The organism is Methylophaga marina, from assembly GCF_030296755.1.
GTDB classification, from domain to species: domain Bacteria; phylum Pseudomonadota; class Gammaproteobacteria; order Nitrosococcales; family Methylophagaceae; genus Methylophaga; species Methylophaga marina.
In genome coordinates, this window is the sequence record NZ_AP027741.1 from 519043 (window position 1) to 576713 (window position 57671).

Annotated in this window: 57 protein-coding genes, 3 pseudogenes and 1 riboswitch (1 of these 61 running past the window's edge); of the genes and pseudogenes, 29 read left to right on the forward strand and 31 right to left on the reverse strand. The window is 44.7% G+C overall.

Going from position 1 to position 57671, the window contains the following annotated elements; all coding sequences use genetic code 11:
• The 8 genes from QUE24_RS02550 to QUE24_RS02585 form a co-directional block, all read left to right on the forward strand.
• On the forward strand, positions 1 to 156 hold the end of the coding sequence (locus tag QUE24_RS02550; protein WP_286305102.1) for a SufE family protein. It extends 297 nt beyond the left edge of the window; only the last 156 of its 453 coding nucleotides appear in the window; its start codon lies beyond the left edge, outside the window; it ends in the stop codon at positions 154 to 156.
• Complete coding sequence (locus tag QUE24_RS02555) at positions 143 to 1267, forward strand: NAD(P)/FAD-dependent oxidoreductase (RefSeq protein WP_286305103.1); 1125 nt, start codon at positions 143 to 145, stop codon at positions 1265 to 1267. Before QUE24_RS02550 ends, QUE24_RS02555 begins: the two co-directional genes overlap by 14 nt.
• On the forward strand, positions 1261 to 2280 hold the full coding sequence (locus tag QUE24_RS02560; RefSeq protein WP_286305104.1) for an arsenic resistance protein: 1020 nt from the start codon (positions 1261 to 1263) through the stop codon (positions 2278 to 2280). The genes QUE24_RS02555 and QUE24_RS02560 overlap by 7 nt, the downstream gene beginning before the upstream one ends.
• 183 nt (positions 2281 to 2463) lie before the next feature.
• On the forward strand, positions 2464 to 2907 hold the full coding sequence (locus QUE24_RS02565; protein ID WP_286305105.1) for a hypothetical protein: 444 nt from the start codon (positions 2464 to 2466) through the stop codon (positions 2905 to 2907).
• Entirely contained in the window at positions 2898 to 3482 is a 585-nt protein-coding gene (locus QUE24_RS02570; protein WP_286305106.1) for a hypothetical protein, read from the forward strand. The genes QUE24_RS02565 and QUE24_RS02570 overlap by 10 nt, the downstream gene beginning before the upstream one ends.
• The gene (locus QUE24_RS02575; RefSeq protein WP_286305107.1) at positions 3479 to 4009 is read left to right on the forward strand and encodes an aminoacyl--tRNA ligase-related protein; all 531 of its coding nucleotides are present in this window, start codon (positions 3479 to 3481) and stop codon (positions 4007 to 4009) included. Before QUE24_RS02570 ends, QUE24_RS02575 begins: the two co-directional genes overlap by 4 nt.
• The gene (locus tag QUE24_RS02580) at positions 4009 to 4470 is read left to right on the forward strand and encodes a His/Gly/Thr/Pro-type tRNA ligase C-terminal domain-containing protein (RefSeq protein ID WP_286305108.1); all 462 of its coding nucleotides are present in this window, start codon (positions 4009 to 4011) and stop codon (positions 4468 to 4470) included. The genes QUE24_RS02575 and QUE24_RS02580 overlap by 1 nt, the downstream gene beginning before the upstream one ends.
• Entirely contained in the window at positions 4463 to 5803 is a 1341-nt protein-coding gene (locus QUE24_RS02585) for a dihydroorotase (protein WP_286305109.1), read from the forward strand. The genes QUE24_RS02580 and QUE24_RS02585 overlap by 8 nt, the downstream gene beginning before the upstream one ends.
• A 27-nt stretch (positions 5804 to 5830) precedes the next feature.
• Here QUE24_RS02585 and hisI read toward each other — a convergent pair whose 3' ends face one another.
• From hisI to QUE24_RS02600, 3 genes are read right to left on the reverse strand one after another with little or no spacing between them, the layout of a single operon-like run.
• Complete coding sequence (gene hisI / locus QUE24_RS02590; RefSeq protein WP_286305110.1) at positions 5831 to 6235, reverse strand: phosphoribosyl-AMP cyclohydrolase; 405 nt, start codon at positions 6233 to 6235, stop codon at positions 5831 to 5833.
• 13 nt (positions 6236 to 6248) lie between these two features.
• The gene (locus QUE24_RS02595) at positions 6249 to 7502 is read right to left on the reverse strand and encodes an ABC transporter permease (protein ID WP_286305111.1); all 1254 of its coding nucleotides are present in this window, start codon (positions 7500 to 7502) and stop codon (positions 6249 to 6251) included.
• A 5-nt stretch (positions 7503 to 7507) separates the two neighbouring features.
• Complete coding sequence (locus QUE24_RS02600) at positions 7508 to 8164, reverse strand: ABC transporter ATP-binding protein (protein WP_286305112.1); 657 nt, start codon at positions 8162 to 8164, stop codon at positions 7508 to 7510.
• Between the two features lie 174 nt (positions 8165 to 8338).
• On the opposite strand from QUE24_RS02600, the gene QUE24_RS02605 reads away from it, so the two are divergent.
• Positions 8339 to 8803, forward strand: a complete 465-nt coding sequence (locus QUE24_RS02605; protein WP_286305113.1) for a DUF3299 domain-containing protein — start codon at positions 8339 to 8341, stop codon at positions 8801 to 8803.
• Here QUE24_RS02605 and QUE24_RS02610 read toward each other — a convergent pair.
• Both QUE24_RS02610 and QUE24_RS02615 read right to left on the reverse strand, forming a co-directional pair.
• Complete coding sequence (locus QUE24_RS02610; protein WP_286305114.1) at positions 8800 to 9366, reverse strand: ZrgA family zinc uptake protein; 567 nt, start codon at positions 9364 to 9366, stop codon at positions 8800 to 8802. The two genes, QUE24_RS02605 and QUE24_RS02610, sit on opposite strands and share 4 nt — an antisense overlap.
• A gap of 22 nt (positions 9367 to 9388) precedes the next feature.
• Positions 9389 to 9595, reverse strand: a complete 207-nt coding sequence (locus QUE24_RS02615) for a hypothetical protein (RefSeq protein ID WP_286305115.1) — start codon at positions 9593 to 9595, stop codon at positions 9389 to 9391.
• 852 nt (positions 9596 to 10447) lie between these two features.
• On the opposite strand from QUE24_RS02615, the pseudogene QUE24_RS02620 reads away from it, so the two are divergent.
• The 4 genes and pseudogenes from QUE24_RS02620 (at position 10448) to QUE24_RS02635 (ending at position 14355) form a co-directional block, all read left to right on the forward strand.
• Positions 10448 to 11643 (forward strand): annotated as a pseudogene (locus tag QUE24_RS02620) (peptidoglycan DD-metalloendopeptidase family protein).
• A 182-nt stretch (positions 11644 to 11825) separates the two neighbouring features.
• Entirely contained in the window at positions 11826 to 12599 is a 774-nt protein-coding gene (locus QUE24_RS02625; RefSeq protein WP_286305116.1) for a metal ABC transporter ATP-binding protein, read from the forward strand.
• A complete protein-coding gene (locus QUE24_RS02630) occupies positions 12578 to 13444 on the forward strand; it encodes a metal ABC transporter permease (protein ID WP_286305117.1) in 867 nt (288 codons plus the stop codon). The genes QUE24_RS02625 and QUE24_RS02630 overlap by 22 nt, the downstream gene beginning before the upstream one ends.
• Positions 13445 to 13465: 21 nt before the next feature.
• Positions 13466 to 14355, forward strand: a pseudogene (locus QUE24_RS02635) (metal ABC transporter solute-binding protein, Zn/Mn family).
• Between the two features lie 128 nt (positions 14356 to 14483).
• Here the strand turns inward: QUE24_RS02635 and QUE24_RS02640 are convergent.
• The 11 genes from QUE24_RS02640 to QUE24_RS02690 form a co-directional block, all read right to left on the reverse strand.
• Positions 14484 to 14822: a thioredoxin family protein gene (locus tag QUE24_RS02640; protein ID WP_286305118.1), complete on the reverse strand. Its 339-nt coding sequence runs from the start codon at positions 14820 to 14822 to the stop codon at positions 14484 to 14486.
• 177 nt (positions 14823 to 14999) lie between these two features.
• Positions 15000 to 15539 (reverse strand): hypothetical protein, encoded by a 540-nt coding sequence (locus QUE24_RS02645; RefSeq protein ID WP_286305119.1) that lies wholly within the window; start codon positions 15537 to 15539, stop codon positions 15000 to 15002.
• A 17-nt stretch (positions 15540 to 15556) separates the two neighbouring features.
• Positions 15557 to 15643, reverse strand: a riboswitch (cyclic di-GMP riboswitch).
• Between the two features lie 209 nt (positions 15644 to 15852).
• Complete coding sequence (locus tag QUE24_RS02650; RefSeq protein WP_286305120.1) at positions 15853 to 16029, reverse strand: hypothetical protein; 177 nt, start codon at positions 16027 to 16029, stop codon at positions 15853 to 15855.
• Between the two features lie 5 nt (positions 16030 to 16034).
• A complete protein-coding gene (locus QUE24_RS02655) occupies positions 16035 to 16640 on the reverse strand; it encodes a hypothetical protein (protein ID WP_286305121.1) in 606 nt (201 codons plus the stop codon).
• A 103-nt stretch (positions 16641 to 16743) separates the two neighbouring features.
• Positions 16744 to 17040 carry a DUF6228 family protein gene (locus QUE24_RS02660; RefSeq protein ID WP_286305122.1) on the reverse strand — a complete coding sequence of 99 codons (297 nt, stop codon included), beginning with the start codon at positions 17038 to 17040 and terminating at the stop codon, positions 16744 to 16746.
• A gap of 113 nt (positions 17041 to 17153) precedes the next feature.
• Positions 17154 to 17369 (reverse strand): hypothetical protein, encoded by a 216-nt coding sequence (locus QUE24_RS02665; RefSeq protein ID WP_041354371.1) that lies wholly within the window; start codon positions 17367 to 17369, stop codon positions 17154 to 17156.
• A gap of 169 nt (positions 17370 to 17538) precedes the next feature.
• Positions 17539 to 18108, reverse strand: coding sequence for a hypothetical protein (locus QUE24_RS02670; RefSeq protein WP_286305123.1), 570 nt, complete (start codon positions 18106 to 18108; stop codon positions 17539 to 17541).
• 234 nt (positions 18109 to 18342) lie between these two features.
• Positions 18343 to 18807: a flagellar protein FlhE gene (locus tag QUE24_RS02675; RefSeq protein WP_286305124.1), complete on the reverse strand. Its 465-nt coding sequence runs from the start codon at positions 18805 to 18807 to the stop codon at positions 18343 to 18345.
• A 629-nt stretch (positions 18808 to 19436) separates the two neighbouring features.
• On the reverse strand, positions 19437 to 20726 hold the full coding sequence (locus QUE24_RS02680) for an ISL3-like element ISPpu12 family transposase (protein WP_004574636.1): 1290 nt from the start codon (positions 20724 to 20726) through the stop codon (positions 19437 to 19439).
• Positions 20727 to 20747: 21 nt separating this feature from the next.
• Positions 20748 to 21260 carry a signal peptidase II gene (lspA, locus tag QUE24_RS02685; RefSeq protein WP_004863699.1) on the reverse strand — a complete coding sequence of 171 codons (513 nt, stop codon included), beginning with the start codon at positions 21258 to 21260 and terminating at the stop codon, positions 20748 to 20750.
• Between the two features lie 3 nt (positions 21261 to 21263).
• Positions 21264 to 22160 (reverse strand): cation efflux transmembrane domain-containing protein, encoded by an 897-nt coding sequence (locus tag QUE24_RS02690; protein ID WP_286305125.1) that lies wholly within the window; start codon positions 22158 to 22160, stop codon positions 21264 to 21266.
• A 95-nt stretch (positions 22161 to 22255) separates the two neighbouring features.
• On the opposite strand from QUE24_RS02690, the gene cadR reads away from it, so the two are divergent.
• The gene (gene cadR / locus QUE24_RS02695) at positions 22256 to 22663 is read left to right on the forward strand and encodes a Cd(II)/Pb(II)-responsive transcriptional regulator (RefSeq protein ID WP_004364961.1); all 408 of its coding nucleotides are present in this window, start codon (positions 22256 to 22258) and stop codon (positions 22661 to 22663) included.
• Between the two features lie 363 nt (positions 22664 to 23026).
• Here cadR and QUE24_RS02700 read toward each other — a convergent pair whose 3' ends face one another.
• The 3 genes from QUE24_RS02700 to hmpA form a co-directional block, all read right to left on the reverse strand.
• Positions 23027 to 23986 carry an HPP family protein gene (locus QUE24_RS02700; protein ID WP_286305126.1) on the reverse strand — a complete coding sequence of 320 codons (960 nt, stop codon included), beginning with the start codon at positions 23984 to 23986 and terminating at the stop codon, positions 23027 to 23029.
• An 81-nt stretch (positions 23987 to 24067) separates the two neighbouring features.
• Entirely contained in the window at positions 24068 to 25252 is a 1185-nt protein-coding gene (locus QUE24_RS02705) for an NnrS family protein (protein WP_286305127.1), read from the reverse strand.
• A 58-nt stretch (positions 25253 to 25310) separates the two neighbouring features.
• Complete coding sequence (gene hmpA, locus QUE24_RS02710) at positions 25311 to 26507, reverse strand: NO-inducible flavohemoprotein (protein WP_286305128.1); 1197 nt, start codon at positions 26505 to 26507, stop codon at positions 25311 to 25313.
• A 188-nt stretch (positions 26508 to 26695) separates the two neighbouring features.
• On the opposite strand from hmpA, the gene norR reads away from it, so the two are divergent.
• Complete coding sequence (norR, locus tag QUE24_RS02715; RefSeq protein WP_286305129.1) at positions 26696 to 28276, forward strand: nitric oxide reductase transcriptional regulator NorR; 1581 nt, start codon at positions 26696 to 26698, stop codon at positions 28274 to 28276.
• Between the two features lie 174 nt (positions 28277 to 28450).
• On the opposite strand, the gene QUE24_RS02720 is transcribed toward norR, so the two are convergent.
• The 3 genes from QUE24_RS02720 to QUE24_RS02730 form a co-directional block, all read right to left on the reverse strand.
• A complete protein-coding gene (locus tag QUE24_RS02720) occupies positions 28451 to 29134 on the reverse strand; it encodes an MAE_28990/MAE_18760 family HEPN-like nuclease (RefSeq protein ID WP_286305130.1) in 684 nt (227 codons plus the stop codon).
• Positions 29124 to 30179 (reverse strand): DUF262 domain-containing protein, encoded by a 1056-nt coding sequence (locus QUE24_RS02725; RefSeq protein ID WP_286305131.1) that lies wholly within the window; start codon positions 30177 to 30179, stop codon positions 29124 to 29126. Before QUE24_RS02725 ends, QUE24_RS02720 begins: the two co-directional genes overlap by 11 nt.
• Positions 30180 to 30294: 115 nt before the next feature.
• On the reverse strand, positions 30295 to 30765 hold the full coding sequence (locus QUE24_RS02730) for a hypothetical protein (protein WP_286305132.1): 471 nt from the start codon (positions 30763 to 30765) through the stop codon (positions 30295 to 30297).
• A 601-nt stretch (positions 30766 to 31366) separates the two neighbouring features.
• On the opposite strand from QUE24_RS02730, the gene QUE24_RS02735 reads away from it, so the two are divergent.
• The 7 genes and pseudogenes from QUE24_RS02735 to dbpA all read left to right on the forward strand — a co-directional run bounded on the left by QUE24_RS02735 (position 31367) and on the right by dbpA (position 37382).
• Positions 31367 to 32155 (forward strand): TOBE domain-containing protein, encoded by a 789-nt coding sequence (locus QUE24_RS02735; RefSeq protein WP_286305133.1) that lies wholly within the window; start codon positions 31367 to 31369, stop codon positions 32153 to 32155.
• Positions 32156 to 32170: 15 nt separating this feature from the next.
• Positions 32171 to 32926: a molybdate ABC transporter substrate-binding protein gene (modA, locus tag QUE24_RS02740; RefSeq protein WP_286305134.1), complete on the forward strand. Its 756-nt coding sequence runs from the start codon at positions 32171 to 32173 to the stop codon at positions 32924 to 32926.
• A gap of 22 nt (positions 32927 to 32948) precedes the next feature.
• Entirely contained in the window at positions 32949 to 33626 is a 678-nt protein-coding gene (gene modB, locus QUE24_RS02745) for a molybdate ABC transporter permease subunit (RefSeq protein WP_286305135.1), read from the forward strand.
• Positions 33623 to 34150, forward strand: coding sequence for a molybdenum ABC transporter ATP-binding protein (locus QUE24_RS02750; protein ID WP_286305136.1), 528 nt, complete (start codon positions 33623 to 33625; stop codon positions 34148 to 34150). The genes modB and QUE24_RS02750 overlap by 4 nt, the downstream gene beginning before the upstream one ends.
• Before the next feature lie 23 nt (positions 34151 to 34173).
• On the forward strand, positions 34174 to 34698 hold the full coding sequence (locus tag QUE24_RS02755) for a TOBE domain-containing protein (protein ID WP_286305137.1): 525 nt from the start codon (positions 34174 to 34176) through the stop codon (positions 34696 to 34698).
• A 179-nt stretch (positions 34699 to 34877) separates the two neighbouring features.
• A pseudogene (gene draG, locus QUE24_RS02760) lies at positions 34878 to 35791 on the forward strand (ADP-ribosyl-[dinitrogen reductase] hydrolase).
• A 208-nt stretch (positions 35792 to 35999) separates the two neighbouring features.
• Entirely contained in the window at positions 36000 to 37382 is a 1383-nt protein-coding gene (gene dbpA / locus QUE24_RS02765) for an ATP-dependent RNA helicase DbpA (protein ID WP_286305138.1), read from the forward strand.
• Here the strand turns inward: dbpA and QUE24_RS02770 are convergent.
• Together QUE24_RS02770 and QUE24_RS02775 are read right to left on the reverse strand one after the other, a co-directional pair.
• A complete protein-coding gene (locus QUE24_RS02770; RefSeq protein ID WP_286305139.1) occupies positions 37379 to 38068 on the reverse strand; it encodes a class I SAM-dependent methyltransferase in 690 nt (229 codons plus the stop codon). The two genes, dbpA and QUE24_RS02770, sit on opposite strands and share 4 nt — an antisense overlap.
• A 105-nt stretch (positions 38069 to 38173) precedes the next feature.
• Entirely contained in the window at positions 38174 to 39928 is a 1755-nt protein-coding gene (locus tag QUE24_RS02775; RefSeq protein ID WP_286305140.1) for a pyrroloquinoline quinone-dependent dehydrogenase, read from the reverse strand.
• Between the two features lie 105 nt (positions 39929 to 40033).
• Between QUE24_RS02775 and QUE24_RS02780 the strand changes: the two genes are divergently transcribed.
• Complete coding sequence (locus QUE24_RS02780) at positions 40034 to 40345, forward strand: acyl-CoA thioesterase (protein ID WP_286305141.1); 312 nt, start codon at positions 40034 to 40036, stop codon at positions 40343 to 40345.
• Positions 40346 to 40481: 136 nt separating this feature from the next.
• Here the strand turns inward: QUE24_RS02780 and QUE24_RS02785 are convergent, their stop codons facing one another.
• From QUE24_RS02785 to QUE24_RS02805, 5 genes are read right to left on the reverse strand one after another with little or no spacing between them, the layout of a single operon-like run.
• A complete protein-coding gene (locus QUE24_RS02785; protein WP_286305142.1) occupies positions 40482 to 40736 on the reverse strand; it encodes a formate dehydrogenase subunit delta in 255 nt (84 codons plus the stop codon).
• Between the two features lie 13 nt (positions 40737 to 40749).
• Positions 40750 to 41580 (reverse strand): formate dehydrogenase accessory sulfurtransferase FdhD, encoded by an 831-nt coding sequence (gene fdhD, locus QUE24_RS02790; protein WP_286305143.1) that lies wholly within the window; start codon positions 41578 to 41580, stop codon positions 40750 to 40752.
• The gene (gene fdhF / locus QUE24_RS02795) at positions 41580 to 44453 is read right to left on the reverse strand and encodes a formate dehydrogenase subunit alpha (protein WP_286305144.1); all 2874 of its coding nucleotides are present in this window, start codon (positions 44451 to 44453) and stop codon (positions 41580 to 41582) included. Before fdhF ends, fdhD begins: the two co-directional genes overlap by 1 nt.
• 10 nt (positions 44454 to 44463) lie before the next feature.
• Complete coding sequence (locus QUE24_RS02800) at positions 44464 to 46005, reverse strand: formate dehydrogenase beta subunit (protein WP_286305145.1); 1542 nt, start codon at positions 46003 to 46005, stop codon at positions 44464 to 44466.
• The gene (locus QUE24_RS02805) at positions 46005 to 46496 is read right to left on the reverse strand and encodes a formate dehydrogenase subunit gamma (protein ID WP_286305146.1); all 492 of its coding nucleotides are present in this window, start codon (positions 46494 to 46496) and stop codon (positions 46005 to 46007) included. Before QUE24_RS02805 ends, QUE24_RS02800 begins: the two co-directional genes overlap by 1 nt.
• Positions 46497 to 46992: 496 nt before the next feature.
• On the opposite strand from QUE24_RS02805, the gene dmeF reads away from it, so the two are divergent.
• The 5 genes from dmeF (at position 46993) to galU (ending at position 53719) form a co-directional block, all read left to right on the forward strand.
• A complete protein-coding gene (dmeF, locus tag QUE24_RS02810; protein WP_286305147.1) occupies positions 46993 to 47928 on the forward strand; it encodes a CDF family Co(II)/Ni(II) efflux transporter DmeF in 936 nt (311 codons plus the stop codon).
• 114 nt (positions 47929 to 48042) lie between these two features.
• Complete coding sequence (locus QUE24_RS02815; RefSeq protein ID WP_286305148.1) at positions 48043 to 49821, forward strand: HAD-IIB family hydrolase; 1779 nt, start codon at positions 48043 to 48045, stop codon at positions 49819 to 49821.
• Positions 49814 to 51037: a glycosyltransferase family protein gene (locus tag QUE24_RS02820; protein ID WP_286305149.1), complete on the forward strand. Its 1224-nt coding sequence runs from the start codon at positions 49814 to 49816 to the stop codon at positions 51035 to 51037. Before QUE24_RS02815 ends, QUE24_RS02820 begins: the two co-directional genes overlap by 8 nt.
• A gap of 12 nt (positions 51038 to 51049) precedes the next feature.
• Positions 51050 to 52804, forward strand: a complete 1755-nt coding sequence (locus tag QUE24_RS02825) for a sugar phosphorylase (protein ID WP_286305150.1) — start codon at positions 51050 to 51052, stop codon at positions 52802 to 52804.
• Between the two features lie 57 nt (positions 52805 to 52861).
• Entirely contained in the window at positions 52862 to 53719 is an 858-nt protein-coding gene (gene galU / locus QUE24_RS02830) for a UTP--glucose-1-phosphate uridylyltransferase GalU (protein WP_286305151.1), read from the forward strand.
• Between the two features lie 44 nt (positions 53720 to 53763).
• Here the strand turns inward: galU and QUE24_RS02835 are convergent, their stop codons facing one another.
• Together QUE24_RS02835 and lexA are read right to left on the reverse strand one after the other, a co-directional pair.
• Positions 53764 to 54996, reverse strand: coding sequence for a DNA polymerase Y family protein (locus tag QUE24_RS02835; protein ID WP_286305152.1), 1233 nt, complete (start codon positions 54994 to 54996; stop codon positions 53764 to 53766).
• A 3-nt stretch (positions 54997 to 54999) separates the two neighbouring features.
• A complete protein-coding gene (gene lexA, locus QUE24_RS02840; RefSeq protein WP_286305153.1) occupies positions 55000 to 55611 on the reverse strand; it encodes a transcriptional repressor LexA in 612 nt (203 codons plus the stop codon).
• A 304-nt stretch (positions 55612 to 55915) separates the two neighbouring features.
• On the opposite strand from lexA, the gene QUE24_RS02845 reads away from it, so the two are divergent.
• The gene (locus QUE24_RS02845) at positions 55916 to 57448 is read left to right on the forward strand and encodes a SulP family inorganic anion transporter (RefSeq protein ID WP_286305154.1); all 1533 of its coding nucleotides are present in this window, start codon (positions 55916 to 55918) and stop codon (positions 57446 to 57448) included.
• Positions 57449 to 57671: the final 223 nt, after the last annotated feature.

Here is a 57671-nt window from a genome sequence, read left to right on the forward strand (position 1 = left end):
ATTCTCAGTCACTCACTGACCTTTCTTAATGATACAGGCCTAATCAATAACATCACCTCACAACGAAGCACTGGCTTGGCTTACATGGTTGAACGCATCTATGAAACGGCGCAATCTCAACAACGTAAATCGACATCCCATCATGAAAAAGCCTAGTCCTTATTTCGATGTTATTGTGGTGAGTGCCAGTGCCGCAGGCATTGGTATAGCGTTGATGTTGCAAAAAATTCCTGGGCTATCTTTCACGGTACTCAAATCAGGAAGTATTAGAGAATCATTCCGTCGCTGGCCGAAACAAACACGGTTTATTACACCCTCATTTCACAGTAACCCATACGGATTAGTCGATCTGAACGCCATAGAAGAACAAAGCTCCCCTGCTCTTTTTTGCCAATCAGAACATCCCTGCGGTGAGCATTATGCTGAGTATTTAAAAGCCGTTGTCAGTAACGAATATTTACCCGTCGTCCAACATTGTCGTGTCGACAAGGTACTTAAAGAAAACCGTGATAACTTTGTATTGGAAACGCAACAGGGCGTCTTTCGATCACAATATCTAATCTGGGCAACAGGTGAGTTTCAATTTCCAGATTTAGCCCCCTTTCCAGGTGCAGAACACGCCATACACTATGCGAATATTTCTGACTGGTCTGATTTTAATGCTGAAGCGTATACCGTCATTGGTGGCTATGAAAGTGCCATTGATGCCAGCATTAATCTGCTAGCGTCTGGTCATCATGTTCATGTATTGATGAAAGAATCGGACTGGAATAAACAAAGTAGTGATCCCAGTAAAACGCTTTCACCCTACAGTCTCGACAGATTCAATGAGGCTATCCAATCAGAGCGTCTCACCATCACATTTGACGCGAATATCCAATCCATTAAAAAGACAGCAGACGCTTATATTATATCCAGTGAGGATGGACGCCAATGGTCATCAAATACGGCTCCTATTCTTGCTACTGGTTTCTTATCCGGTGGTGGTGCAAAGCAGATTGCACATTTATGGGAATGGGATGAAGACGATCGAATTCTGCTGACAGAAGCTGATGAATCAACCTGCACGCCTGGGCTGTTTTTAGTAGGTCCACAAGTCAGACATGATGAGCAGCTTTATTGTTTCATTTATAAGTTTCGTCAGCGCTTTACTCAGCTCACTGAGCTGTTAGCGCTTTGCTTGTCTTTGGATAGCTCAGCATTAAATGCCAATAATCCCTGGGCAGGCCAATGCGATGAAGAACAGTGTGGAGATTGTGCATGTTAAACACGGCAAGCCTATCTACTCGTACAGGACTGGGGGCAACCGCACTTTTATTACTCTCCAGTCTGGTCACAGGCTCATGGGTAGGTCATCAGGCACCTGATATAGGCGCGGCCATCGGTCAATACACCGATCCTGTGCTGTTGTCTTTAATCATCTTGTTGTTTTCAAGTGTTCGATTTGATGCTTTATCCAATCTCAAACATAAACTGTCATTTCTTTCGATTAGCTTAATCGCCAACTTTGTCATCGTGCCACTGATTGGTTACGGTATTGCCTTGCTGGTATTACCTGATCATCCTTTAATCATGGTCGGGTTAATTATTTATTTTATGTCACCTTGCACAGATTGGTTTTTGGGCTTTACCCGAATTTGTCAGGGAGACACACTACTCGGCTCAGCGTTATTGCCTATCAACATGGTCGTTCAGTTGCTGTTGTACCCGATTTATCTGTCCGTGTTTACGCAAAATAATGTCAGTCTGGCATCCGATGTTATTGTGACTACATTTACCCAATGGTTTCTCACGCCATTGCTAATTGCAGTGGTCATACATCTTCTTATAAGGACTACATTACCTCAGTCTATACGTATTCAGCTGTTTGACTGGATTAATCGACTCATTCCGATTGTGATATCCATTGTCATCTTTCAAATATTTGCCAGTAATTTTGGCATCATTATTGAGAATGTGAATGTCTTCATCAGTTTATTAGCAGGTGTATTCTGCTTTTTTGTGCTGACGTTTGCTCTTAGTGAAATCCTCAGTCGTTTTTTTAAGCTGCCTTACCAGGAACATGTTCTTTTGACCATGACGATAGCGGCACGTAATGCCCCGTTAATGCTGGCAGTGACGATGGTTGCCTTACCTTCACAGCCTTTAATTTATGCCGCCATCGTTATCGGTATGCTGTTGGAGTTTCCTCACCTGACACTCATCAGTCATTTACTACTACGCTCCAAAGCGACTCATCAACATAAACATCGCTTACATGATTCTGAACAAGCTAATTAGCCATAGAGATAAGCCACAAGCTGAGCCTGCTCATCAGGCTATCAGCCACAGCTTTACCCAAAATAATCGATATGTATTCAAACACTTATTTAAACATGGTGTTCACTCTTGGTTTTCTGACCATTTTATTTCTATCTGTCTAGCCTGTTCGCCAGGTATACATCCTCAAACTGAGTTTTAACTATGTCCATAAAACAACCACACGCAACATTCACTGTAAAATTTGGTGATTCTGACTACAGCTATGATGCTGCTATCACTGGCTATGATGTGATAACGGACATTTGTCCTGCTTATCGCTCAACAACAGTGGCACTTCAGGTCAATAACGTTTTACAGGATCTCAGCGATAGGATTAGTCATGATGCCACGGTAGAGCTGATACTGAGTGATAGTAAAGCAGGGCTTGAGATTATTCGTCACTCCACCGCCCACCTATTTGGTCATGCCATCAAACAACTATTTCCTGACACAAAAATGGTCATTGGCCCTGTTATTGAGAATGGCTTCTTTTATGATGTCGACAGTGACTATCACTTCTCTCCATCTGACCTCGACCTCATTCAAGAGCGTATGGAAACATTAGCCAAGACAGGATACGAGGTCATCAAAAAAAGGTGCCCGTAGCGCAAGCGCGCGAGCTATTTATGGAGCGTGGTGAAACCTACAAAGTAAATCTCATCGATGATATGGACACAGATATCAAAGAGGTGGGGCTTTATTACCATCAAGATTATATCGATATGTGTCGTGGTCCCCATGTGCCTAATATGGCTTTTTGTGGACATTTCAAACTCACGAAATTATCAGGTGCTTACTGGCGTGGCGATGCTAAAAACAAGATGCTGCAACGTATCTACGGCACAGCATGGAATAGCGCTAAAGAGTTACGCACCTACCTGCAAGCGATGGAAGAAGCAGAAAAACGGGATCACCGTCGTATCGGTAAAGCGCTGGACTTATTTCATTTTCAAGAAGACGCACCCGGTTCTGTATTTTGGCACCCAGGTGGCTGGTTAATTCTGCAAGAATTGATTGCCTACCTGCGTAGACGACAAAATACTGAGCATTATCAGGAAATTAACTCACCCGACATTATGGACAGAAGTCTATGGGAAACATCTGGTCATTGGCAAAATTATCGAGATCATATGTTCACAACGGACACGGGGATGGTCGCTCCTTTGCGTAAAAACCAATGAACTGTCCTGGCAGTGTTTTGTTATATCAGCATGATCTAAAAAGCTACCGTGATCTGCCTATTCGTATGAGTGAATTTGGCAAAGTACATCGCTATGAACCTTCTGGTGCTTTACATGGCTTACTTCGAGTCAGGCATTTCACTCAGGATGATGCTCATATCTATTGCACTCCCGAACAAATGCTCACCGAATGTATTGAAGCCATTAAGTTAACTCTGGATGTGTATCATCAGTTCGGCTTTGAAGACATTGACGTTAAATTATCCACCCGCCCAGCTCATCGCATTGGCTCTGATGATATCTGGGATTTACTTGAAAATACCCTGATTGATGCGCTTAAAGAACTGGATATTGTGGCTCAGATAAATGAAGGTGAAGGGGCATTTTATGGCCCTAAACTCGAGTTTGTCATGCGAGATGCTATCGGACGCGAATGGCAATGTGGCACGCTTCAGGTCGATATGAACTTACCAGAACGCTTTGATTTACACTACATTTCAGAAACAGGTGAGAAAAAAGACCGGTGATGATCCACCGCGCTTTGTTCGGATCATTAGAACGCTTTATCGGCATTTTATTGGAACATTACGCAGGCAAATTGCCGGTCTGGCTGATGCCGGTTCAGCTGGTTATTTGTACCATCAGTTCTGAGCAAACAGAATACGTTTCACAAGTCGTCAATATTTTTCGACATTATGGTGTACGCGTTGAAATGGACACCCGTAGTGAAAAAATCGGCTATAAAATTCGTCAGCACACTCTCAAATACGTCCCTTTTATTGCGATTGTCGGCGACAAAGAGCAGCAATCTAAAACACTCACTTTACGCAGTCAAAACGGAAAACCATTAGGGACGTTTACCATCATCGAAGCCATGAATAAGCTGATTCAGGATTGTCAGAGGCCTGATAAGGACGCGCGCTTTCGTACCATACAAGACGCCATTGACACATTGTTGACCGATGCCGTGAGTGATACACATGCGTAATCATCAATATCATGCTGACCTATTGATAACCGATGGCAGAGTTCATACCCCCTCCGGTAAACAGGAAATGGATATTGCCTGTAAAAATGGGCAAATTGTAGCCATAGGTTCGCTGAAAAATAGCTGGTCAGCTGATGACGTTATACAAGCGTCTGGGCTGGATGTCTTACCTGGTGTCATGGATACCCAGGTTCACTTTCGCGAGCCGAGACTGATACATAAAGAAACCATTGAAGCCGGCACCAGAGGCGCCGTTTTAGGCGGGATTACCAGTGTGTTTGAAATGCCCAATACACATCCGCTGACGGTCAGCGAAACCGATCTGCAACAGAAACTGGATATCGCTAAACGCACGGCCTGGTGTGATCACGCTTTCTACATAGGTGGCTCCAACATCAATGCCAATCAGTTAGCCAACCTCGAGACGCTACCCGGCTGTTCCGGTATCAAAGTATTTATGGGCAGCTCTTTTGGCGATTTATTGGTTGATGACGAGACGATTCTCAAACACATTTTGTCCACGGGCAATCGACGCGTAGCGATTCATGCAGAAGATGAAGCCCGTCTTCGATCACGCAAACACTTGGTAGAATCCAGCCAGCAAGTGAAAGATCATCCCATATGGCGTGATGTGGAGAGTGCATTAATTGCAACAAAACGCGTGGTGACTCTGGCTCAACAATACAACCGTGAGCTACATGTATTACACATCAGCACAGCAGAAGAAATCGCTTTTCTGGCTCAATATAAAAGTCATGTCAGTGTCGAGGTCACTCCCCAGCACCTGACATTGATGGCCCCGGATTGTTACGACACCATGGGTACACTGGCACAAATGAATCCGCCTATACGAGAACAACGTCATCAACAAGCGTTATGGGAAGCTATAAATAACGGGATTGTCGATGTCATTGGCAGCGATCATGCACCCCACACCTTAGATGAAAAAGCCCAGCCCTACCCTAACTCACCGAGTGGCATGACAGGCGTTCAGACATTATTGCCGATTATGCTGGACCACGTACATAAACAGAGACTGAGTATAGAACGCTTAATCGACCTGACCAGTAGCGGGCCTGTTCGCTTATTTAATATCCGTAACAAAGGCCGTATTGCAGTGGGTTATGATGCCGATTTTTCCATTGTCGATTTCAAGGCCAAACGCACCATCCGCAATGAGTGGATTGCCAGCGTATCAGGCTGGACGCCTTACGACGGCAGAGAAGTCACAGGCTGGCCAATCCACACCATTGTCAGAGGAAACATTAAAGTCAGAGATGAAGCATTATCTTCGTTTATCGCTAATGCTCAAGCGATACAATTTTCCCTCTAAACAGTTACTTTCAGCTATCACTACGAGTTAGTTAACTTTATCGTTAACGACAACAACACGATCATCAATGATTTGATTGTAAAAACAGCTTTTCCTGCCTGTATGGCAAGCCGCTCCCTTTTGATCAACTTTCAAAAGAACGGCATCGCCATCACAGTCCAAGAAAATTGATTTCACTTCTTGGGTATGACCAGAGGTTTCGCCTTTACGCCATAAGCATTGTCTTGAACGCGACCAATAACATGCTCTTTTACTAGCGACGGTTTCAAGCAGCGCTTCTTTGTTCATCCAAGCAACCATCAATAGCTCACCTGAGTCATATTGCTGAGTAACCGCATTAATCAAGCCTTGGGTATTCCATGGCAAATTATCAATAACTTCTTGTAGAGCTAGAGAACTTCCTGTGGGTAAATTTTCTAATGTTTTTATCATTCCGAAGCTCCTGTTAACTTTCTGCTAAACGTGAGTGTAAAGCACGTGTATACGCCGATATCGCAGGAATAAGGGCAATAATAACGCCACTACCAAATACGCCCAGGCATAGATAGAGGTTAGACAGTGTAAACAGATTGCCTGACACAGCGATACCATAATTTGCCAGTAAGGCATCTCCCCACCCGTTAATTATCACCATCAGCAAAACAAAGGCAGAAACGACGGCAGCACTGGTAATTAATACGGCTTCGAGTTCAATCAATAATAGAATACGCCAAGGCCCCATGCCTAAAGCTCTCAATACGGCAATCTCTCTGAGTCTTTCTCTTATAGATGACAACAACATCGCGGCCAGCCCCAATAAAGCGGCAACCAACACCATCAATGAGATCAGTGATAAAGCCATTTCTACACTGGACAACATTTGCCATAACCGTGAGAGCGTCACGCCAGGAATGATGGCAGATAACGCTTCAGGCTGATAATTATTGATTTCTCTTTGCAGGTGAAAAGTGGTGATTTTATTTTTCAGCCCCAACATAAATGCTGTGATGGTCTTTGGCTGCAAATCTTGCTCTGTGAGTTCGTCAAGGCTGATAGTTTTGCCTGGTAATCTAATCCCATTTTTCCAATTCATATGAATGGCTTCCATGGCGCCCAAACTGATATGCAGGGAACGATCAACAGGCGTGCCGGTAGTGGCTAAAATACCCACCACGGTAAAAGGCATGTCATCGTGTAGGCTAAAACTGTTTTGAGCCGTACCATGCGCCAGGATAATCTTGGAATCAATCTTATAGCCTAACTGTCTGGCGATATCGGCACCAATAACCACATCAAATACCCCATCGAAAGCCCGACCTTGAGCAAATTCCAGAGCCTGTCTCTGGCCGTATTTGAAATAAGTAAAATAGTCCTTGTTGGTGCCTAGCACCCGATATCCCTTATGGGAATCGCCAAGCGAGATGGGCACTGACCAGGCCACACCTTTTTGCTGACTAATATTCTGATAGCTCTGCCAATCAATATTTTGCGTTGCATCCCCAATTCTGAAGACGGAATACAACAGTAAATTAATATCGCCGGTTCTCGCCCCTACAATCAAGTCCACACCTGAAATCGTACTGTTGAAGTTCTGTTTGACCTGATGCCGGATATGTTCAACAGCCAACAAAATAAATACGCTGATAGTGATAGCGAGAAAAGCGACAATAACGGAGCCTTTTCTATGCCAAAGACTCTGAGTGGCTAAGCGTAAAAACATAGAGTTCACACCTGGTTAAGTGATTCAAGAGAAACACTGTGATCGAAAAAACGTTGTAAGGACTCATCATGGCTGACAAATAACAGCGTCACCTCTCTATCCTCACAATGTCGCATCAACAGCTGCATAAAGGCATCTCGATTATTCTTATCCAGAGAAGATGTGGGCTCATCCACCAGCAAAAAATCTGGCTGCTTGATTAAAGCCCGAGCAATGGCGACCCGTTGTTGCTGACCAATACTCAATTGCGTAGCTGGATGCTGCCACACGGATTCTGGTATTTGCAGAGCAGTCAGTAACTCGGTGATGTCGTGTTGATTGACTTTTTTGTGAGCCACATCAGCAGCCAGCTTAATATTGTCAATGACATTCAGGTAATTAATCAGATTAAACTGTTGGAAAACATAGCCAATGTGACGCGCCCTGAATCTATCGCGTTGACGCGCTGACATCTTGTCTAAACGCTGACCACCAATCTCAATTTCTGCCTGTTTGCAAGGTAAGATACCGGCCAAAATATTGAGCAATGTGGACTTACCATGACCTGAGGGGCCGTACAAGAAAACAGACGCCCCTGTCTGAATCTGCCAGTCGGGTATACTCAGCGTCGGCTTTGTATTAGCCTTGTACTGAAATTGTAAATTCTTGATAGACACCGTCATATAGTCACCACAATTCGCTCTAACTGATATAGCATATCATTCATATTTTTTACGTTGGTTTCATATCAAATGCTATTTTTCAAACACATATCGACATGCCTTTTCTTTGTTATGGTTTTCTTTACTCAGACTTTAGTTGCTGATGAGTACCGTACCATCGACTGGATCGAACTAATGCCCAAAGATGACTTGGAAGCTTTATCGAACCCACCTGAATATCTCAATGAGATTGAAGATGGCAGCTTTGAAGATCAGATCAGTAGCCAATTACAACTTGCGTTGGAAACAGCTGCTGATGATAAATATCAACAAGCACTGGTTTCAACCAAAGTGGTTGATGCCTTTGATAAACAAAAAATTCGCCTACCCGGATTCATCGTACCCATTGAATTTGATAGTCAGTACCGGGTGACTGAATTTTTCCTGGTGCCCTTCTTTGGTGCCTGTATTCATGCGCCACCGCCGCCACCGAATCAGATTATTTATGCCAAATATGACAAAGGATTCTCTCAAGAAAGTCTTTACGCGGCATATTGGCTGACAGGGACAATCCATATCAGCCTGACTGAAAATGAGGTGGCGACATCGGCATACACAATTGAAATCAATAGCATTGAGCCCTACACAGAAGATAACTAATCTAAAGAAATAGACGAGTTACCCTGAGTCAGTTTGGCCACACCGGCCTTGTTATTACTGATCCACTCAGCATTGATACGTTCTATTGCTGGAAATTTTTGTAGCAGCAAGACATCAATCTCACTTAAATTCTCCGTGCTGCCACAAATAAACTGGTATTGCGCTTCCAAATCTGCATGATGATTTTCATGAACATGTTCATGTTCATGTTCATGTTCATGTTCATGTTCATCAGAGGCTATCAGCCCGGACACATCCACCGCCATATCATCCACTTCACAACCACCGCCCTTAAAGGCAAATAATTGCGGTATATCCTTTAGCGTTGCCTCCACTTCACGCACTTTGTTTACATCATGTTCTGATTCGGCTTTATGTTCAAAGCCGACCATGTTCATTGCCGGTGAATCCAGACTAATATTCACTTTATCCTGTTCAATTACCACCGTCATATCCACAAGCCCGTGAACATGAGATTCATGCTCAATACGTTCTGCAGCAAAAACAAAAACCGGGAACAGCTGAACACAGCCCAGGGCCAGGGCCAATACTTTCTTTTTCATCTTATCTCCCACTCTATAAGAATTAAGCGTTCTCTTGCTTAGCGCGATTAAACCAACCAATCACATCACGCCAATGTTTATCACCATATTTTTTCCTGAAGATACGTGTTTCTTCTAACGTATCATTAGTCAAAATAGATAACCGTTCGTTGATGTAATTTTGGTTAAGTTCAATTTTGCACTCATCAACAATGCATACGTACCACTCGTCATAGGTACTTGGAATCATAAGCTAGCCTCTTTTACTCAACTCAACTCAACTCAACTCAACTCAACATCAGCCATCAAATCGATAGCTATTATTCGGGGAAATACACCATTTTTCCATCAGGCAAGCGATAGGTTATACCTGCTTTGACACACTCGGCATCCCCATCTCTCCAGCGTCTCTGCTATGCATTTGGCATAATCTCCAGGCTCGGAGATGCTGTATGTTTCGAGAACTGGCGACAATAGGTTCAAGCCGTAATGCATCGGCTCAAAAATCATTTAATGATATATTATATCTTCAATAAAGCAATGTTACATTGCCCAGAACGTTCTTGTTCTCATGACAGTACTCGCTGTCAGGTTTTTGAATAGTTTGTCACTTCAGTATGCTGATCTATATTTATTGACTTAGAGAAACAGGCAAGCCAACTGATGATCAGTTATTGCGATCGGCTTCAATTGATTTTTTCAGGTACGGAGCTCTCAAGTTTGCATCCATCCAAAGCAGCTATACAACAACATCGATAGCCCTGATTGAAGTTGACTATGATCAATGTCTTTATTCTTCAGCTTAAGTGATATGATATATCAAAATAATCATCGATGATTATCACCACTCTATTCCAATATCATTGATTTAAAAGATTCAACTATGAAAAAAGTACATCGTAAAGGGTCTCTCTCTGCCCCAGCTTATATTGCTTTGTTTGTCATTTTAGTGGCAATGATCATTCTGACAGTCTTGCGCCTTGACTCGGACATGACCAATACATCAAACATCACCATTTCAAAGCCTGTCGTTCTTCCCGCTCTTAGCTCTACATCAGATACAAATGACACCAGTGTAGAACTCACTGAGCCGAATAAGGCAATGGCAACAGACGACCCGGCACAGTTGATACCTGTCAGTACACCTGAACCTCAAACACATACCGTCGATTACAAAGTCAAATCCGGCGATAGCCTTGAAAGCATTTTCAAACACTTTAGCCTTCCCATCCAGACACTCTTCGGCATTCTTGAAGCTGATGAGCCCTATCTGGAGATGGATGTATTACACCCAGGTCAGCAACTAGGTTTTACATTCAACAACGATGACACTCTGATGGCATTATCCGTAGTCAGTAGCACCAAGAAGACTATCGTTTATCAAAAAGAGGATGACAATCACTTCAGCCACAATGAGACCATTGCTCCCACAACATGGGAAACCGTGGTGCTTAAAGGGGAAATAAGCAATAGTTTCTACCTGGCTGCAGCCAATGCAGGGATCAGTGATCCCACTATCATGATGCTGACCAAACTCATTCGAAATAAAATTAACTTCCGCCGCGATCTTCGTAAAAACGATCAGTTTCAAGTCATCATTAAACGTGAAATGCTAGACGATACGCCGGTGGGTAATAACTATGTTGCCGCTATTCGATTAGCTGGGCAGAAAATCGACTTCAATGCCTACCTGCATACCGATGGTCAGTATTACGATAAAGATGGACACAATCTGACACCCGCTTTACTGCGTTACCCTACCCGAAACACATTCCGCATCAGCTCCCCTTTCAATCCAAAACGTCATCACCCGATCACAGGCAAAATATCACCACATAACGGCGTAGACTTTGCCATGCCAATCGGTACTCCCATTATCTCAACTGGTGATGGCCAAGTAGAACGCGTCGCCAATCATCGTTATGCCGGTAAATATCTTGTCATTAAAGAATTTGGCCCGTATTCAACTCGTTATCTCCACTTAAGCAAATTTTGGTACATAGAGGACAAAAAATCTCTCGTGGCCAAATCATTGCCTATTCAGGTAATACAGGTCGCTCTACTGGCCCGCATTTACATTATGAGCTACGCATCAATGACAAGCCTGTTAACCCTATCACGGCAGAAATCCCTACATTAAAGTCCGTCTCAGAAACTGAGTTAGCCGCATTTCATGAGCATGTCAAAACCCTTGATGGGATGATGTCAGATGAGACGACCATCGCTACCGCTAATCTGGATTGGCTAAATAACTGGTTAATTAACACGGCCTCGGCATCTACGCGTTCAATGATGTAATGCAACATTCAATCTCGTTTGCTTGGCATAAGCCAACAAAAAAGGCATGACTAAATATATATGAATAAGCACCACTTTTTTCACGGCTCAATTTTGGGTGCGCCGGCTTATCAGAGACTGATTGTCGTTCTACTTATTAATATCGCGCTGTGGTCAGCGATATTCTGGGCGGTATCACTCCCATGAGCAGTCCCATCATCTCACTGAACAATGTCAGTGTTGCTTATGAAAATCAGCCTGTTATTCAGCAGATATCTGGCAAATTTTCTCCTGGCAGTCTGACAGCTATTACTGGGCCTAATGGTGCTGGCAAATCCACGTTATTAAAAACGATTATGGGCGAACTTAGCCCTTCTCAAGGCTCACTTGAACGACACAATATCCCGGTTCGCAGCATCGGTTACTTACCACAGGCGGCGGATATTGACCGTCAATTTCCAATCACGGTTTATGAAACCGTCTTGCTAGGCTTATGGAAACAGGCAGGTCCTTTTGGTGGTATATCGACGGCTTTAGCCCATAAGGCCAAGGAGGCTTTAGTCACTGTCGGCTTGAAAGACTTTGAACGACAACCAATCAGTATGCTGTCTGCCGGACAATTTCAACGTGTCCTCTTTGCTCGACTGCTACTGCAAAATGCTGACGTGATTGTGTTAGATGAACCCTTTACTGCCATTGATGCGCAGACAACCAAAGATCTGATTGCCCTTGTTATGCGTTGGCATACAGAAGGTCGCACTGTCATTGCTGTATTGCATGACTTAAAACAAATCCGTGACTACTTTCCTAATGTCTTACTGCTGGCAAGAAAGCTTATTGCTTGGGGTACAACCAAAGAAGTGCTCACCACAGCCAATGTATTAAAAGCAGTGCAGCAGTCTGAATCCTGGTTTGGTCAGCTTGAGCCGACATTGTTTAATCAGGTTGAAACACCATGTCCAGTTACCAATTACTGATTGAACCCTTTGCAGATTACGGATTTATGCGACGAGCGCTTATCGCCTCTGTATCACTGGGTTTGAGTGCCGGGCCCGTCGGCGTGCTGTTATTGCTACGTCGAATGAGCCTAATCGGGGATGCCATGAGTCATGCGGTGTTACCTGGCGCAGCGATAGGCTTTTTGGTTGCTGGAGGCTTATCACTGATTGCCATGGGCATTGGCGGTTTGGTTGCCGGTATTAGCGTGGCATTACTATCAGGCTTTGTCAGTCGCACCACCATATTAAAAGAAGATGCCAGCTTTGCTACGTTTTATCTGACCTCACTGGCATTGGGCGTATTAATCGTCTCAATGCGTGGGTCGAATATTGATCTCTTACACGTGCTCTTCGGCACTATATTGGCGATTGATGCGCAATCATTGTATCTGGTGGGCGGCGTGACTAGCTTGAGTCTTATCGTATTAGCCATTATCTACCGGCCACTGGTAGTTGAATGCTTTGATCCCGGCTTCTTAAAAGCCGTAGGTGGTTATGGCCCTGTTCATCATTTCTTATTTTTATTTCTGGTTGTGTTGAACTTGGTCGCCGGTTTTCAGACATTGGGCACGCTTATGGCTGTAGGTATCATGATGTTACCCGCTGCTATCTCTCAGCTTTGGGTCAGAACACTACCAATGATGCTGGTCATTGCTGCATCGAGTGGTGCCTTATCTGGCTTTATCGGTCTGCTAATTTCTTACCACTTAGGTTCGGCGTCCGGACCAACTATTATTTTGACCAGCAGTTTTATCTATCTTGTCACTCTGTGCGTTGCCCCACAAGGGGTGTTAAAGCAGTGGTTCTATCGCTACAAACTCTAGTATCAAAACAAAAGGTTCACTATGTACAAACCGTTATTCACCTATCTGATTCTTATCGGCCTAACTTTTGTCATCAAATCCGCTTCCGCTAACACTATCAATGCTGTCACCAGCTTTGGCATTTTGGCTGATGTCGTCAAAAACGTAGGTGGCAAGCATGTAAAAGTGACCAGTATTGTGCCACCTAATGGTGACCCACACAGCTACGAGCCCTCCCAGGTGATGTAAAGTTAATCAAATCCGCAGACGTCATCTTTTTAAGTGGCATGGGTTTAGAGAACTGGTTTCAACGTTTAGCGAAAGCCGCCGGCACCAGCACAGCTCCGATTGCTGTTTCAAAAGGTATTGAGACCTATTCTGTAACAGCCGGCTATGGCCAGTTCAGAACGGATCCACACGTATGGAATGATGTCGATAATGTTCAGGTTTGGGTTAATAATATTGAAGCGGCCTTGATTGAAGTCAGACCAGATCTGACAAATGAAATACAACAGGCTGCTCAAGCGTACAGGGAAAAACTGACGGCACTGGATGCCAATATCCACGCAAAGCTGACAAGCCTGCCCACTGACAAACGTGACATTTTAACCAGCCATGACGCATTTAGTTATTACACAAAAGCCTATGGCGTCAGATTCTTATCTCCTCAGGGCGTTTCCACAGAAACAGAAGCCTCAGCTGCTACCATTGCTAAACTCATCGACCAGATTAAACAGCTTGGCGTGACACGTTATTTTCTTGAAAATTCTAATAACACCCGTTTGGTCAAGCAGATTGCTAATGCCACCGGGGCCAAACCAGGCGGCAGACTCTATCCCGAGTCGTTATCTGAAGAAAATGGCCCGGCTGCAACCTATATAAAACTAATGCAATACAACACACAACAAATCGTCACGGCCCTTTCCGAATAACGCCGAGATACCCAGGCTATTTATCTTCAGATAGTCTGTGTAGTGGCTCCTTAAACCGCAACACATGGTTTATATGCATAACTATTCTCAGAGAAAATCAGTCGGGACAAGGGCAAAACTGGCTCCGCTTAGTTGAGTTTCGACATCAATTCACGAACCTCATCAGCACGTAATGGCCTCACAAGACGACCCACTTCTTGACCATTGTCTAGCAGTATCAATGTCGGCCATAGCTTAACCTTAAACCCACGGCCCAATCGCTTGCCTTTGCCGTCGTAGATTTTGATATGACGTAGCTTCGTATGTTCATTAACTACTTCGTTAATAGCTGCACTTGCTGCCTGACAATGACCACACCATGGCGCGCCAAACTCAAGTAATACCTTCCCCGGCAATTCGCTGGTTTGCTCAAAGGTTAATGTTTCCTCTGCATAGGCTGAGTCGGTATCAGCTTGATCCATATTCATATACTTAACTCTATGGGTAAATGACAATCTCTTTACTCAAACGCCGAAAGACTCTTCTCTCAGCCACAAAAAAAAGGTTCATTTGCCATATCATCTTGCCATAAGTTTCTTTCAGGCAATAAAAAAGCCGTAATGAACTTAATCATTACGGCTTTAATCGGTTTAACAGTCTGGGTATTAAGCGACTGTTTTTTGAGCTCTACGACGTAAGCCCATGAAACCTAATAATGCAGGCGCAAACAAGAATGCTGCAGCAGGAATAGGCACTGCAGATACATTTAATGACATACCACCGATGTTGTCACCGTAGTTACTATCATTGATGAAGAACTGAACTGTGGCATCAGATAACAGTGTAAATGTTGCACCAAGTGCGTTCAGCAGCGCTAAATCTGCTGTCTCATATCTACCAGTATCGCTAGTGATGATATGAGTAGTGCCAGACGGTGTAGTGAATGAGTAGTTGTTGACCCAGCCTTTTGAACAACCAGTGCCATCAGCACTACAACCTTGCACTTTACCCCAAGCATTCCACGCTGTGTATGTGTCATCTTTAAATGGGCTTATTGAATAAGTACCTGCTTTCAGGTTGAGTTCAACAGCATTCGAAGAAGTGTTTGTTTTTGCATCAAGATGGACAGTTGCTGCGTTAGCAGTCAACGGCGCCATAATTAACAACCCGAGTGCGATTAATAAGTTTTTGCTAAATAACTTCATTACATAAGCCTTTGTTATTCTGCAACCCAGCCATCTTTATTCACTACTTATAAAGACCTGAAGCTTTCCGTGCTTGGCTCACACCAAGGTTGGCTTTATTAAGAAATTAATTTACTACAGCTACAGGGTAAATCGCTTTTATAGCTCAATCAATTGTACATTGGTACTAGAAGGCCTATATAAAAGTGGGTTTTGGCGATTTCTAGCATTAAGACTTCCCCACTCACATCAATCTGAACAGGCAAAGCTGGTTAGGAATACAACTATGTATCAAGTAGATAAATCAAACTCAGCGCGAAAATAACGTAACAAGCTAAAGTGAAAAATGACCAAACCAGAGAGTGAGTAGCCCTGACTTTTCCCCACCATAAGCTAGGTTCTCAATAAAGATCGCTTCTTGCATCCACTTGGCAATAAAGTGCATCGCCACCACAGCAAACAGAAACTGAATCAACGCTGGCACCCAACTCAAAACAGTCGCGCTTATCACTATTACTATTCATTATTCTCACGTGGATGTAGCTCAGACTCTATCCACTGCGCGACTTCTTGTTTGTCTTTTCGTTTTACCATCTGCCTAGTATTGATGTCTTTTGGATAAACGCAAGTGCCTGTATTGTGCTTCAACACAAATGCGCGTTTCGCCCCAACAGGGTGTTTACTTGGCGCATGAATTACTGCGGCTCTTAACTCGAGACATTCAACGTCTTCCAGTGAAGCGTTTAAACCTATTTCATTTTGAGTCTTTTCAATAATGTCTCGAAATGTTCCTAAAATCAGATAACTACCATTTAGCAACGGCCCTTGACGCAAGGTTTGCTGCACATTTTGCTCCGTAACATTAATGCGCTCAAACTCGGTCACAGCAAGCTTATGCTCCTCCCCGGACGTCATTTTTATCACGGCTTGTACACACACCACATGAACAGGCCGCTCCCCCATATTCACCAACATACACAGCGCATCGGGGTTCTCATTTTGAGCATGGTGAAAAAGAAGATAGGGCCGATTATTACGGCGATATTGACTAAGAATTAACTGTAAATAGACAAGCCAGATAATGGCCATAACAGCAGAGCTGACGGGGCCAACATACTCCATAGGTTCTCCTCCTCCGTGGGAAATTAATGTTTAGAGGGGTACTGACTAAGAACTCAGTGATGAGTTTCATTTAGTAAATTGATGAAGTGTGTGAGTGAGAAATCTATAGAAAGAAATCAAGTTTGCTGACACCTTGAACATGCATAGCCGTTGCCGTGAGCATGAACTCTCCGTCCAAAGCTCCCCATATCTTCTCCCCTTTCCAGCCTCGCCAGTTGTCTGCCATATCCCGAAACAGAAGACTTGGCGGGCCGACAAAATAGGTTGTTGTATTGACTTCACCTATAAATGGAGCGCCAGTAACAGAGGCAACAAAGTTTGAGCCCTCCTCGTTGCCACCAACGATCCTCAAGGAGAGGGTTGTGGCGTCATCACATGACTTGATTTCTATCGTTTCCATAGACCATTAACGCCAACAGCACGCGCGGCTGCGAAATGGAGGCGAAGCCGCAATGTAGTAGACGTCGCCGTGACTGTGATTGTTAGGCTCAATTACCGGTTTTGCGCCGATGATTAATCGACAAAACCGAAATAGTGGCCAACACCCAGAACGGTTTCCACAAATTTCTTGGCTGTAGCACGATCCATAATCACAGATTTGCCATCGACATTCAGATAAATACTATCCTCGTCATAGAATGAAGAGCGGCCAAACTCAATATCCATTTTTTCTTTCCCGCCCTGACATTTTACCGTTTCTTCAAAAACATGGTTGTCGCTATAACTCAAACCCTTCTTGTAAAGTGACGACTTTTGATCGTCAGATATGAACGTTGGGCTTCTGGCCTAACGCCAGCATCAGCCGGCGCGCTATTCGCGCGCGCGGCTGAATGCCATCGTTAGGCGATTGATCGTGTGTTGATTCTTTGCCTGGAAAAATAATTTCAACCAGACCCCTTTAATTCTTTAATTGCAGGGTGCGAAACGCCGCTTCGATGAATAACGCCTGGTTGAGAAACGGATTTTTACTGAATAGGTCGCCGGATGTCAATCGATCAATCAGTGACTGGCGCGGATTGCTAGTGTCTGTATTGGGTAAGTTAGCTGATGATTGGGGAATAAACTTGCCTGCATTCTCACTTGGCTCATGCACTAAATAGATTGTACCTGAAGCAATAGCGGCTTGGCGTCGTCGGTCACTGGCAAGTAACCCGGCTGCCAGTTCAACATCATCAGCATCGAGGTTGTTCTCTACAGCATAATCATACGCAGCTTCCAACGCTTCTCTGTCGCTTTCCGATAAAAAATCAAAGACATTTCCACTATCAGATGAAGGGTTAGGTCTTGGTATCGTTTCACGAATGTTGTGTTCTTGCTGCAAGGCATTTCTCAACGCTTGGCCATCTATATCAATTTCGGTATTGGCTGTTACCATGCTAACGGCTTGGTCAAGCAACGCTTGGCCTCTTGCTATGGGAAGGTAACTGGGCCCAAGTTCTTGGCGTAAAAACTCGTTCGCGCCTTGCACCAATAGGCTTATAGAATGACCTCGGGCGCTAATCTGCAGGGCTGGATTAGTAGTATTGCTGATCCGAGAGCCGGAGCTGCTTGTATTCTCTGAATTCGTTATATCCTTGGAATTAGCAACGGAGGTATCCGACTGCAATGCGCTTTGGGCTGAGCTGTTAATAAATCCAGTGATGATATTCATGCTGCATTTCCTCCTTATGACAAAGGGGGTAATCTGTCATATTGTATTACATCAGTAGCTGTAATCCACTCTTACTGTATCCGCTGTACGGATAGTTGAATACGCTCCTCCGACTAAAGTAAATCGTAAATGGAAAGTGCCACGGGCGTTAAACCCGTCAAATGCATCTGAATTGTCATTTTGCGCAGCTGATATATCGATACAAAGAAAATCAGAGGATGAGTATTGTTTTCGGTAACACAATTCGACTTCTTCAGACGTATGGCCGTTAGGAATGGTATTCCAATCCCAGGAAACGTCTGTAATTTCAGCGTCCCTTCTGGGGACAGAAGACGGCGGGTTAAATGGAGTGGTTGCATAACCTCCAGAAAAATAAATTGTGTAACCTAACCGCGTGTGCTCCCAGAAATCATCCGCCGCATGTGCTGCTGATGACAAAAAAGCGAATATGACGCCATTCCAGTAAGTATGCTCTTGATCTTCATAGCAGTTCTCCAATTGTATTGATCTATTCATTAGCTCCCCAATGCGCGGGGCGCAACCACATAAAAACAGTAACTTAAGTCAAGTTACTCGGAAGTCAACTACCGCTGTTCGTTGCGCATTAGGCCTCCAAGATATTGGATGCACAACGCCGAATAAGTGTCAAGCGAAATCAGAAACTGCCTCCTGGCGACATCCGGAATTGACCTCTCAGTTCACACGGGTTGTTTTTTTGATGTCCGCAGTGGCCACGGCCTTGATCAGCCCGGATCGCCGCTTCAAGAATAGGAAGTCCAACCGCCTATGCGAAAATATCCCCCTGATCTGGAGTGCCGTCAAGACTCGGTTTAAGCCCTTCTGACCACCGAAGAGCGATGATGGAGAAGAAATTGGCCGCTGGCAGCCGCATCTTCCCAAAGGCCGATCCCAGGCACTGATTGCCCCAGCAACCCTGCTATCCTTGCGCGTTTTGAGTGATATTGGTGCCAGGCTCGATTTATTTTACGCCTAACAGTGTCTTTTATGAAGCCTGCGGCTTCATAATAAATATTAAAGAAGTCGCTTCATAATTCAGATTTATAGATCTTAAGCAACTGATTATTAAGGGTATACGGATTTAATGGTTGATGGGGCACCTTCACCCCATCAATCTGATACCACCCTCAGATGGTTGATAGATCGACTCCGTAGTTGAGTTCCTCTGCGAAGTCCGGCAGTCCGTAACCGATGGTTTTCTTGTAGAAAGGAGAGACCTTCGCAGTCGGTGCCTTCTTCTTGTGCTTCGTGGTGTAGAGCATTCGTGCCCGCATCACCTCGAAGGAGTAACCGCGCCCTTCACGGTTCTTGTCCTTGGCCAGTCGGTTGATGGACTCCGTGTAAGCGTTGGTGACGGGCATGTCCGTCTCGAAGTAGGTCATGGTCTCTTCGCGCCAGTTTCCCACTGCCCTGACCAGATCGCTCCAGACTTCCTTTTGGCCCTTCGGGATGGTGGCTATCCACTCGTCCAGGGCGGCTTCTGCCTGGAGCCGTGTGGTGGCGTCCCAGATGCCGTAGAAGCGCTCCTTGTGCTCGTAGGCGGCCAGCAGTTGCGGGAACGCGCCTGTCCAGGTCTCCATGATGAGGCGCTCCCGGTCTGAGACTTCGTGAGCGCGTTTCAGCAGGATTTTCCGGTCTCCCTTGAGAGTCCGGCTCTGGGACGGTTTCAGCTCCTTTCTGAGGCCCTTGCGCACTCTCTCTAGGGCATCGTTGGCCATGCGCACCACATGGAACTTATCTACCACGATACGGGCCTGGGGCAGCACAGCCTTGACCGCTGCCCGGTAGGGGTTCCACATGTCCATGCTGACGATCTCGACCTTCTGCCGGTCTTTCAGCTTCATCAGGTAGTTGGTCACCACGTCCTGGCGGCGGGTGGCCAGCAGGTCGAGCAGGGTTCGCTCCTCAATGTTGGTCAGAATGCAGCGGTAGCGCTTGTTCAGGTATAGCTCGTCAATGCCCAGGATGCGGGGCGTCTCGAAGCGGTGCCAGCGCCCCAGGAACTCGGCGCGGGCGTTGAAGATGTCGCGCACCGTCTTCTCGTCCAGGCCGGTCTGTGCCGCCACAAAGGTGTAGGGGTGGTTGAAGGATTCCTTCTCCACGTACTCATGCAGCCGCAGTGTCATACGGAATCCGTCCACCATCTCCGGTAGCTGGGGCCTGAATGTTGTCTTGCAGGCCCGGCAGGTGTATCGGCGGCGGACCACCCAGAGAGTGACCCGCTTGCCGTGGATGGGCAGATCACGATAGGGAACGTCACGCTTGCCGAACCGTACGAACTCACCCTGCACGCCGCATTCCTCGCAGGCGATGGGATCGGGCACGTCCACCTGGAAGTGCATTTCGTCGTCGGTTGATTTGCAGCCCAGTACTTGGTATTGCGGCAGGTGAAGGATGTTGTCGGGAAGTTCGGTCATGGTGTTGTATAGGCGTAGGTGTCAGTCAGATCCATCCGGCTCGGCATTGGTGTTTGCTTTTTTACCCAACAAGCTGCTGGAAACGAAAAGTAAGGCACCGAGGACAATTGCAATATCAGCCAGGTTGAAGGCCGGCCAATGCCAGTCTCGCCAATAGAAATCAAAGGAATCCACAACATAGCCGCGAAAGACCCGGTCAATCAGGTTGCCCATGGCGCCACCGAGGATAAGACTGTAAGCGATGGCTTCTCCTTTATGACGATTTTCAAGGATCAGCTTGATCAGAAAAATCGAGACCACTACCGCGATCCCGATAAAAAAGTAGCGCTGCCAGCCTCCACCATTCGCAAAAAGACTGAATGCGGCACCGGTGTTCCATAGGTGCACCCAGTTAAAGAACGGGGTCACCGAAACATACTCGCCATAGGCCATTGATTGCTGCACCAGCCACTTTACAGCCTGATCAGACGCTGCCAGCAGGCCCGATATGGACAATAGGGCATACGGCGAGAGCTTTTTGCCAATAATGAGCATTATTTAACCCTTCAACGCCAAAATGCGTCTGGCACCGTTAAGTACAATGCCCCCCGCGATGGTGCCGATAATCAGATCCGGATAATTGGAACCGGTCCACGCGACCAGGACGCCGGCGGTGATGACCCCCAGGTTGATCACCACGTCGTTGGCCGAGAATATCCAGCTTGCCTTCATGTGCGCCCCGCCTTCCCGATGTTTGGATATGAGCAGCAGACAACTGGTATTGGCAATCAATGCGACGAATGCGATAGCCATCATCACCAGCGATTCAGGCTCACTACCGAATACAAAGCGTCTCACCACCTCTACGAGCACGCCCACAGCCAAGATCAGTTGCAGTACACCAGCAAGATGCGCGGCACGTACCTGCATTTTCACGCTATGTCCAACCGCATAAAGGGCAAGCCCGTACACCGCCGCATCGGCAAAATTGTCCAGGGATTCTCCAATCAGGCCGGTGGACTGGGCGATCAGACCGGCAGTCATTTCCACCACAAACAGAAGTGCATTGATGCCGAGCAACCAGCGCAGGGTCCCGGATTCTTGCTTAGCAGAAGCTGCCGAAAACTCGGCGGCCTTGATGGTCTCCGGATTTGCAGCGACGGTTTCCTGAAGCGAGGCGCCTAGCCCCAAGGTCTTCAGTTTCGAGGTGACGGGCTCGACCTCACCGTCATGCACGACCTTCAGCCGGCGGTTCGACAAGTCGAAGGACAGCGCCCGAATCTCCTCAAAGCCGTTCAGGGCTAGGCGAATCATTCGTTCTTCTGATGGACAGTCCATCTTCGGCACGGCATAAACACTGACCCATCTCCCTGGCGCCTCGGAGGAGGCCTGTATATGGGTATCCGCTGCGGACGTTGCATCACCGCCACAGGCGCCACCACAGGATTTGCTCATGATACGACTCCACTTGAACAATGTTGTGGTACCATTTAAAACTATAAAGCTACTATAAGGTCAATAGAGTAAAGAATCCGTTGGGGAGGAGGCTGATGCGCATTGGTCAGTTGGCGCAGTTGGTAGGGGTCGAAACACAGACGATCCGCTTCTATGAACAGCAGGGCTTGTTGCCGCCGCCTGATCGGCAGGACAACGGTTACCGTGTCTATACCGAGAAGCATGGTGAGGGGCTGGCCTTCATCCGTCGCTGCAGAATCCTGGGCCTGTCACTGGCTGAGATTCACGAACTACAGAGCTATCAGGACGACCCTCATCAGCCTTGTACCGCCGTCAACGCCTTGCTCGATGATCACATCTCTCATGTGCGGTCGCAGATAACCGCTCTGCAAGCGCTTGAGAAACAACTCGTTTCACTGAGAGCGAGTTGCAACGATGACCGGGAAGTTGAGGCGTGTGGGGTTCTTGCTGGAATTAGCGAAGGAAACATGCACCAGCAGTAGGTGAAGCATCAACCAGATAATCCGATGAGATGCCGGTCTGTCTCACTCTCATGCAAAGGTAAGATCAACCATTTAATCCGCTTACCCATTATTAATAAAAACGCGATTATTTTTTTTGGCAAATATAGCCAAAAAGATGAAGTGGGCTGGGAAAATAGAGCCATACCTTGATTCTCTTGGAAGTCAGAGTATTTCGGAGAATAAGCGATATTCATATTGAACAATCCATTTCTACGTCCCTTTAAATCCTTTACAAACTATTCTAGTAGCCGCAATGCAATCTATTGATATTAGGTCAATATTCCATAGTTTTAATTATTGGGCAACATTCAGATGGATCGAGTGATAAATATGTAATGTTCGCTAGTTTAGCCTCAACCAGCGACCATTTTGTTCGTAGACTTCAAATTTGGCCCATTGGCGGAAGGCTTCGCGTTCCAGCATGCCGGTGTTGTATAGGTCATTACCGGCTACATTTTTGTAAATAATCACGTCATTCTTACTACCTTCTTTGCCCTCGTCTATGACTCGGCGAACGGCCCATGTGTGACCAATTTTGCCATTGCTGTAGAACTTACCTGTGCTGATTTTTTCTGGATGCTCGATATGCAGTAAGGCATTTTGTTTGGCTTTTTCCAGGAGTTCGCTCAAGCCTTCTTCGGTTAAATCCACGAAAGAATCCAGCTCACGAATAGCAGCGTTAAAATCTTCGGTGGTCAGAGAGACGTCTTCGGATGGCACCTCTAATTGAACAGGTTCCGTAACAAGTCTGGATAAATGCACTGGATAGCGTCGCCAGTGAAATAAGGCATTAAACATAATTGCCACCAGCAGGATAGCGATGACATTGTTCAACACGGGGAAAAGCAGATAGCTGTAGCCCAATTGTGTGATACCTGCTCCGCCCAGAACGGCATTTAATGCAGTGGCGCCACCGGGTGGATGGATGCAGCGCGTGTAATACATCAGCCCCACCGCCAAACCTACGGCAATAGCGGCTGCCAGTGGTGTTGCTCCAAGAAGATATTGACAGGTCACACCCACAGCAGCAGAGATTAGATGGCCTGCAATCACTTGCCATGGTTGTGATAAGGCACCATGAGGAACAGCAAACACCAATACGGCGGTGGCGCCAAATGAGGCAATGATCAATAACTCTGAACCCGCACTTATCGAAATATGCTGTGACAGCCACTTCGTCATCAGGATGGTCACCAAAATACCGACCATTGCCCCGAATGCTGAGATCACTTTTTCGCTATGGCTGGTTCTGTTTTTCTCAATCCCCAGCCATAGCATGAGTTGTTTTAAAGCATGCGTCATAATTTAAAATCACGGGATACAAAATAGGCATAAATTATACCTATTTAAATCATCCTCATATAGCGACAGGTTTTATCAAGCTCAACCTTTTCTCTCAGATAATAAAATCGGTGTGTATTGATACAGAAAAATACTGTACGCCAATACCCATAGCAGAATACTGAGCCACAGACTGAATAAACTGGCTGAAAACACGCTAAACATCAGCGTTCTGACTAAGCCGGCTATCAGCACGCAGATAAAAGCGACTTTAATCTTTGAAGACGCGATAATCGGTCTGCCGGTATGACCGAGTGAGACACGTGAGATCATGCTTAAAATAAGCCCGCCCATGCCGCCGATGGTTAAGGCATGCAAGGCATCATTCATACTCACATTTCCCCCAGCATAATGGTAAGCCAGTAAACACAAGCCAAGAGGAATACACCAGTAACTCAGGTGTAATGACCATAATAAAGGGTGTGATAAGGTAGTAAAAAAACGCCAGCAGGCACACCTTATGGCTGTGAGACATGCTGCTACCATTAACATGACCGCCAGTAAATAATCTGATATCCATGCCTGCAATTGCAGGAAAAACACCGCCACAATTAACCAAACAGAAAACAACGCTGCCCTGTCCAGCCATAGCAAACGTGGTCTGGCTGGAATCTGTGTCGCATTAGCTGTAAACATCGGAATAATACGGCCACCGATGACTGCCATCATCAGCGTAATCAGAAATACGGCTGAATAAAGACTGTTGCTTACGGTTTCAAACTGCTGAGCCTGACTGGATAAATGAAAATGAATATTGGTAAAGATCAGTAGCAGCAACACCACCACTGCAAAATAATTACGCTTTTGTTTCTTTTGATAAATCAACTTAGCCAAGAACAGCCCGGCATATATAAAAAAACTGCTATCCAGCAATATCACTAACCATGATGGCAAGCCGACTCCTGGCCACATCGCAATACGCCCAACGAGCCAACACCCTACTAATAATGCACATTGCTTACCATGAATGGAGCGTAAACCTGTCCAGGTTTGTACGGCCGTTAATAAAAAGCCAACCAACACCGCACCGACAAAACCAAACATCATTTCATGACCGTGCCAGAGTGTGGCGGGTAAAGCTTGACTCGGATTTACCCATCCATTCCAGACACCGCCCCAATACAGCAAAGCGATGATGCCAAATAGACTAGCCAGTAAAAACAATGGCCTGAAAGCCAGATCAAACACAGGCAATGAAAAAAATGCACGACAAGATTTTATAGACATAAGCAGCTACCAGAAGATAAAAACAGCGAGCCCTTTCGGGCTCAGCTGTTGCTTTGGGTTAAATAATGTCGTCATGTGGTCCGAATGTTTCAAAATGGACGCGTTCTGATGGCACACCATTCACATGCAATTGCAAACGCACAAAGCGCATAAACTCCAGTGGCCCACATAGATATACCTCGACATTATTAAAATCGACTTTGTCTCTGAGCAGGTTGATATCCATCAAACCCGTATGAATATCTTCTGAGGCATTCGTTTCTTCGCTATACCAATAAAAATCATGCAGATTCGTGTGAGTCTGTTTCAACGCCGTTAAACGCTGCTTGAATGAATGTTGCTGAGCATTTTTGCAGGTGTGCAAAAAGAAGATATCGTGTTGGTAAGCATCATCACTGACTAAAGTCTCCAGCATAGACATCATTGGCGTTAAACCAACACCGCCAGAAATCAACATCACCGGTCGGCTAGGCTTGGTTAAAAAGAAAGCGCCCGCCGGTGGCATTAATTCGACTGTATCGCCCACTTCCACGGCATCATGCAGATGGTTAGATACCATGCCCTTTATAGGAGAACGCTCACGTTTCACACTAATACGGTAATGCTCAGGATGATATTTATCTGAAAGTGAATATTGGCGAATCTCAACATTCTCGGCATTATCAGGTTTCACTCTGACGGCAATATACTGGCCCGGCTGATACTGTCTTATCGGCTGTCCATCCACCGGTTCAAAAATAAAACTGGTCACTAACTCAGACTCTTTGATTTTGTCTTTGACCTGAAACGATCTTGGTCCAGTCCAGCCGCCCTGTTCTTCTCTGCTAGTTTGATAAAGCGCTTTTTCGCGGTCAATTAATACTGTAGCCAATAACTGATAGGCTTTTATCCAGGCTTCAGCCACATCATCGGTGAACTCGTCGGGCGCTAACTCTCGTAAGGTTTCAATCAGGTGATGACCGACAATCTGATATTGCTCAGGCTGAATATCAAAGCTGGTGTGTTTCTGTGCGATACGCTCGACCAACTCGCCCAGCTCACCCAGGTTATCAATGTATTTAGCATAAGACGCCACCGCACTGAACAATGCAAATTGCTGGCGACCGTTTTTTTGATTGCTTAAATTAAAGATATCTTTTAGTTCTGGATTGGCATTAAACATACGCTGATAAAAATGATCAGTGACCGTTGTGCCTGCCCCTTCCAGTATGGGAATCGTGCTTTTCACGATTTGGATAGTGTGTGTATCTAACATATTGTCCTCGCTATGCTGTTTTTATGTATTACTACTCACATATTGCAGAAGCTATGCCAGATAAACCTGCTTATATAATTCAATTACTTAGTCAGATATACTTCATCAACCGTGTCTTTATGACCTACGTAAAAAAGAGTCATATTGACCTATTCATGTATTTATAACCTGATTAAAAGAACAGCCTAATGTCATTAAACAGCCATCACCTTTTAGTCGAAGTCGCCCTAGACTTAGCCAATAGTTTGAATACCGGAGATCGGTTTGATCGCCTGTTAGGTTCAATACGAAAAGCCATTGCCTGTGATGCGGTGGTGTTACTTGGCTTTCGTGATGGCATGCTGACACCACTCGCTATGCAAGGCTTATCATCAGACGTATTAGGCAGACGCTTTTTACTTGCAGAGCACCCGAGGTTGCAACGCATTTGTGACTCAAACAAACCTCTGTTATTTGCTAACGACTGTGACTTACCCGATCCCTATGATGGCTTGCTGGTATCTCAACTAGGCAACTTACCGATTCATTCCTGTATGGGCTTACCACTGTATTCAGACAATCAGCTTATTGGTGTTGTCACTTTAGATAGCTTTAAACCATATGCTTTTGATGAGATTGAACTAAAAACCCTGGAATTAATCACGGCCTTATCCGCTGCTACCTTAAAAACAGCCTTGGAGTTCAAGAAGCTAGAACTCAGTGCGCATCATGCTCAGGAAGTCGTCAAAGAGTTAACCCAGGAAGCTTTATTAAAAGACGGCGGTGAGATTATTGGGCAAAGCCCAGTGATGCAAACGCTGAAAAACAATATCGAGCTGGTGTCTGGCTCCAATTTTACGGTGCTGATCACTGGTGAAACGGGTGTGGGTAAAGAGCTGGTTGCCAGGAAAATCCATCAACTTTCAGAGCGTAAAACAGCTCCACTGGTGTATTTGAACTGTGCGTCCCTGCCAGAGTCGCTGGTTGAAAGTGAGTTATTCGGCCACACCAAAGGCGCCTTTACCGGTGCAGATAAAGCACGCGCCGGTAAGTTTCAGCTGGCAAATGGTGGCACCCTGTTTCTGGATGAGGTAGGTGAGTTACCACTCAGCACACAAAGTAAATTATTACGTGTTTTGCAATCAGGTGAGATTCAACCAGTCGGTCAAGATAAAGTCGAACATGTAGATGTACGCATTATTGCTGCCACCAATAGGAATTTGGAAAAAGAAGTTGAGAATGAGCAGTTCCGTTCCGATCTTTACCATCGTCTGATGGTGTATCCCATTCATCTGCCCAGCCTGAAAGATCGTGGAGAAGACGTGTTGCTTTTGGCCGGATATTTTCTCGAACGCATCAGTCGCCAATTGAATATCCGCCAGCTTCGATTAACCTCAGAAGCCAACACCAGCCTGCTCAATTATTCCTGGCCTGGCAATGTACGTGAACTGGAACATGTAATCAGCCGAGCAGCTTTAAGAGCGAAAGCTGCTTCACCTCATCAGGCGATTGTGTCACTCACATCAGAGTTGCTTGAAATTACAGCTGATAAACCCGTAGGCAACTTACCTGAGCTGGATACTAACCCAGTTAACAGTCTGCCCCATATGAGTTTAAAAGCAGCGACGGAAGCCTTTCAGAAAAGAGTCATTGCACACACATTACAACAAGCTGATGGTAACTGGGCAATGGCCGCCAAACAGTTACAGATAGATCGCTCGAACCTTGTCCGCATGGCGAAACGACTTAACATCACCGTTCAAAAAAATACGCAGATTACTTTCAACTAAAGCACTGAAAATCAAACACTCTGACCCTATTGATTCCCGATAAGAAAGCCAATGGTTGGAATTAATACGTTCTTCATTTTGCCTTGTAACACCCGGTTCACGCGCCCGTTAGAGCGCTTAGATCAAGTTGGCTGATACCTTGGTTCTCTGATTGACTCTTTTGTAAGAAGATTTTTAAGCCCGCAGGTACTCATTAATATACTGCCTACTAATATACTTTTTGTTGACTACATAGTCTTCAAACACAGACAGAAACTGCTCTACCACTAACTGAATCTCTTGAGCTTTCTTCCGCAAAGTGTCTGATCGATGTCTTTCACCAACAGAAACGGGGGTTTCACGCCCATGTGCCACTGCATTTCTCTTGTCCACTAATTCATCGATAGTCAATCTTACTCGCGGGTCAATATTAATAGGCTCCAACCCAAAACTTCGGAGAGTGTCTTGGATTGTTTTGTACCAAACGTTCTGAAGACTCTCTGAAAAAACGGTATTACTTAACTCAAAGACTTCATCAGAAATCACTCCTTCAAAAACCTCTGTTGATTTGGAAAAGTAATTTTTGTTACTGCAGTGTTTGAAAGACTGCATTTTTGAGTTGAGTGATATGACATTAAAAGCTGCGTCGTAATGTTTATTTTTCACACTATCCTGTTTGACTAAGAGAATAGTTTGCTCAATTGTTTCATTTATAGCTTTTTCTAAAGCTGAATATAAGTGTACGTAGAATAATCCTCTAAGTATCTTAATCTCAACTGAGGACTCGCGACTTCCTTCATTTTCTTCGATAAATGCTAGGTTTATAAAGACCTCACCGAATCGTTCTCTTGAATTTGCTCGTATTATGCTAAACGGCATTTAACAGCCTGTCCTTTACTATCCTAATTCGCTTATTTAACATCTTTTTGCTGTTAGTAGCACCAGTCGTACATTTCTTAAGTTCCCCGTCATTGAGCAGATCTTGCAAATGACTCAGATCAAATTGGTTTCCACTATTAATAGCTTTTGCGCATCCAACCGAAATTGCCTCGTATAAAACAATCGGTGTCACGTTTTTTCTAGCACCTCGCACGATGCCTTCAGGGAGATTATCATTCAGCGCCTTAAATGTTTTGACAAATAATTCACGAAGTCGCTTCTTATCCTTGAAGCTGTTAGTTTTTTTCTCCATAAAATCATTTAGGAACTCTTTAACACTGTGAACAAACTGCTCCTGATCATCATGATAGGCAAAGAACCGCAAAACTAATTCCTCATAACTTCCAAGGCGTTCAGCATTTTCTGTCATTTTTACGACAGCACGAAAATCTTGGTTAACCGATAACTCTTTCAAAAAGTCATTAAACTCACCGATATAAACACAGTTTCGTATTTCTTGTTCATGTAGAGTGACACCTCCTGTATTAAGTCGTTCAAACAGGTCGTATCTAACATTGAAATCACTACGGTCATTCAATACTGTTACCCTTAGCGGTCTAGTCTGAAGCATGAACTGCATAGATTTCGGTAAATCCTCATAGTACAGACCATTCATGGATTCTAGTTTTTCAAGACCTGAGAGCTTAAGCTTTTGATGCTTGATATTTAGGTCTTGTAATTCATCCTTGGTACCAATGAAATTCAATATTGTAGAGAGCCTTTGAAGTCCATCAATAACTTCCCATGATGCATCTCGATTGGTTGCCATGAATAGGCTTGGGATTGGAATTCCAAGGAATAAAGATTCAATTAGAGCTGACTGTCTTGAGCTATCCCAGACAAAATGACGCTGATATTCGGGGGCTATATCAACCATTCCTTCCAAGACCATATCGTATAGCTGCTTCAACGTTATGTCATAGCTATCAAAAGCAACAGATCTTCTATTGTTGTCTAGCTGTTCTTGTATTTTCGAGAAGTTCAATTTTCACCTTCTTTATTCATAGTATTGACTTAAATTTGCGGGCAATAAAATCCCGCAATAAGCGGCGCGGGGAACGAGCGTCCGGCGACCGCAGGGAGCGAATTTAATTGCTTTTTTATATTTTCTTCTCAGTGGTTACACGAGAAAGCCTAGATACCATTTGGATATGGCATTTGAGCTCACTGTCGCTCGTGTGACTCTCAATTTTTGATTCCACATATGATGAAAGAAAGTTCCTCATATGAAGCTGTAATAATAGTTTGTTCTCAGACGGAGAAAATCTTCCACCGAATCCGGCAAGAATGGCTTGGTACCGGACGTTGCTTTTCTCTGCAAGATAGTTGTATAGATGAAACTCGCCGCTTTGCTTTGCAGCTGCACTCACTTCCTCACCGTCGATACATGACTTTTCTTCCTGCTTGAAGCTAGCAGTGAACAAGGCGTATGACTCTGGTTCCCCGCAAAAGAAAGCATGGCACTCCGCCACAAACCGCGCCCCGTCTCCAGCAAGCACAGGCTCAGTTACTACCAATACCGGGATGCCGTGACCAGGGAGAAAATCACTCGAATAAATTTGAAAACTCATCGTACTCTCCGAAAATATAACATCATGTTTTATGAAGCCTCTGGCTTCATAATAGATATTAAAGAAGTCGCTTCATGACTCCATTAAAAAAACGCTAAGCATTTGATTAAAAAGAAACGACTTTCATTTTTTTGGAAAATAGAGTCATACTTTGACTCTCTTGGAAAAGAATATTTCTCTGAGAAAAAGTGATATTCATTTTGAATGTTCCATTTCTATATTCCTTTAAGTCCTTTACGAACTGAGATTTAAATCGCAGTGCAATCAATTGATATTAGGTCAATATTTCATAGTTTTTATTGCTAAGCAACACTCATAAGCATTGGATGATAAAAATCTGGTGCTAACTCGCTTAAGCTAAGCAATAATCATTTTTTCAAACACTTCAAATTCCATCCATTGATGGAAGGCTTCCCACTCCAGCGTGCTGATAATGTATCAGTCATTACTTTCTGCACTATTGTAGAGAACCACATCATTTTTAGTTCTCTCTCCTGAACCTATTACAAATCACACGATGCATTAAAGCTGAGATTGTACTGTTGCTCATACCGATATATAGTTATACCTACTATCGGTATTTAGAGACAATAAAAACCAAATGACTGAGCAACATGCAGACACTAAATCGGCTTTATTCAGTCGTGGTCGTAAATACGATCATATGGCATTGCTCGAACAGATTGATGTCACAGGATCAATTCGCGCCGCGGCCACAGCCTTAGGTATGACCTATAAAACCGCCTGGGATGCTGTTGAAGCCATTAACAATATGACTGAGAGCCCTTTGGTGGAAAGACGCAAAGGGGGTCGTGATGGTGGTGGAGCCAGGTTGACCGACCATGGACGTCGTTTGGTCAGCACGTATCGTCGGCTTGATGAAGAACGTGAACGTGTTCTGCAACAATTAAATAACGTGGTAGATGACTTTGATGCTTATTATCAGCTCATCAGGAGATTTGACTTGAAAACCAGCGCCCGCAATCAGTTTCTTGGCAAAGTAAAAACGATCAAACAAGGTGAAATTTCAAACGAAGTGATTTTGGATATCGGTGGTGATGATGAAATTGTTGCCAATATCACGTCGGATAGTCTTGAGCATCTTGAGCTTAAACAAGGAACAGAAGCCTACGCGATGATTAAGGCTTCATGGGTGATTTTGACCTTAGAGCATCAGCTAAAAACCAGTGCTCGCAATAAACTCACTGGCAAAGTGGCACGTTGCCATGAAGGCGCTATCAATACAGAAGTGATTATTGAACTTAACGGTGGCAAAACACTGGCTGCCACCATCACCAATGACAGCGCTCAAGAATTGGACCTTAAACCTGACACACAAGTCACGGCGTTAATTAAAGCATCCAACGTGATCCTTGCTGTGGCGAATTAATACTGAGACTTCACAATGACGACATTACAAAAACTGTTCACCGCCCTTTTCTGTTTATTTGCTATCAGCAGCGTTCAGGCGCAAACCGTGATGGTGGCAGTCGCCGCTAATTTCACTGAACCCATGCAGGAAATTGCGGCTGCCTTTGATAAAGAGACGGGTAATAACACGGTGCTGTCTTTTGCTTCATCCGGTAAGTTCTTTGCCCAGATAAAAAATGGCGCCCCTTTTGATGTGTTTCTTTCAGCCGATACGGCTAAACCTCTCGCCCTTGAACAAGATGGGCTCAGCATTAAAGACAATCGTTTTACCTATGCTCAGGGCGCATTGATTTTATGGTCGCCCAAAGCAGATTTTGTCGATAGCCAGAGTCCAGATGTGTTGAAAACAGGTCAATTTAAACATCTGTCTTTAGCTAATCCTAAGCTTGCGCCTTATGGCTTGGCTGCTGTTGAAACATTAAATAATCTGGGTGTTTATGATGATGTCGCCAACAAAATTGTGATGGGAGAAAACATTGCCCAAGCCTATCAATTTGTCGCTACACATAATGCCCAAGTAGGTTTTGTGGCTTTATCGCAAGTGATGAAACAAGGCAAGCTAAGTTCCGGCTCGGGCTGGATTGTGCCCAAAGACCTCTACTCACCTATTCGTCAGGATGCGGTATTACTTAAAAAAGCGGAACACAATGATGCGGCAAAAGCCCTGCTCGACTATCTTAAATCTGACAAAGCCCTGGCGATTATCGAATCCTATGGTTATTCACATTGAACACGGAATAACGTAAAGCATTATGTTTAGCGACGCGAATCTAGCTGCCATCTTACTCACGGCAAAACTGGCCAGTATTGTGACCGTTTTGCTGTTGCTGATCAGCACACCTATCGCGTGGTGGCTAGCTCGCACCCGCTGTCGAGCTAAAGTCGCTATTGAAGCACTGGTAGCAATGCCGATTGTCTTACCGCCATCTGTTATTGGCTTTTATTTATTAGTGGCGATGGGGCCTGAAGGTCCGGTGGGTCAATTAACTCAAGCGCTTGGCTTGGGCACTTTGCCTTTTACCTTTAGCGGGCTGGTGATTGCGTCTATTTTTTATTCCCTGCCTTTTGTCGTGCAACCGATACAGCTAGCTTTTGAAAATATTAATGAGCATTATCTGGAAGCCGCTGCCACGCTAGGTGCCAGTCCCTTAGATCGATTTCTCACTATTGCCTTGCCTCTAGCCATGCCTGGATTCTTAACCGGTGGCATTCTGGGCTTTGCTCATACAGTCGGTGAGTTTGGTGTGGTGTTAATGATTGGTGGCAATATTCCTGATGTCACTCGTGTCGTCTCTGTGCAGATATATGATTACGTCGAAGCCTTAGAATATGACCAGGCTTGGGAGCTATCGGCGATTATGATTGCGTTTTCATTTGTCACCTTGTTATTGCTCTACCTGTTTAACCCCAATAAAAGAAAACTCGCATGAGCAAGTCTGGCATCGAAACCCGCTTTTATCTTCAACATCCGGGCTTTACGCTGGATGTTAACTTGAGCATACCCGCTCAGGGTGTCACCGCTTTGTTTGGCCCGTCTGGTTCGGGTAAATCCACCATTCTGCGTTGTATGGCGGGTTTGGAAAAAGCCAAGGGCAAGTTCGTGTTTAATGGCGATGTCTGGCAGGATGACAACACCTTTGTCCCGCCCCACCAGCGCCCAATTGCTTATGTGTTTCAGGAGTCAACGTTATTCCCTCATCTGAGTGTGATGGCCAATTTGAATTATGCTTTTAAACGCAGAAAACAAAGCAATACTGATTTTCCTCTGGATAAAACCATTGCTTTATTAGGCATTGAACATTTACTGGATCGTAAACCGGCCAAATTATCAGGCGGTGAAAAGCAACGGGTCGCCATTGCCCGAAGTCTGGCAGTGAACCCAAAACTATTATTAATGGATGAACCATTAGCCGCTCTCGATGTAGCCAGAAAACGTGAGTTTCTACCTTTTTAGAAAAGCTGCATGACACCTTAAAAATGCCGGTGATTTATGTCAGCCACTCCCCTACAGAAGTCGCACGATTAGCCGATCATATTGTATTGCTGAAAGAAGGCCAGGTTGAGGCTTCAGGTGCACTTAATCACACCCTTTCCCGACTGGATTTATCGTCACAACTGGACGAACAGGCCAGTGTGATTATTGAAGCTAAGATTGAGCAGCTCCAGAGCGAATGGCATCTTGCAGAAGCCGCGTTTGATGGCGGCAAGATGTGGGTAAGAGATATGAACTTTGTTATCGGTAGTCATGTGCGTCTGCAAGTGCTGGCACGGGATGTTAGCCTCACCCTATCGCCTGATGAAGATTCCAGTATTGCCAATACCTTACGTGCTCGTATCGAAGAAGTCAGTCAAGGCGTTCACCCAGCTATCTTATTAGTTCGACTCAAAGTTGGTACGAACTATTTACTGTGTCGTCTTACCTCGCGTTCATTTCATCACCTTGGTGTCTCTGTCGGTGATGAGGTCTGGGCACAAATTAAATCCGCTGCGATTATTGAATAAAAAATACTGTATTTCTGACTATTCAGCCCTTTCCACTTAAATAAATACCATTCGGTTTACACCATTCATGATCAGGATCAATGTGACGGTGGATGCTCAGTTTTATCATTGCCGACAGTTTTCTGGAACACATAAATGTTCAGACCTACTCGACAATGGATAATTGAGGCTCAATAGCAATGAACTCAGATACAACCATAACCGCATCTTCTCTCTACGAAAGAGCCTTAGGCGCCTATCTTGGTTTTGCCTGTGGTGATGCGCTGGGTGCCACCTTAGAATTTATGACCCCGGAACAAATTCACGAGACTTATGGCCTGCACAAAGATATTACCGGTGGTGGCTGGTTAGGTTTACCACAGGGTCATGTGACGGATGCTACCGAGATGACTCTCACACTCAGTCAGGCCATTATTGATGCTCAAGGCTGGGATATTAAAGTGGTGGCTGATTACTTTGTGGTCTGGCTGAGTAAACATCCAACTGATATCAGCGAGGCGGTACTGCGCGGTATCCGTCGTTATAAAAATACCGGTGACTTGATGGCACCTTATGATGATCACGATGCGGGTAATGGTGCCTGTAGTCGTATATTACCTCTGGCTTTGATTTGTCTATATCAGGATGAGGCGTTTGAGAGCTGGCTGTGTGAACAAAATCACTTTACTCATCACAATAGCCTTTCTGACCGAGCCAGTCAGATGCTGGGCTATTTGGTAAAACACTTAATTCGCCAAGAAACTGATTTGGCTGAAGAAAAGATTGCTGAATTCATTGAAAAAGAGCCCCAGTTTGCTTTCTCACCTTATCCTGGTCATAGCTCTGGCTATATCGTTGATACGATACAAACCGTGCTGCACTTTTTTCACACGACCGATAGTCTGGAAGACTGTATCACTAAGACGGTGAATATGGGGGAGATGCGAATACCGTCGGTGCTCTCGCCGGTATGCTGGCAGGCGCGAAATATGGTGTGGGAGCGATTCCGGAAAGATGGTTGAAACAGCTCGATCCCGATATTTCTGAACTGATTAAAAAACAGACCACGACCTTATTATCATTAGCTGAAAAACTCGCTGAACAAAATCCTTAACACCTTTCTGAGATGAAGACGAAGTGTTATGTCGCTTTGCACGGATGAGCAAGGTATAATTCTTTCCTATATTCAAAGGACTATAGCTCCCTGAGTTTATCTCTCTCCCTTTAAGAAGTTCAGTCTTGATTGCGGAACCACGCTAGGTCTTACTTTCATATCCGCTGAACAGCCATCACGCATATTCGTGATTATTAATTGAGTTCCTATGTCAGATACTGCTTTTTCATCCCTCCCCTTATCTCAGCCGCAACTGGATGCCTTAACCTCATTAGGTTATGACAGCATGACAGCCATTCAGGCAGAAACATTACCCTGGTTATTAAAAGGCCGGGATGTGGTCGCCCAGGCGAAAACTGGTAGTGGTAAAACGGCGGCGTTTGGTATCAGCGTATTAAATAGCATCAATCCGCGTTTCTTTGGGGTGCAGGCATTAATATTAAGCCCAACCCGAGAGCTGGCAGAACAAATCACTACCGAATTAAGAAAGTTAGCGCGTTTCATGCCGAATATTAAAGTCACTACCTTATGCGGTGGTAAACCTATCGGCCCACAAATTGCGTCATTAGAGCACGGCTCACATATCGTGGTCGGCACACCGGGACGAGTGAATGACTTACATACCAAAAACTGTTTAAAGTTAGATCAATTAAAAGTACTGGTTCTCGACGAGGCTGATCGTATGTTGGATATGGGCTTTGCAGAAGTCATTCACCACATCATTGATCAAACACCGTCATCACGTCAGACTGCCCTGTTCTCTGCTACCTACCCAGATACGATTCAGCAGATGAGTGAATCCATCCAAACGTCACCGGTTTCGGTCAAAGTTACCTCAGAACATAAACAAGACATCATTGAACAACTGTTTTTTGATGTTAATAAAAATGAACGCGATCAAGCATTAATCAAGCTGATTCAACACTACAAACCAAATAATGCTGTCATCTTCTGTCATACCAAAAAGCAGTGTGATGAAGTAGCCCAGTGGTTATCCAGTCAACAGATACAATCGGCAGCCATTCATGGTGATCTTGAACAACGGGATCGTGATCAGGCATTGATTCGCTTTACGAATAACAGTTGCCCGGTGTTGGTGGCGACCGATGTTGCGGCCAGAGGTCTGGATATCGCCGCTCTGGAAATGGTGATTAACTATGAATTACCACGTGATCCGGAAGTGTATGTGCATCGTATCGGACGTACGGGTCGTGCCGGTGAAAAAGGCATGGCAATGAGTATTGTCACACCCGCTGATGCGCCACGTGTTGTCGCCATCGAAAACTATAAGTCCGAACCGGTGAATTACGGCAACATATCTAAACTCAAGCCAGACTCAGGCTTCACACTACAAGGCAAGATGACCACCATCCAACTGGATAGTGGTCGTAAAAATAAAATTCGTCCGGGTGATATTTTAGGTGCGTTGACGGGTGATGCCGGTTTAAATGGTCAGCAAATAGGCAAAATTGATATTCGCGATATGTCTAGCTATGTGGCCGTTGAACAAAGTGCCCTTAGACAAGCCATGAATTACTTAGCTAAAGGCAAAGTGAAAGGCCGCTCTGTTCGCGCCAGACAAATTCGTTAAGCCAATACAGAGTCTTGCTTTTCAAGGATATAAGTACGCCACATGGCATATTTGGGTAAAAAGTCGATAGCGGCTTTTACCTTAAAACCACTCTGGTGGAATTCACCTTCAATCGTTTGCTGATTAATCACAAAACGGTTTTGGTAATCTCTTGCATGGCGTTTTTTCTCCAGCTTTTTACGACGCCAGGCTTTAAAGTTGCCATCCACCCAAAGCGAGATAATCACGGTTTTTTGCGTGACCCGGTGAAACTCTTTTAGCAATGCCAGTCGATCTTGTGCATCACCAATGTGATGAATAAGACGAATACAGAAAATATTTTCTACGAAATTATCAGGCACATCTAAACTAAATGCCGATGATTGGAAGGTTTCGACCCGATCGGTAATGGCTTTATCACGATAGCGCATGCCAGTATTGATCATATGCTGACTGTAATCACTGGCAAAAATCTGACGTTGTGGCTGTTCGCACAATAAAGACCAGAAACGTCCCGTTCCGCAAGGTACGTCTAATACAGTCTGGGGCTCACCCGCTAAGCTCAGGGCTTTTCTTGCCACTTGGTGATCACGCCAATTAGATAATTGACGCCATAAACCATCCTGATGTTTTTCAAAATACGCTCTCGCGTGTGTATCATCGTATTTACCTGAAAACTCAAGGTCTGTTTTCGACTCTGTTGTCATCTCATCACCTACGTCATGTGGAATGAGATGGAGTATGGTGAACAAGTCTTAAAAAAGACTTAACCGTTTTTTAATATTGCTGCGAGCTGTTAACTCGCTGACACACTAATCCTTTAAAGCCCATACTTTCATATAATCACCCGTTGTATATCCGAATAATTTATTGCCACCACTGGCAACGGCAATATACTGCTTGCCATCAATCTCATAACTGATAGGTGGGGCGTTCACACCGGCTTCAGAGTAACCTTGCCATAAGAATTCACCTGAGACGGCATCAAAGGCTAATAACCGACCATCGCCTTCACCAGTAAAAACGAGACCGGCAGCCGTGCTGAGCACACCACCTAATAATGGATTTGGTGTTTTGTGCTGCCACAGAATTTGGCCAGTATTGATATCCATGGCCGTTAATAGGCCATAGTGCTCAACATCATTCATAGGCGACATAGACGAATATTTCACCCCAGACTCACCATCGCTAGCATCCATTTGATGCAAGCGATAACTTATGGGCCAGTGAATACCAGCGATAAAAGCGAGTCCACGTTGTTGGTCAACCGAAACAGGTGACCAATTCGAGCCGCCAAGCACACCTGGGTAGATAACCGTACCCTCTTCACTAGGCAGTTTGAACATATTCTGCTGCGGTACATAAGCTTCGCTTCTGAATAACAGCTTGCCGGTATTGCGGTTCAACACATAAAACCAGCCAGTTTTTCCCGCCTGACCCAACGCTTTAATCTGTTTGCCACCCTTGTCTACAGTCAATAATACCGGAGGACTGGCCACATCATATCCCCATAGATCATGGGGGACTTGTTGAAAATACCATTTCACTTTACCTGTCATGGCATCTAAGGCGACGATAGAGGATGTGTAGAGATTATCTCCAGGTCGTGATGAATCTTCCATCTGTGGGGATGGATTACCGGTGCCAAAAAACAGCGTATCCGTATCGACATCTATGGCTGGCGTGCTCCAGGCAGAGCCACCACCATAACGCCACGCATCTGGATGTGCTGCCAGCATGGCTTTTTCTTTGTTGATATCTCTGGGTAAGGTTTCTCCTGCAGGCGTGGTAGTAACAAACTCCCCTTCCCAATTGCGTTCGGGAATAGTATCGAACTGCCACAAAGGACTTCCGGTATCAGCATCATAGGCAGCGAGAAATCCTCTGCGTCCATACTCACCAGCAATGCCCACCACAGCACCTAATGGTGCATTAACGTCTGGCGAGTCAATATGCAAGCCATAACCGACACCAGTTATTCCAATAATGACCTGGCCTTTGTACACCATGGGTGCCATGTTGATACCGGCACCAGACTTACCCGATACTGTGCCTTTAGTCTCATCTCCCAGCGTATTAATATCTTCCTGAATACCACTCTCGCCCATCGTGACATCTCTGTCCCAGGCAAGCTTGCCAGTTTGGCGATCTAACGCAATTAATCGACCATCTACTGTGCCCATATAAACACGAGACTCATCAACAGCAACACCACGATTAGCGGGACCACAACACATTTCCCGCGATGTGATTCGTTCATGATGGTAACGCCATATTTGTTGTCCGGTTTTGGCATCTAATGCCACCACGTCGTTAAACGGTAAGGACAAATACATGACTTTATCTTTGACAATCGGCGTTGCCTGAAAAGTGGCTTTAACACCACTTTGATATTGCCATGCTGGTTGTAAATTCTGGATCGTATCTTGATTGATTTGTGTGAGCGGTGAATGTCTTTGATGCCATTGATTACCACCAAACACTGGCCATTGATTATCTTCAGCATGAGCTTGGACAGCTACTAAACTGAAAATAACGACGATACAAAGCTGTCTTAATTTCATCATCCGCTCCATTTACTATGCTAAGTAAAAGTCACTATACATGAGAAGTCCTTGTATTTTTATTATAACAACACTCAATAAAAATCATTTTTCGTTTAAGGATTGGCAATGGAATTACCACAAGATAAACATGCAGTTTTACGGATTATGGCCAAGCCCAGTGATGTGAATATCGCTGGTGATATTTTTGGTGGTTGGTTAATGTCGCAATGTGATATCGCCGGAGGGATTTACGCTCATCGAATTGCCGGCGGCCGGGTTGTGACTGTTGCCGTCAATAATTTTCAGTTTATTGCGCCTGTGTTGGTTGCTGATATTGTCAGTATTTATGTGGATACCATGCGTATTGGCACATCTTCTATTACGGTGAAGTTGACAGTATTAAGTGAACGTCGTGATGGAAAAAAGAAACAACAATGAAGGTGGCGGAAGCTGACATTGTCTATGTGCATATTGATGAAAACCGCCAGCCAGCCGCTATTACACAGGAATAAGAGCGCTACATAAAATATAAGGCCATAACGGCCTTATATTGATGTTTAAGATATAAGTTCAATCAGACAGCTTGCTTGGTAGCAGCGGCTTGTTGCATACCACTTTTCACCTGCTCTGCCGCGTCTTTCGCGATGGGATCAAGCTCAGCGCCACCGGCATCCAGATATTCCACTAAATCTTCTTTCATTTTTCTGGCCCAAAAGCGTTTGATATGACTGGCAACACGTTCTGCTGCCTCTTTGTCTTCATAAGCGCGATTGTTTGCCGCGATTTGGTTAATCATTTTGATCAAAGTTTCAACCGGACTATGACTCATTTTGTTACTTTCCTTACATTGCCCTGCGGGCTGTTTCGTGATCATGTTGAGTAAACGGATCGTGATAAATGACATGACGACCAGAGCGAGCAAAACCAACCAGTTTCAAACCAACCTGCTGGGCTTGCTCAATTGCAAGTGACGTGGGTGCCGAGACCGCTACCAGACAACCAAAACCGGCACTGGCTGCTTTTTGTACCATCTCATAGCTGGCACGACTGGTGACCAATACAAAGCCTTCGTGTGGTGATAAGCCGGCTTTAACATGTGCACCGATTAATTTATCCAGTGCATTGTGTCGGCCGACATCTTCTCTTGTCAGTATGATAGTACCTTCAAGATCACACCAGGCAGCAGCATGAGTTGCCCCTGTCACTTGTTGCAGCTGTTGATGTTGTTTGATGTTATTCAATCCAACCTGAATCACATCATCCGTAACTTGCACCGACTGAACAGGCTGAATAGGTCGGATGGCTTGTTTGAGTGATTCAACACCACATAAACCACAGCCAGTTCGGCCGACTAAGCTGCGTCGACGTTCACGTAAGGCGTCAAACTTTTCATCATCAATCATCAAACGAACGCTGATGCCATTACTGTTTGACTGCACATGAATATGGCTCACCTGTTCGGCGTTATCCACAATATCCTCGGTCAAACTAAACCCCAGAGCAAAATCAGCTAAATCGGACGGTGTCGCCATCATCACCGCATGAGAGATCGTGTTGTAAACCAGAGCAACAGGTGTTTCAACAGCAATATCGTCATGCTGATATTGGGTAGCCGATTCATCTTTATGAACGGCTACCTCAACATCAACTGTCGTTTTATCAACGCCTGTCATTACTCAGCTTCTACCTCTGAATGAGCGGTGTCTGCCCCTTTCAGTAGTTTCATCTGCAACGCTTCAAATGATTTGAAGTTTTGCTGCCACTCTGAAGGTTGGCTGACTCTCTCAACCTGAACAGCTGTCACTTTATACTCAGGACAGTTGGTCGCCCAGTCAGAGTTGTCAGTGGTAATGACGTTGGCACCACTTCCAGGATGATGAAATGTGGTGTACACGACGCCCGGTAGGACTTTATCGGTAATACGAGCACGCAATACCGTTTGTCCGGCCCGGCTGGTGATACCTAACCAATCGTTTTCCTTAATACCACGTAACTCCGCATCAGATGGGTGAATATCTAACACATCCTCATCGTGCCATGCCTGATTCTCTGTACGACGAGTTTGAGCACCCACGTTGTATTGAGACAAGATACGGCCTGTCGTCAGTAATAATGGGAAACGACTGTTAGTACGTTCATCCGTTGCTACATACTCTGTAACACTGAAACGACCTTTACCAATCGGGAAGTCATCCACATGCATGGTTGGCATGCCAACTGGATTTTCATCATTACATGGCCATTGAATACTGCCCAACTCGTCAAGACGATCATAGTTCACACCGGTAAAGGTCGGTGTCAGCGAGGCAATTTCATCCATAATTTCTGATGGATGGTTGTAATGCATTGGATAACCGAGAGCATTCGATAAATCGACTGTGATTTCCCAGTCTTCCTTACCGGCTAATGCTGGCATCACTTTACGTACACGGTTGATACGACGCTCCGCGTTAGTGAATGTACCGTTTTTCTCCAGGAATGAAGACCCCGGCAATAACACATGAGCAAACTTGGCTGTTTCATTCAGGAACAGATCCTGAACAATCAAGCACTCTAAAGAACGTAAGGCTTTTTCAACATGTTGTGTGCCAGGGTCAGACTGAGCAATATCCTCACCCTGAACATATAAGGCTTTAAATTCGCCAGCAATGGCTGAATCAAACATGTTTGGAATACGCAGGCCTGGCTCATTATCCAGTTTCACACCCCAGACTGATTCGAAGTGTGTGCGTGCTGTGTCATCTGAAACGTGCTGATAACCTGGCAGCTCATGTGGGAACGAGCCCATATCACATGAACCTTGCACATTATTCTGACCACGTAATGGGTTTACACCCACACCTTCACGACCGATATTACCCGTTGCCATGGCGAGATTAGCAATACCCATGACCATAGTTGAACCTTGGCTATTTTCGGTGACACCAAGACCGTAGTAAATCGCACCGTTCTTCGCTGTTGCGTAAGTTCTGGCCGCTTGACGCACTTTGTCTGCCGCAACACCTGTTGTTGCTTCAACCGCTTCAGGTGAATGACGTTCATCACGAATGAATTCACGCCATTTTTCATAGCTTTCCATATCACAACGTTTTTCAACAAACGCTCTGTCTTCCAGTCCTTCGGTCACCACAACGTGGGCAATTGCATTGACCAATGCCACGTTAGAACCAGGACGTAAGGCTAAATGCTGTGCTTTTTTCAGATGTGGTGTTTTTAGCAAATCAATATGACGTGGATCGGCCACAATTAGATCAGCCCCTTCACGCAGACGACGACGCATTAATGAACCAAACACCGGATGCGCATCTGTTGGGTTAGCACCGATAACCATAATGACATCAGATTTCATCACAGAATCGAAGTTCTGCGTACCCGCAGATTCACCCATGGTGACTTTCAAACCATAACCAGTCGGTGAGTGACATACGCGTGCACAGGTATCCGTGTTGTTATTACCAAACGCCGCACGAACTAATTTTTGAACCAGATAACTTTCTTCATTAGTACAACGTGATGAGGTAATACCTCCGACACTTTCACGACCATATTTCGCTTGAATATCTTTTAAACGCGTCGCTGCAAAGTTAATCGCTTCTTCCCAGCTGACTTCCTGCCAAGGGTCTGTGATCGACTCACGAATCATTGGCGCTTTAATGCGGTCTTTATGTGTCGCATAACCAAAGGCAAAACGGCCTTTCACACAAGAGTGACCATGGTTTGCATCACCGCCTTTATAAGGCACCATGCGAACAACCTGATCGCCTTTCATTTCTGCTTTGAATGAGCAACCGACACCGCAATAGGCACATGTAGTGACAACACTGTGTTCAGGTTGCCCCATTTCGATGATACTTTTCTCCATCAGGGTGGACGTTGGGCATGCCTGTACACAGGCACCACAAGACACACACTCTGAATCCATAAAGTCTTCGTCTTGACCCGCTGCGACTTTCGAATCAAAACCACGACCATCAATGGTTAAAGCGAAGGTGCCCTGCACTTCTTCACAGGCACGTACACAACGTGAACAAACGATACATTTGCTTGGATCGAAGCTGAAATACGGATTGGAATTGTCTTTTTCACTATCCAGATGGTTTTCACCCTGATAGCCATAACGTACTTCACGCAGCCCTACATCACCGGCCATGTCCTGTAGTTCACAGTTACCGTTGGCAGGGCAAGTCAAACAATCTAGAGGATGGTCCGAGATGTACAGCTCCATCACATTTCTGCGTAATTTCGCTAACTTGCTGTTTTGCGTGGTGACTTTCATGCCTTCATCAACAGTTGTTGTACATGAAGCCGGATAGCCACGTCGTCCTTCAATCTGAACAGCACATAAACGACAGGAACCAAAGGATTCCAGATTGTCGGTGGCACATAATTTTGGAATATTGATATTCGCTAATGAGGCGGCACGCATCACTGACGTTCCTTCTGGAACCGTGATTTCCACGCCATCAATTTCTACTGTTACTAAGGTCTCCGATACACGAGCTGGTGTACCGTAGTCTTTATTTGGATTAAATGTTTCAATTCTCATGTCGTCACTCCTAGCGCGCTGCGCTGAGTTCTTCTGGGAAATATTTCATCACGCTCTGGACAGGGAATGGTGTCATTCCTCCCATAGCGCAAAGAGAGCCGTCTATCATGGTTTCGCACAGGTCTTCGAGTAAGACCCAATTCGCGTTAGCATTTTCACCACTGCGTATGCGGTCAATCACTTCTACACCACGTGTGGAGCCGATTCGACATGGCGTACATTTGCCACAAGACTCGACTTTACAAAATTCCATTGAAAAACGAGCTTGTTCTCCCATATCCACGGTTTCGTCAAACATCACGACACCACCATGTCCTAATACGGCACCAACGGCAGCGAACTCTTCATAATCAACAGGTGTATCCCATTGGCTTGCTGGTAGATAAGCGCCTAATGGCCCACCGACTTGAACCGCTTTCAATGGTTTACCGGTCAGCGTACCACCGCCAAAATCTTCCATTAATTCACGCAGACTGATACCGAAAGCCAGTTCAACCAGCCCTCCTTGTTTTACATTACCTGCCAGTTGCAAAGGTAATGTGCCGCGAGAGCGTCCCATGCCATAGTCAGCATAAGACTGACCACCTTTATCCAAAATGTAAGGCACAGCAGCAAATGAAAGTACGTTATTCACTACTGTCGGTTGTCCGAATAGACCGACAATTGCTGGCAATGGTGGCTTGGCTCTGACTAGACCACGTTTGCCTTCGAGGCTGTCTAATAAAGAAGTCTCTTCACCACAGATATAAGCGCCTGCACCCAGTCGCACCTCTAAATCAAATCGTTTGCCCGAGCCGAGAATGTCTTCACCCAGATATCCGGCTTTATAAGCACGTTCGATCGCTTCGTTCAATAATTTATGGGCTACTGGGTATTCAGAACGAAGATAGATGTAACCCTGTGTTGCGTGTACCGCCAGACCAGAAATGGTCATGCCTTCAATCAGCATGAAAGGATCGCATTCCATCACCAGACGATCGGCAAAGGTGCCCGAGTCACCTTCATCGGCGTTACAGACAATATATTTTTGTTCAGATGGGGTATCTAAAACGGTTTGCCACTTAATCCCTGTAGGGAAAGCGGCACCACCACGACCACGCAGGCCTGAGGTTTTAACTTCATCAACAATATTCTGAGGTTGCATTGCGATGGCATTTTTTAGGCCGTTAAAGCCGTCCAGCGCAATGTAGTCTTCGATGGAAATGGGATCGGTAATGCCAGAACGGGCAAAGGTTAGTCTTTGCTGTTTTTTAAGGAAGGGATGCTCTTCAACCAGACCGATGCAACTCTCGTGCTGTTGATTACCATCGAGCATGCCAGCATCAAATAACGCTGATACTTGCTGAGCACTAACTGCACCATAACCAACCCGACCTTGTGCAGTATCTACTTCAACAAGCGGTTCAAGCCAGAGCATGCCACGGCTGCCATTTCGCACAATTGTCGCGTCCAGGTCGCGTTGTTCAATTTCTTGCTGAACAGCTTCAGCTATTTGATCGGCTCCCAAGGAGAGTGCGGTTGTGTCGCAAGGGATATAAATACGCTGACTCATTAGCCGACCTCCTTCATGTCTTGCTGATGGGAAGCCACTAATTCATCAAACCGATCCAGGCTGACACGACCGTGAATATCATCATCAATTCTTATAGATGGGCCGGTAGCACAGTTACCTAAACAATAAACTGGCTCTAATGAGAACTGTCTGTTCGCCGTAGTTTGGTGGTAATCAATACCAAGGGATTGTTTGGCATGTGCTTCCAGGGACCGACACCCCATCGCCTGACAGGCCTCGGCACGACATATTTCTATTGTATGTTTGCCAGGAGGTGTCGTTCTGAAGTGGTGATAAAAACTGATCACCCCATGAACTTCTGCACGTGTTTGCAATAAGGACTCAGCAATTTGCGCAACAGCCTTTTCAGGGATATAACCAATTTCATTCTGAATGGCATGCAAGATGGGTAGCATCGCACCAGGCTTGTGCTCAAGCCCATCAATGATTCGCTGAATAGACTGCTCCGTCCATTCTTTTCCAACTGTCATTTTTTTCTCTCTCCGTTATCTGAAATATGCACAAACACGCATATTTAAATTATCTTATTTTTATTATTGACAAGACATTAGCATAGAGATTGCACGATAAAAATATGCATTTTGAGTCATATTTAAAAACTGTGAATCACCTTTTGTTTTTTATAAGAATATGACCAGAACAAAGGCATAAAATTTCCTTATTTCTTGCCAAGGCCGAATTAAGTGCAAACAGCCATTTGTTTGCACCAAGGATGTGCATAAACGACATCCACAAAACCCCAAAAATATATAAACTACTGATTATTATTAATAATAAAATCTGGCACACTTGATGCTTTATACTAATTACAAACAACATTTCAGCTGCATTTTGTTTGTATTTCTCTCTTGTCTACGTGCTGAGCCTTGGGGTGAACAAATGTTCACCCCTTTTTTTGGGCTCATTTTCTCTCATCAGTTCTGTTAGCATAGCGGACAATTCATCAAAAATTGCCCTCAGATTTCTATGCACCAGCGCACAATTGAAGAACTTCAGCAAGATCATGACTTTGTCACGATAAATCCACATGCTGAAAAACGCACACGCTATGTTCTTGCTCTCACGATCATCACCATGCTCGTGGAAATTATTGCAGGCACACTTTTTGGCTCTATGGCCTTACTAGCTGATGGCTGGCATATGGCCACACATGCCGTAGCCTTTCTCATTACCTTGTTTGCTTATTCTTACGCATCGAAAAACAAAACGAATGCTGCATTTGCTTTTGGTACAGGAAAAGTCAGTGTATTGGGCGGCTTTGCCAGCGCTATTGCTCTAGGCGTCGTCGCTTTGATGATGTTAATAGAATCAGTAGAACGATTAGTCAATCCGCATCAAATCGAATTCAGTGCAGCAATCCTTGTCGCCATCATAGGTCTTATCGTTAACCTCATCAGCGCATTAATATTAAAAGATAACCACGCGCACAGTCATAGCCACGCAAGTCATCACCATCACCACCATGATCACAATTTAAAAGCCGCTTATATGCACGTTTTAGCAGATGCGCTAACGTCCATTTTGGCCATCATCGCGCTTATTGGTGCAATGCTTCTTAATTGGATGTGGCTGGATGCCTTAATGGGCATTGTCGGTGCTGTCATCATCAGTGTCTGGGCTGTTGGTTTAATCAAAGAGACCAGTCCGATATTACTGGATGGCAGCATTGAGCAGGGCTACAGTCAGGCTATTCAGGATCGTATAGAGAATGATGCGGACAATCATATTGTCGATTTCCACATCTGGCATGTGAGTGCTGAGCATTTTGCTGCCATTATTTCTATTGCGACATCTGAGCCCAAACCCACTCAGCATTACAAATCACTACTGAATGAATTTGATCGTTTGTCACACATTACGATTGAAGTGAATCAATATCATCAAAAAAGTGATGATCACTAACCGCTGATTTGCGGTACTTTTCCACAAAAAAAGCAGTATGTTCCTCGTTTTTTGAATTGGCGGTATGAATACTGCATCAGGCTATCTATCACCCGTTAATGACAGCCGAGAGATATGGATATGCTGAACATCGACATCAGCGACTTTCTTCAAAAACATAGATTACCTGATAGTTATCAGACGCTTGCAGAACAATGGTATTTACCTGTTCTTGAAGAAATATCGATGCACCATAAAAGTGCAAAAAGGACGATCACTGTAGGTATTAATGGTGCACAAGGTTCAGGAAAAAGTACGCTGGCCCAACTTGCTGTTTATATTCTTAGAGAACACTACTCACTCAATGTAGTGTCTTTATCACTAGATGATTTTTATTTCACTCGTCAAGAAAGAATACAGCTAGGCCAGGGTATTCATCCTCTACTAACCACTCGTGGTGTACCAGGCACACATGATATTGCTCTTGCTAGAAAAACAATCAGTCAGCTCATAAACCAACAATTTCCAGTCAACATTCCTCGTTTTAATAAAGCAGAAGACGACCGGGCCCCTGCTGAGTCAGAAGAAATCATTACTCAAGCTGTTGATGTCGTCATCTTTGAAGGTTGGTGCCTGGGAGCCGAAGCACAGGATGATCGTCTACTTAAAGCGCCCATTAATGATTTGGAAGAGTTCGAAGATGACTCACAAGTCTGGCGACGTTATGTGAATGAGCAATTAGCCAGGTTTTACCCAAAACTGTTTGAACTGATTGATATCTGGATCATGCTCAAAGCGCCTTCTTTTGACTGTGTCTATCAGTGGCGGCTTGAGCAAGAAAACAAATTGAAATCAAGCTTGTCTGAGCAGCAGACAAGCACACAAATTATGGATGAGAAAGCGGTCGGACGCTTTATCAAATATTATCAACGTATTACCGAAAATACACTCAACACGTTGCCAAACAAAGTGAACTATTTATTCGAACTTGATGAAAATCGCCAAATCACCCAACTCACTCAACCGCTACCAACCAAACTAAGCAGCAATGCGCCCCATCAATGGTTGGTGTTTACCGATATGGATGGCACTCTGCTTGATCATCATAATTATCACTTTGATGAAGCCATACCGACACTCGCAGCACTTGAGCAGAATCAGATTCCCGTTATACCTGTTACCAGTAAAACAGCGGCTGAAGTGGAGCTCATAAGAGATAGTCTTGGCAACCATCACCCTTTTATTGTGGAGAATGGTGCGGCTGTCTATATTCCAGAAGGTTACTTTGACCAGCAACCAGAAGATACTGAAAAACGAGGGAAATATTGGGTTAAAAGTTTTGTTCAGCCTCGACAACATTGGCAGTCATTGATTGACCAGGTTCGTCCTGCTTATCAGCATGAATTTAAAACATTCGCTGATGCAGGTATTGATGGCATTATTGCGATGACAGGTCTGAATGTCCATGCAGCTGCTTGTGCTGCAAGACGCGAGTTTGGCGAACCTGTGTCATGGCATGGCAACGGCAATCTCAAACACCAGTTTATAACTGAGCTGACAGCACTTGGTGCCAATATTCTTGAAGGCGGACGGTTTATCCATGTTTCGGGCCAATGTGATAAAGGTCAGGCCCTCGCCTGGTTAACCGCGGTTTACCAACAAACCCAACCACAGCAAATTATTCAGACACTGGGAATAGGTGACAGTCAAAATGATAAAGCGATGCTAGAGCAAGCCGATTACGCTTTGCTTATTCGCTCACCTGTTCATGGTCTACCAGACATAGATAGAACAGATAACTTAACTGTGTCCACTTTTTTCGGCCCTAAAGGTTGGGCTGAAGGTGTCACTCAAATCATCGATGCAAAGCAGCATTCCGATTCATTTAACTTACCCCGAGGCAATCATGGCTGATTTTCACCAGAATGGGATTATTACTACTCTTCATAACTTAACAGATCGCCACTTAGCTGATCTTGAAAGCGATCTTGTTCAATTTAGCAAACAAAGGCCTATGGGATTACTGCTCCCTTCCCTTTTTTCAGAGCTCGAAGGTGAGGCGCTCCCTAATATTATTCAGCAGCTTAAAACGGTTCCTTACTTATCTGAAATTGTTATTGGTCTGGATCGCGCGGATGAAGACCAATATCGTCATGCCATTAACTTCTTTTCGGCCTTGCCACAGCACCATCGTATTTTATGGAATGATGGGCCGAGACTCACCGCGATTGACGAAGAACTGCAATCGCTGGGGCTCGCGCCAAAAGAAAAAGGTAAAGGTCGTAATGTCTGGTATTGCACGGGGTATATCATTGCCTCTGGAAAAGCGGAATCAATTGCCCTGCATGATTGCGACATAGTGACTTACACCAGTGATTTACTCGCACGCTTAATCTACCCTGTCGCTAACCCGATGTTTAATTATGAGTTTTGTAAAGGTTATTACGCTCGCGTGGCCAGTGGAAAGCTAAATGGCCGTGTGAATCGTTTACTCGTCACGCCGCTTATCCGCGCACTGAAGATGGTCGTCGGTAACCAGCCTTATCTGGAATATATGGATAGCTTCCGATACCCGCTGGCCGGTGAGTTTTCATTCAGACGCGATGTATTATCTGATATTCGTATCCCGAGTGACTGGGGTCTGGAAATAGGTGTGTTATCAGAAATGCATCGTAACTATGCCAATAATCGACTCTGTCAGGTGGATGTAGCCCAAGTTTATGATCATAAGCATCAAGAATTATCACCGGACGATCAGCAGGCCGGTTTATCCAAAATGTCGATCGACATTGCCAAATCGCTATTTAGAAAACTAGCCACGAAAGGTACGGTATTCACGCCTGAATCATTCCGAACGCTAAAAGCGACTTATTACCGTATCGCACTCGACTTTGTGGAAACCTACCACAATGATGCAGTGATGAACGGCCTGCATTTCGACATTCATCAGGAAGAAGAGTCTGTTGAAATGTTTGCTAAAAACATCATGGATGCAGGTCAAATGTTCCTGGAGAATCCGATGGAAGTCCCCTTCACGCCAAGCTGGAGCCGAGTACAGAGTGCACTGCCAGATATTTTTGAACGAATTTATGATGCTGTTGAAGCTGACTATCAGGATTTTTCTGCATAAGGGATACCAAAAATGACACCCAATGATGAGCAACTTCAACGATTGAAAGAGACAGTTCTCCATCATCTCAACGCTATTTATTCTGAGACCTCTACTGATTTTTCGCTAGGCACCTTATGCGATGACATTATCCGCATCATGCGGTTAGATCAGGATTTCAAAGAAAGCATTGCGCATAAAAATAACTGGGATCAAACGGATATTGTTCTTATTACCTACGGTAATAGTGTAAAAAAAGAAGGTGAAGCACCTTTAAAAACGCTGTATCGTTTTCTTAATAATGAAATCAGTGGTTATATAAATGGCGTGCATATCTTGCCATTTTTCCCATATTGCTCAGATGATGGCTTTGCCGTCATGGATTATTATGAAGTTAATAAAGCATTGGGAGATTGGGAGGACATTGAAGCCATTGCCAGTGATTATCGTCTGATGGCTGATCTTGTTATCAATCATGGTTCCAGCAGCGGCACTTGGTTTAAGAACTTTATTAAAGGTGATGGTCCAGGTCATGACTATTTTTTCACCACGTCACCAAGCACGCCCATCAGTCAGGTAGTCAGACCGAGAACCAGCCCCTTGCTCCGTGAAACAGAAACTCATGATGGCACTCAATATGTCTGGTGCACTTTCAGTCATACTCAGGTGGATTTTGATTTCCGTAACCCTGAAGTGTTAAAAGAATTTATTAATATCGTTCGCTTTTATCTGGATAAAGGAGTGCATATTTTCCGGCTGGATGCGGTGGCTTTCTTGTGGAAAAAAATCGGCACAAACTGCCTCAATCTTCCAGAAACACACGAAGTAGTCAGGTTGATGCGAAGTTTGATTCAACACGTGGATCCAAATGCCATCATTATCACTGAAACCAATATCCCAAACAGAGAAAACCTGAGTTATTTTGGTAATGCTAATGAAGCTCACTGTATCTACAATTTTTCGCTGCCGCCTCTTTTGGTCAATACGCTAGTCACAGGAGACTGTTTTTATTTAAAACAGTGGTTGATGAGCATGCCGCCAGCACAACATGGGACAGCATACTTTAACTTTATTGCTTCGCATGACGGCATAGGCCTGAGGCCGGCTGAAGGCTTATTAAGTGAAGCTGAGATTGCTTCTTTAATCAGTACTATGCAGCAATTTGGTGGGCGTATTTCCTGGCGGGAAGGCGAAAATGGTGTGAAAAAACCTTATGAAATCAATATCTCACTGTTTGATGCACTTCAAGGCACAACATCGGGTAAAGATGAGTGGAATATTGACCGTTTTATCTGTGCTCACGCCATCATGCTGGCTTTAGAAGGTATTCCTGGCATTTATATTCATAGCTTGCTCGCTACCAGTAATGATTTAGAAAAGCTGGAACACACGGAACAAAACCGTTCGATTAATCGTCATGAATGGGATGAAGCTTCCTTGATGAGCGAATTATCAACGCCATCATCTCAACATGCACAAGTTTCAGAATTACTTAAGAAGCTGATACATCTAAGAAAACAACAGCGGGCTTTTCATCCGAATGCCACTCAGTTTACACTGCACCTTGGTGAAAAACTGTTTGGGTTTTGGCGACAAAGTATGGACAGAAGACAAAGTATCTTCTGCATTTACAATATAAGCGATACCGAACAACCACTTCGTATTGCCAACCTCAATCTGGTTGTTACAGACCGATGGTGGGACCTGATAAGTGGTGTTATTCTAGATGGTTCATCTGACATGATTACAGTTGCGCCATACCAAGTACTATGGATTACAAATGGCTAAGGTATTGTCATCAGACTTTCATACCATTTAGCTAAGCTATATAAAAAATAAGGATTAATGAATGCAATCAGTAAAAAAATTCGTAAATGTCTTTTCCCTGTAGCTGGTTATGGCACACGATTCCTGCCAGCCACCAAAGCCATGCCTAAAGAGATGTTACCTGTCGTTAACAAGCCTCTTATTCAATATGGTGTCGAAGAAGCCATTGAGGCTGGCGTCACTGAAGTAGGTTTCATCACTGGTCGAGGTAAACGTGCAATTGCTGATCATTTCGACACCAGTTACGAATTAGAACACCAAATCCGTGGTACGAGTAAAGAGAAACACCTGGAAGATATTCGTGAAGTGATGGATACCTGTAACTTCATCTTTATGAGACAACGTGAAATGCTCGGTTTGGGTCATGCGATTCTAACTGGTCAACCTATTATCGGTGACGAACCATTTGCCGTTATCCTGGCTGACGACTTGTGCGCTCGTACAGATGAAGATGTAAGCAAACGTGCATTAGGCCAATTGGTTGAAGTCTACGAAAAATATAACTGTAGTGTTATTGCTATTGAAGAAGTACCCGGCGATAACATCAGCAGCTACGGTGTCATCTCTGGCCGTGAAATCGAAGATGGTCTATTTGAAGTCGATGACATGGTAGAAAAACCAAAACCTGAAGATGCGCCAAGTCAGCTAGGTATTATTGGTCGTTACGTATTAACGCCTGATATCTTTGAATACATTGAAAAAACAGCGCCTGGTGCCAATGGTGAAGTACAAATCACTGATGCTATCCGTACTCTGGCAAAAGAAAAACGCGTTTTGGCACTCAAATTTAAAGGTCACCGTTTTGACTGCGGTAGTATTGATGGCTTTGTTGAAGCGACCAACTACTACTACCAGCGTGATCATGCTAAAAAGTAAACACTGATTCGCTCTTCAAAAAGCCGGCTTCCCCGCCGGCTTTTTTATATGGTTTTTCGATGTCCTTTGGGTTTCCAGGCGGGTGCAATAACATTGGGCATAGTAGACTTCTGTAAAAGTCTGGCAGGCGCCAAAGTCAGCTCACCATACCGGTAATTGACTTTATCAACGGTCTGGTTGATATGTTCTCTTTGTATATCAGGTTGCTCGAATAAATCTAATTGTTTTCCTTGTTGAGGTGATAAGGCTGTCACCTGTACCTGCCAAACACCTTGTCCCGCCCAATAAAAATCAACAAACGCTTTACATAACTGATAAATGACGTGTCCATCATCGGTATAGATACCTGCATGGGCTTTGGTTTTAAGCCATCCGCGCTCTGTTTTTAAACCAATAAAAAAACACTCAGCCTGATAATGAAAACAACGCATCCTGGCTGCCACTTTCTCTGCCATATGCTGTAAATAGATCAAGACCGTATTTTTTTGATGGGTGCCAGGCGGGAGTACCTTGCCATGACCAATGGTTTTAGGTGCTTTCACATTAAACGTCAGGCGCTCCGGATCTTGTCCTTGTGCCATGAGCCATATACGCCGACCTAAATGACCAAACCGTTTTGATAACAGGCTCATCGGTATGTTTTTCATTTCACCACAGCGTTCCACTCCATAATGCGCTAAAAAACGACCAATCCCCTTATTAATCCCACTCAGCGCCGTGACAGGTTCGGGAGCCAGCACGTCAGCAGCCTCTTCCGGATGAATCACGGTCATGCCATCAGGCTTTTCCTTTTTGGCAGCGAATTTAGCTGTAGTTTTGTCTCCACTCACTCCAACAGAACAGCGTAAACCTGAAACCTGCCAGACTCTTCTCTTAATGAGATAAGCAATATTCATTGCGCCTTTGTATAAAGTCTGACAACGCGTCAAATCCAAAAAAGCTTCGTCTACGCTGAACACTTCCACATCCGGCGTAATGTCGATTAAGCCTTCCATGATGCGTGTTGATAACTCAGCATAGCGATATGGCCGTGAAGGCGCATGGATCAGGCCAGGACATAACTGTCTGGCCTGTTTCAAACGCATTCCGGTATGTACGCCAAATGCTCTGGCTTCATAGGAACAGGTAATAATCGTCGTTCCCTGAAGACCATTGGTTACGGCTACCGGCTTTTTGAACCAATCAGCATTATCCATCTGCTCTACTTGGGCAAAAAAACAATCCATATCCACTAAGGCGATCATGCGTGGCCATGGTGATAAGGCATCAATAGTCATTATTTAAGGATAGGTACGTAACTGACCGACCACTACACCTTGGACCCGTACACGACTGGCAGGCAAGGTGACAGGTTCATAATTAGCATTAGCAGGCATTAATGTCACGGTGCCATCGTTATTAATTAACAGCGTTTTCAGGGTGGCATCAAACCCATCCACCAAAGCAACAACAATATCGCCATGACGTGCTGTTGGCTGGGATTGCACCACGACATAATCGCCCGACATAATGGCCTTATCAATCATCGAGTCACCGTTTACTTTCAGTACAAACCGTCCCTTTCCAGTAAACATATCGCTCAAATCAATTTCAGACTCATCAGCAATGGCTTCCACTAAGCGGCCAGCGGCGATTTTTCCTTTTACTGGCAAAGTGACGGATGTCAGCGGAGCAGGGTCAGGCTGCTCGGTTAAGTGCAGTCCTCGTGTTCTTCCGACATGTCGCTCTAGAAGTCCGGCATCCACCAATGCCTGGATATAACGATGGGTTGTGCCTTGAGACTTTATCCCTAAGCCCTTGGCAATCTCAGAAACCAGCGGTGAACGTCCCTGTTCATCTATGTATTGACGAATAAAATTCAATGTATCTTGTTCACGTTCGGTCAGCATCATCTCTTCCTTTTAGAGAAAATATTGAGAAGAGAAAATATAGAGAATTTATTCCATTTCAGCAAGTATTATTTTTAATCATATCCACATGAACAAGGCGAGCTTATATCTTTGTTATTAAAGGAGTAAATTCAAGGGATAACTAGACTTAATGCCGTGTTTCAGCGATAATTGTCGCCTTTTCAAGCCTTTCCCATCGAAGGCTTACCTCTCATGACTCAGTCAAAATCAAAATAAATTACTGCTAGCACCTTGCTATGCATGGTGTGTATGAGTCATAGCTCGGTTTGGTTTATAAAGGGATCCTATGTTTAATCTGTTACTGAAACGCCCACAAAACATAAAGAATGATGTGTTATCTGGACTGACTGTTGCCTTAGCGCTTGTGCCAGAAGCGGTGGCTTTTGCCTTTGTGGCTGGTGTTGAGCCTTTAGTCGGTTTATATGCCGCATTTCTTGTCGGACTTATCACCGCGGCGATTGGTGGCCGGCCAGGTATGATTTCAGGTGCGACAGGCGCGTTAGCGGTTGTTATGGTGGCATTGGTGGCACAACACGGTGTGGAATATTTATTTGCCACTGTCGTGTTAATGGGCATTCTGCAAATCCTGGCTGGGGTATTCCGGTTGGGTAAATTTATTCGTATTGTCCCACTTCCGGTTATGTTGGGGTTTGTAAATGGTCTGGCCATGGTCATCTTTCTGGCCCAACTCAAAGCCTTTAAAGTCACTGGTGAAAATGGTGAGGAACAATGGCTATCAGGTGAGCCATTATGGTGGATGTTAGGTCTGGTCGCTTTAACCATGGCGATTAGCTATTTCTTGCCTAAGTTAACTAAAGCTTTCCCATCCTCTTTGGCCGCTATTATTGTCGTTACTCTAGTGGCAATTGGCCTGCATCTTGATATTCGTAATGTAGGTGATATTGCTTCTATTGCCGGCGGTCTTCCAGAGTTCAGTATTCCGATGGTTCCCTTCAATCTGGAAACATTACTGATTATCGCGCCCTACTCCTTTATCTTAGCGTTTATTGGTTTAACAGAGTCCTTACTAACCCTCACTCTCATTGATGAAATCACAGAAACAACAGGCCGCCCAAATAAAGAATGTATTGGTCAAGGTGTAGCTAACACCGTAACAGGCTTTTTTGGCGGCATGGGCGGTTGTGCCATGATTGGTCAAAGTATGATCAATATTAACTCGGGTGGACGCGGTAGATTATCTGGTATCTCGGCAGCCTTATTCTTACTTTGTTTTATTTTATTTGCATCACCACTGATTGAAATCATCCCTATTGCGGCTTTAACGGGCGTGATGTTTATGGTGGTACTGGGTACCTTCGAATGGGCGAGTTTTCGCTTACTGGGCCGTATTCCATTACCGGATGCCATTATCGGTATTTCCGTCGCCGTGATTACTGTCTTTACTGATCTGGCTATCGCCGTGATTACCGGTATCATCATGTCTGCGTTGGTTTTCGCTTGGCAACATGCCAAACATATCTATCTGAAAAGTTATAAAAATGAACAAGGCTCTATTGTTCATGAGTTAAACGGACCGTTATTCTTTAGTTCGGTGCGTAACTTTAATGATTTATTTGATCCGAAAAATGATGATGCGGATGACGTCATTCTAGATTTCAAAAACTCGCGGGTTTATGACCATTCCGCTATTGAAGCTATTGATTCGTTGGCAGATCGTTATATCAAAGCTGGGAAAACACTGCATTTAAGGCATTTAAGTGAAGAATGTAAACAATTACTGAACAATGCAGCGGATCTGATTGAAGTCAATGTGATGGAAGATCCGCATTATCATATTGCTGATGACAAGCTGGCATAAAAGCCAAATAACTGCTATCTTTAGCGCCATAATAATAAGTTTAAAATTGTATAACCTATTGAACTACGAGAAAAAAACATGTTAAAAAAATCGATAAATTGCTGATAGAAAAGTTTCCACATATTATTCTGGGCTTTACTGCATTTTGGCTGCTACTCATTGCTTACGGCCTTTATCACAACTAAGCCAATCAGCGTATTATTAAAAGGCCAGTCTTAGACTG

Excerpts from the sequence above, each read along its gene's own strand:
- QUE24_RS02555 (WP_286305103.1), top strand. The coding sequence starts at position 143 with ATGAAAAAGCCTAGTCCTTATTTCGATGTTATTGTGGTGAGTGCCAGT.
- QUE24_RS02560 (WP_286305104.1), top strand. The coding sequence starts at position 1,261 with ATGTTAAACACGGCAAGCCTATCTACTCGTACAGGACTGGGGGCAACC.
- QUE24_RS02565 (WP_286305105.1), top strand. The coding sequence starts at position 2,464 with ATGTCCATAAAACAACCACACGCAACATTCACTGTAAAATTTGGTGAT.
- QUE24_RS02575 (WP_286305107.1), top strand. The coding sequence starts at position 3,479 with ATGAACTGTCCTGGCAGTGTTTTGTTATATCAGCATGATCTAAAAAGC.
- QUE24_RS02580 (WP_286305108.1), top strand. The coding sequence starts at position 4,009 with ATGATCCACCGCGCTTTGTTCGGATCATTAGAACGCTTTATCGGCATT.
- QUE24_RS02585 (WP_286305109.1), top strand. The coding sequence starts at position 4,463 with ATGCGTAATCATCAATATCATGCTGACCTATTGATAACCGATGGCAGA.
- hisI (WP_286305110.1), bottom strand. The coding sequence starts at position 6,235 with ATGATAAAAACATTAGAAAATTTACCCACAGGAAGTTCTCTAGCTCTA.
- QUE24_RS02595 (WP_286305111.1), bottom strand. The coding sequence starts at position 7,502 with ATGTTTTTACGCTTAGCCACTCAGAGTCTTTGGCATAGAAAAGGCTCC.
- QUE24_RS02600 (WP_286305112.1), bottom strand. The coding sequence starts at position 8,164 with ATGACGGTGTCTATCAAGAATTTACAATTTCAGTACAAGGCTAATACA.
- QUE24_RS02605 (WP_286305113.1), top strand. The coding sequence starts at position 8,339 with ATGCCCAAAGATGACTTGGAAGCTTTATCGAACCCACCTGAATATCTC.
- QUE24_RS02610 (WP_286305114.1), bottom strand. The coding sequence starts at position 9,366 with ATGAAAAAGAAAGTATTGGCCCTGGCCCTGGGCTGTGTTCAGCTGTTC.
- QUE24_RS02615 (WP_286305115.1), bottom strand. The coding sequence starts at position 9,595 with ATGATTCCAAGTACCTATGACGAGTGGTACGTATGCATTGTTGATGAG.
- QUE24_RS02625 (WP_286305116.1), top strand. The coding sequence starts at position 11,826 with ATGAGCAGTCCCATCATCTCACTGAACAATGTCAGTGTTGCTTATGAA.
- QUE24_RS02630 (WP_286305117.1), top strand. The coding sequence starts at position 12,578 with ATGTCCAGTTACCAATTACTGATTGAACCCTTTGCAGATTACGGATTT.
- QUE24_RS02640 (WP_286305118.1), bottom strand. The coding sequence starts at position 14,822 with ATGAATATGGATCAAGCTGATACCGACTCAGCCTATGCAGAGGAAACA.
- QUE24_RS02645 (WP_286305119.1), bottom strand. The coding sequence starts at position 15,539 with ATGAAGTTATTTAGCAAAAACTTATTAATCGCACTCGGGTTGTTAATT.
- QUE24_RS02655 (WP_286305121.1), bottom strand. The coding sequence starts at position 16,640 with ATGGAGTATGTTGGCCCCGTCAGCTCTGCTGTTATGGCCATTATCTGG.
- QUE24_RS02660 (WP_286305122.1), bottom strand. The coding sequence starts at position 17,040 with ATGGAAACGATAGAAATCAAGTCATGTGATGACGCCACAACCCTCTCC.
- QUE24_RS02675 (WP_286305124.1), bottom strand. The coding sequence starts at position 18,807 with ATGAATAGATCAATACAATTGGAGAACTGCTATGAAGATCAAGAGCAT.
- QUE24_RS02680 (WP_004574636.1), bottom strand. The coding sequence starts at position 20,726 with ATGACCGAACTTCCCGACAACATCCTTCACCTGCCGCAATACCAAGTA.
- lspA (WP_004863699.1), bottom strand. The coding sequence starts at position 21,260 with ATGCTCATTATTGGCAAAAAGCTCTCGCCGTATGCCCTATTGTCCATA.
- QUE24_RS02690 (WP_286305125.1), bottom strand. The coding sequence starts at position 22,160 with ATGAGCAAATCCTGTGGTGGCGCCTGTGGCGGTGATGCAACGTCCGCA.
- cadR (WP_004364961.1), top strand. The coding sequence starts at position 22,256 with ATGCGCATTGGTCAGTTGGCGCAGTTGGTAGGGGTCGAAACACAGACG.
- QUE24_RS02700 (WP_286305126.1), bottom strand. The coding sequence starts at position 23,986 with ATGACGCATGCTTTAAAACAACTCATGCTATGGCTGGGGATTGAGAAA.
- QUE24_RS02705 (WP_286305127.1), bottom strand. The coding sequence starts at position 25,252 with ATGTCTATAAAATCTTGTCGTGCATTTTTTTCATTGCCTGTGTTTGAT.
- hmpA (WP_286305128.1), bottom strand. The coding sequence starts at position 26,507 with ATGTTAGATACACACACTATCCAAATCGTGAAAAGCACGATTCCCATA.
- norR (WP_286305129.1), top strand. The coding sequence starts at position 26,696 with ATGTCATTAAACAGCCATCACCTTTTAGTCGAAGTCGCCCTAGACTTA.
- QUE24_RS02720 (WP_286305130.1), bottom strand. The coding sequence starts at position 29,134 with ATGCCGTTTAGCATAATACGAGCAAATTCAAGAGAACGATTCGGTGAG.
- QUE24_RS02730 (WP_286305132.1), bottom strand. The coding sequence starts at position 30,765 with ATGAGTTTTCAAATTTATTCGAGTGATTTTCTCCCTGGTCACGGCATC.
- QUE24_RS02735 (WP_286305133.1), top strand. The coding sequence starts at position 31,367 with ATGACTGAGCAACATGCAGACACTAAATCGGCTTTATTCAGTCGTGGT.
- modA (WP_286305134.1), top strand. The coding sequence starts at position 32,171 with ATGACGACATTACAAAAACTGTTCACCGCCCTTTTCTGTTTATTTGCT.
- modB (WP_286305135.1), top strand. The coding sequence starts at position 32,949 with ATGTTTAGCGACGCGAATCTAGCTGCCATCTTACTCACGGCAAAACTG.
- QUE24_RS02750 (WP_286305136.1), top strand. The coding sequence starts at position 33,623 with ATGAGCAAGTCTGGCATCGAAACCCGCTTTTATCTTCAACATCCGGGC.
- QUE24_RS02755 (WP_286305137.1), top strand. The coding sequence starts at position 34,174 with ATGCCGGTGATTTATGTCAGCCACTCCCCTACAGAAGTCGCACGATTA.
- dbpA (WP_286305138.1), top strand. The coding sequence starts at position 36,000 with ATGTCAGATACTGCTTTTTCATCCCTCCCCTTATCTCAGCCGCAACTG.
- QUE24_RS02770 (WP_286305139.1), bottom strand. The coding sequence starts at position 38,068 with ATGACAACAGAGTCGAAAACAGACCTTGAGTTTTCAGGTAAATACGAT.
- QUE24_RS02775 (WP_286305140.1), bottom strand. The coding sequence starts at position 39,928 with ATGATGAAATTAAGACAGCTTTGTATCGTCGTTATTTTCAGTTTAGTA.
- QUE24_RS02780 (WP_286305141.1), top strand. The coding sequence starts at position 40,034 with ATGGAATTACCACAAGATAAACATGCAGTTTTACGGATTATGGCCAAG.
- QUE24_RS02785 (WP_286305142.1), bottom strand. The coding sequence starts at position 40,736 with ATGAGTCATAGTCCGGTTGAAACTTTGATCAAAATGATTAACCAAATC.
- fdhD (WP_286305143.1), bottom strand. The coding sequence starts at position 41,580 with ATGACAGGCGTTGATAAAACGACAGTTGATGTTGAGGTAGCCGTTCAT.
- fdhF (WP_286305144.1), bottom strand. The coding sequence starts at position 44,453 with ATGAGAATTGAAACATTTAATCCAAATAAAGACTACGGTACACCAGCT.
- QUE24_RS02800 (WP_286305145.1), bottom strand. The coding sequence starts at position 46,005 with ATGAGTCAGCGTATTTATATCCCTTGCGACACAACCGCACTCTCCTTG.
- QUE24_RS02805 (WP_286305146.1), bottom strand. The coding sequence starts at position 46,496 with ATGACAGTTGGAAAAGAATGGACGGAGCAGTCTATTCAGCGAATCATT.
- dmeF (WP_286305147.1), top strand. The coding sequence starts at position 46,993 with ATGCACCAGCGCACAATTGAAGAACTTCAGCAAGATCATGACTTTGTC.
- QUE24_RS02815 (WP_286305148.1), top strand. The coding sequence starts at position 48,043 with ATGGATATGCTGAACATCGACATCAGCGACTTTCTTCAAAAACATAGA.
- QUE24_RS02820 (WP_286305149.1), top strand. The coding sequence starts at position 49,814 with ATGGCTGATTTTCACCAGAATGGGATTATTACTACTCTTCATAACTTA.
- QUE24_RS02825 (WP_286305150.1), top strand. The coding sequence starts at position 51,050 with ATGACACCCAATGATGAGCAACTTCAACGATTGAAAGAGACAGTTCTC.
- galU (WP_286305151.1), top strand. The coding sequence starts at position 52,862 with ATGAATGCAATCAGTAAAAAAATTCGTAAATGTCTTTTCCCTGTAGCT.
- QUE24_RS02835 (WP_286305152.1), bottom strand. The coding sequence starts at position 54,996 with ATGACTATTGATGCCTTATCACCATGGCCACGCATGATCGCCTTAGTG.
- lexA (WP_286305153.1), bottom strand. The coding sequence starts at position 55,611 with ATGATGCTGACCGAACGTGAACAAGATACATTGAATTTTATTCGTCAA.
- QUE24_RS02845 (WP_286305154.1), top strand. The coding sequence starts at position 55,916 with ATGTTTAATCTGTTACTGAAACGCCCACAAAACATAAAGAATGATGTG.